This is a genomic window from Rhodoferax sp. GW821-FHT02C08, assembly GCF_059421805.1.
The window spans coordinates 1-56428 of the sequence record NZ_JBWKVR010000030.1; the positions used below are offsets into that span (position 1 = coordinate 1).

The window sequence follows — 56428 nt, forward strand, 5'->3', positions numbered from 1 at the left end:
GTGGTGATGGCGGCCGTCAGCGTGGTCTTGCCGTGGTCAACGTGACCGATCGTGCCCACGTTGACGTGGGGCTTGGTACGCGTGAACTTTTCTTTTCCCATTTTTCAATTCTCCAGAAAGAGCTTTTCCCGTGTGAGGTTTAACGTCTGCACAATGTTGCTGGATCGCCTCGCACGGGAACAAGGCGGCACACTGTCGCAGACAGGGGATTCAAGGCCCAGCCGCTTAACGCGACGGGCCCAACTTCAACTTACTTGGCGCGGGAAGCCATGATGGCTTCGGACACGTTACGAGGAGCTTCGCTGTAGTGCTTGAACTCCATCGTGTACGTAGCGCGGCCTTGCGACATCGAACGCAACGTGGTGGAGTAACCGAACATTTCCGACAACGGAACTTCGGCCTTGATGGCCTTGCCGCCACCAACCATGTCATCCATACCTTGGACCATACCGCGGCGGCTGGACAAGTCGCCCATCACGCTACCGGCGTAGTCTTCAGGCGTCTCCACTTCCACAGCCATCATGGGCTCCAGAATCACGGGGCCGGCCTTGCGGCAACCTTCCTTGAAACCGAAGATAGCAGCCATCTTGAACGCCAGTTCGTTCGAGTCCACATCGTGGTACGAACCGAAGTGCAGCGTGACCTTGACGTCCACCACAGGATAGCCAGCCAACACGCCTTGCGTAACAGCTTCGTGGATACCCTTTTCAACCGCAGGAATGTATTCGCGAGGAACCACACCGCCCTTGATCGCGTCGACGAACTCAATGCCCTTGCCGGCTTCGTTGGGTTCAATCTTCAACACCACGTGACCGTATTGGCCCTTACCACCGGACTGACGCACGAACTTGCCTTCGGCATCTTCGATCGTCTTGCGGATGGTTTCGCGGTAAGCCACCTGGGGCTTGCCGACGTTGGCTTCCACGCCGAATTCACGCTTCATGCGGTCGACAATAATTTCCAGATGCAACTCGCCCATACCAGCGATCAGCGTTTGGCCGGACTCTTCGTCGGTCTTCACGCGGAACGAAGGATCTTCCTGGGCCAGACGTTGCAAGGCAATACCCATTTTTTCCTGGTCGGCCTTGGTCTTGGGCTCCACGGCCTGGGTGATCACAGGCTCAGGGAACACCATGCGCTCCAGGGTTACCACGGCGGTTGGATCGCACAGGGTTTCACCGGTTGTCACGTCCTTCAAGCCCACGCAAGCAGCGATGTCGCCGGCGCGGATTTCGCTGACTTCTTCACGGTTGTTGGCGTGCATTTGCACGATACGACCGATACGCTCTTTCTTGCCACGGATCGGGTTGAAGACGCTGTCGCCCTTTTGCAGCACGCCAGAATAGACGCGCACAAAGGTCAACTGGCCCACAAACGGATCGGTCATCAGCTTGAATGCCAAGGCAGAGAACTTTTCGCTGTCGTCGGCTTGACGCACGACGGGAGCGTCGTCTTCGTCCAGGCCGCTCACAGGTGGAATGTCCACCGGCGAAGGCATGAATTCGATCACGGCGTCCAACATACGCTGCACGCCCTTGTTCTTGAAGGCGGTACCGCAGTACATGGGCTGGATTTCGCTGGCGATGGTACGCGTGCGGATGCCCAGCTTGATTTCATCTTCGGTCAAGTCACCTTCTTCGAGGTACTTGTTCATGAATTCTTCGGATGCTTCAGCAGCCGCTTCGACCATCTTCTCGCGCCATTCCTTGGCTTGAGCCAGCAACTCTGCCGGAATTTCCTGGTATTCGAACTTCATGCCCTGAGAAGCTTCATCCCAGATGATGGCTTTCATCTTGATCAGGTCGACCACACCGGTGAAGTTTTCTTCGGCGCCGATTGGGATCACCATGGGCACAGGGCTGGCCTTCAGGCGCAGCTTCATCTGGTCCACAACCTTGAAGAAGTTGGCACCGGTACGGTCCATCTTGTTCACAAAGGCCAGACGTGGCACTTTGTACTTGTTAGCTTGGCGCCAAACAGTTTCGGACTGGGGCTGCACGCCGCCCACAGCGCAGTACACCATGCAAGCACCGTCCAGCACGCGCATCGAGCGCTCGACTTCAATCGTGAAGTCCACGTGGCCGGGGGTGTCAATGATGTTGATGCGGTGTTCAGGCAGGGACGTGTCCATACCCTTCCAGAAGCAGGTGGTGGCCGCCGAGGTAATCGTGATGCCACGCTCTTGCTCTTGCTCCATCCAATCCATGGTGGCCGCGCCGTCGTGCACTTCACCAATCTTGTGGTTCACGCCGGTGTAAAACAGAATGCGCTCGGTGGTGGTGGTCTTGCCGGCATCGATGTGCGCGGAGATACCAATATTGCGATAGCGCTCAATGGGGGTATGGCGAGCCATAGTTCTCTTTCGTTAAAGCCACAAGCCCGCCATCCGCCGAAGGGTGGTGCGGGCTTGTAAGCTTGAGATGGGAGGGTTGCTTAGAAACGGAAGTGCGAGAAGGCCTTGTTGGCTTCAGCCATACGGTGGACTTCGTCACGCTTCTTCATGGCACCGCCACGACCTTCGGTGGCTTCCATCAGTTCGTTGGCCAAACGCAGGGACATGGACTTTTCACCACGCTTGCGAGCGGCTTCCTTCAACCAGCGCATGGACAGAGCCAAACGACGGACAGGGCGCACTTCGACTGGCACTTGGTAGTTGGCACCACCAACGCGGCGGGACTTCACTTCGACCATGGGCTTGACGTTGTTGATCGCCAAGGTGAAGGCTTCCAATGGGTCTTTGCCTGGGTTCTTCTTTTCAATGAAATCGAGAGCGCCATAAATAATGCGCTCAGCGATTGCCTTCTTGCCGCCTTCCATGATCACGTTCATGAATTTGGACAGCTCAACATTGCCGTACTTGGGATCCGGCAGGATTTCACGTTTAGGGACTTCGCGACGACGTGGCATTTTTCACCTCTTAATTGCTTCAGTTGGCATCTTGGTAGACACCGCAAAAACCATCTTGGTTTTCACTTACTCGACCCAAAACACGGGTCACTACGTTGCATCACCGCGCCACGCGGGAAACAACACCTTTTACTTCTGAAAAACCAGGGCTTACTTAGCCTTTGGCTTCTTCGCGCCGTACTTGGAACGCGATTGCTTGCGGTCTTTCACGCCTTGCAAATCGAGCGAACCGCGCACGATGTGGTAACGCACACCGGGCAAATCCTTCACACGACCGCCGCGCACCAGCACAACGCTGTGTTCTTGCAGGTTGTGGCCTTCGCCGCCAATGTAGGAGATGACCTCAAAACCGTTGGTTAGGCGCACTTTGGCAACCTTACGCAGAGCGGAGTTAGGCTTTTTAGGCGTCGTGGTGTAGACGCGGGTGCAAACGCCACGGCGCTGCGGAGAATTTTGCATCGCAGGGCTCTTGGACTTGATCGTTTCGACCTCGCGTCCCTGACGTACTAGCTGGTTAATGGTTGGCACTAAAGCCTCCTTGACAAAGAAAACGTCCCTAAACGTTTAAAACTAACAGAAAACGTGAATCCCTTCGGAAAGTTCCGAAAAGCCTTCGAGTATAGCTTTTTGAATCAGCGAGCGCAAACCTGCTGTTGTTTTAACAAGTTTGCACGCGCTCACTTACGAGAATTACTTGATCCACAAACGAATGGAATCCCAGGCCCGGCCCAGAATGCCGGCCTGCTCCACACCGTCCAAGGCCAGCAAAGGCACGGTTTGCAGGGTTTGGTCACCCAAAACCACCTTCAAAGAGCCCACGGCCTGGCCCTTGGTGAAAGGCGCCACCAGGGGATCGGGGCGCTGGATTTCAGTCTTGACCTTGGCAGCGCTGCCGGCGGGCACGGCCACCACCACGGCTTCGGGACGGCCCAGCTTGACGGTGGCATCCTTGCCCTTCCAGACATTCGGCGTGACCACGGCCTGGTTGGCGTCAAACAGTTTGACGCCTTCGTAGGCGGTGTAGCCCCAGTTCAGCAGCTTTTGCGATTCGTTCAGGCGGGCGTTTTCGCTGGCCGTGCCCAGCACGATGGTCAGAATACGGCGGCTGCCCAGATTCGGGAAGTCACGTTTGGCAGTGGCAATCAGGCAGTAGCCGGCGGCATCGGTATGGCCGGTCTTCAGGCCATCCACCGTCGGGTCACGGAACAGGAGGCCGTTGCGGTTGTTTTCATTGCTGACGGGCGTACCGGGGTAGTGGTACTTCTTCATTCCGTCGTAGTGCGCGTACTCGGGGAAGTCGCGCATCAGGCGGGTTGCCAGGATGCTCAAGTCGCGCGCGGTGGTGATGTGGCCGGCCTCGGTCAGGCCCTCGGGGTTGCGGTAGCTGGTGGCTTTCATGCCCAGGGCCTTGGCCTGCTGGTTCATCATCTCCACAAAATGCTCTTCCGTGCCGCCCACGCCTTCGGCCAGGGCCATGGTGGCATCGTTACCGGACTGGACGATCATGCCCTTGATCAGGTCTTCCACCGGCACCTGCATCTTGGGGTCGATGAACATGCGCGAGCCGGGCATCTTCCAGGCCTTGAGGCTGACCGGCAGGGTTTGCGTCAGGCTGAGCTTCTTGGTGCGCAGTGCGTCGAACACCAGGTAGGCGGTCATCAGCTTGGTCAAAGAGGCCTGTTCGACCGGCATGTCGATGTCTTTTTCCAGCAAGACCTGGTTAGCGGTGACGTCCAGCACCATATAGGCCTTGGCAGCGATTTCGGGGCCCGCCACCGGTTGGGCTGCAGCAAGCAGGGAAACAGAGGCCAACAAGGGTGCAGCAACAGCCTGCAAGAAGTATTTCATGGATGGGAATGAGAGAGTGAGAGATCAACAGGACGGGCGGCGCCGCAGCCACCCGGGTCAGGGGAAACCCCCGGTGCGACCCCTGGCAGGGCCGCAAAGTTTCATGCCTTTAGATGGCGCAGCACTAGATTTTTCAACAGCGGCAATTGTCCGTGAAAAAAATGCCCGCCCGCGGGCACAACCGTCACAGGAAGTATCTGCGGTCGCGCCCAGTCCATGACGGAAGCCAGGGCGACAGTGTCATCCTGCTCACCATGGACGACCAGGGTGCGTTCGTGTACGGCCGGCGGCAGAGTGGCTGCCGGCGCCCGGGCGGTGGAGGTGCCGACCAGCACCAGCTTTTCGACCGGGCGGCTGTCCCACAGCGCCTGCACCGCGTGGGTGGTGACGAAGGCGCCGAAGGAAAACCCCGCCAGGGCCAGCGGCTGGCCGGCCGGCGCCGTCTGCGCCACCACGGCCAACAGGTCTTCCATCTCGCCACGGCCTTCGTCGTGCGTACCGGCACTGGCACCGACACCGCGGAAGTTGAAACGCACAGCTGTCCAGCCGGACTGCACAAACGCCCGCGCAATGGTTTGCACCACTTTGTTGTCCATGGTGCCGCCAAACAGCGGGTGCGGGTGGGCGATGACGGCAATGCCGCGCGACACGCCTGCGGGCGCGTCCTGCGCGGCGTCTATGGCGCCGGCGGCGCCGCTCAGGCTCAAACGCTGGGTCGATGCATTCACAGAATTACTACCAAATTGATAGCTGCCAGCGCAAGTAATACCTGCGCCAGAGGCCTAAAAAGCTTAAATCAACGGCCCAAGTGGGCTGGCGTCACCAAACGCTCCACCACCTTGCCGTTCTTGAGGTGCGACTCGACGATCTCGTCGATATCGCTCTCGTCCACGAAGCTATACCAGACCGCCTCGGGGTAGACCACGGCGACCGGACCGGCGGCGCAGCGGTCCAGGCAACCGGCCTTGTTCACGCGCACCTGGCCTGGGCCGGACAGGCCCGCCTGCTTGACCAGCGCCTTGCAGCGGTCGAAACCGGCCTGGGCATTGTGGTGGGCGCAGCTGTCTTCGCCATTGGTGCGGTCGTTCAGGCAGAAGAAGATGTGGCGCCCGTAGTACGACCCAACGGGTGTATCGGGATTGGAGGTGTCAGTCATGGCGGTATTTTAGTTTTCCGCCGCAGGTCGGGCGATGCGGCCCACCACCACGGCCAGCGCCGCATAGGGCCACAGCCAGCCCAGCCACTGCACCAGACCATTGAAACGGATGAACTTGCCCTGCTCCCAGGTTTGCAAAGTTTGGGCAAAGTAAGCGCTGGCCGGCGCCTGGTTCAACACACCCAGGTGTACCGCCAGGGCCAGCAGCAACAGCGCCGCACAGGCCCGGCGCGGCACCCAGACCAGGGCCACGGACACCGCCAAGCCGGCCCACAGACCCATGCGCACCGGCTGGGTCAGCCACTGCAGCGCATGGATGGGGCCATAGCTCAGACCGGCTGACACCGCCGCCGCCGCCAGGCCCAGCAGCAGAATCAACGGCGCAAACACCAGGCGCTGACGTACCTGGCGCAGCACGCAATAGCCCAGCAAGCACGGAATCAACGCGCCCAACAGCACGCACAGCAGCTCGGCCCCCGGCACCAGGGGCTGCAGCTCGACATCACGCACCGGCAGCCAGTCCAGAAAAGGCGTGTCCACCAGCATCTCGGCCAAGCCTGCCTCAACCCGCTCCAGCACCTGGCCCAGCCCCAAAGGCACGGCGGCAGGGAATAGCAGGGCCACCGGCCAGAGCGCCAGCAGCACCAGTACATTGCGCGCATCGCTGACAAACCAGCGATCGCGGAAGCGGCTCCAGCGGTCAATTGCCCCCAGCCGCTCCAGCAGGGTCGCCACTACAGCCCCCAGCAACGCGCCGGCGCTGTTCAGGGCCCAGTCCACATTCGACGGCACACGCATAGGCAGATAACTTTGCAGCGTCTCCATCACCAGGGACAACAAACAGGCCGCCAGCGTGGCCGCCAACACCGGTACCCGGGTACGGCCCGAGCGCAGGCCGCTCAACGCCCACAAAAAACCTAGCGGTGCGTAGCCAGTAACGTTGATGGCCACGTCAAACCCGGTCCAGTATTTGGGCAGCTGTGCGGTCACAAAGAACCAGGGCGTGATGCCCTGGTCGCGCCAGCCGTCAAAGGGGTACAGGCTGGCATACACCACCAAGCCAACATACAACCAGGCTAGCGGCCAAGCCGAGGTCTTGTGCATCCCAGGACAGGCCCTCCAGGTTAAAAGGGTTTCACCACCACCAGAATCACGATGGCCAGCAACAACAGTACCGGCAGCTCGTTGAACCAGCGGTACCAGGTATGGCTACGCATAGGGGCACCGGCCCGCATCTTGCGCAACAGCACGCCGCATCCGTGGTGGTAGCCGATGACCAGCAGCACCAGGGTCAGCTTGGCATGCATCCAGCCATTGCCCGGGCCCCAGCCAATGCCATAGCCCAGCCACAGCCAGGCGCCGAACAACACCGCAGGCACCGCCAGCAAGGTGGTGAAGCGCAACAGCTTGCCCGCCATCAGCAGCAGACGCTCGCGCTCGGCCAGCGAGTCCGGCGGCACCATCGCCAGGTTGACGAAGATGCGTGGCAGATAGAACAGGCCGGCGAACCAGCTGGCGATGAAAACGATGTGGAGGGATTTGATCCAGAGCATAGGCAGAGCATAGCGCTCAAAAAAATACCCCGGCCAGGGGCCGGGGTGCTAAGCCCGTGGGTCATGGACCGCTGGGCCCCGCTCAGGGAGGTAAAGCGGGAGGACGGCAAGCCGCCCCAGGAACAATTTAACAAAGCGGCACCAGCGGTTCAATAGGGCTTATCTGGATATGGCGGCGGTAAACAGCGAATGGGGCACAATTTTGGCCATGACCTCCTCCACCCCCTACGCCCCCTACCCCGCCGGCCGGCCGCGCCGCCTGCGCCGCGCAGCCTTTAGCCGCAACCTGGTGCGTGAAAACACCCTGACCGCCCACGACCTGATCTACCCGGTGTTCGTCCACGAGGGCACGAACCGCCGCGAAGCCGTGGCCTCCATGCCTGGCGTCGAGCGCCTGAGCCTGGACCTGCTGCTGCCGGTGGCCGAGGAATGCGTGAAGCTGCAAATCCCGGTGATGGCGCTGTTCCCGGTGGTGGACCAGTCGCTGAAGACCTACGGCGGCGAAGAAGCCTTCAACCCCGACGGCCTGGTGCCACGGGTGGTGCGCGAGCTGAAGAAGCGCTTCCCCGAACTCGGCGTGATGACCGACGTGGCACTGGACCCGTACACCAGCCACGGCCAGGACGGCCTGCCCGACGAGAACGGCTATATCCAGAACGAAGCCACCATCGCCGCCCTGGTGCAGCAGGTGCTGGCCCAGGCCGATGCCGGCGTGGACATCGTCGCCCCCAGCGACATGATGGACGGCCGCATAGGCGCCATCCGCCAGGCGCTGGAGGCGCGGGGCCACATCCACACCCAGATCATGGCCTACAGCGCCAAATACGCCAGCGCGTTTTACGGCCCGTTCCGCGACGCGGTGGGCTCGGCCGCCAACCTGGGCAAGAGCGACAAAAAGACCTACCAGATGGACCCGGCCAACACCGACGAGGCCCTGCGCGAGGTGGCCATGGACATCGCCGAAGGCGCGGACATGGTGATGGTCAAGCCCGGCATGCCCTACCTGGACGTGGTGCGCCGGGTAAAGGACGAATTCCGCGTGCCCACCTTCGCCTACCAGGTGTCGGGCGAATACGCCATGCTGCAGGCCGCCGTGCAAAACGGCTGGCTGGACCACGACCGGGTGGTGCTGGAGAGCCTGATGGCCTTCAAGCGCGCCGGTGCCGACGGGGTGCTGACCTACTCGGCCATTGCCGCCGCCCGCCTGCTCAAGGCACAGAACGCCTAAGCTCCTAAAATAATAGCATCTTGCGCATATAAAACCAGCGCTAGCGGCCTATTTCTTATAAATATTTAACACCATGCGGATCTTCACAATTGTCGGCACCAGTGTGGTGGAGAACACCGCCCTACCTAGCGCACCGGTGCTGGGCGGCTACGTCTGGATCGCCTGTGCGCGGAGTGAATTTGAAGTCCAGCAAGCACTGCTGCAGTCCACGCTGCAACAACTCTGCGGCCAGCAACTGGTGGATCTGCATGTGTCCGATTTGCTGAACAACCAGCTGCCGTCGCACTACGACTACACCTCGCAGTACGACCTGCTGGTATTCCGCCGGCTGGCGGCCGGCCCCAAGGAGGCCGGATCAGACGCGCCCGCCCTACCGCCAGGCCAGCCGATGAAGCGCGGCGGCCCGCCCATACTGCGCCGCATCAACACCAACCCGGTGGGCTTTGCGGTGTTCGACCAAGTGCTGCTGACCGTGCACCCCAGCGATTGCGCGGTACGCGACAGCTATGCCGAGAAGCTGTTGGCCGCCACCTCCACCGAATTGCGGGCCACCGGCGCCCGCGTGCCCACCAGCCCGGCCGATTTGATGCTGCGCATCATCAACACCATGGTCGATGGCTACCTGGACCTGCGCCGCGAACTGACGCGTCAACTGGACCACTGGCAAAGCGAGCTGCTCAAGCCCGGGGCCCGGTTCAGCAACTGGAGCGCGCTGCTGGACGCCCGGCTGACCCTGCACCAATTGGACGATGTGTGCGAAGAACAGCGCTCATCCATCCAGGACTGGATCGAGGCGGTAAAGACCTGGCCGGATGCGCAAGGCACGGCCGAGCTACGCGAACGCGAACTGCTGCAAGTGCGTAGCCGCGACGTGCTGGAACATATTGAACGGGTGGTGCACCATGTACGAAGGCTGGAACAAAGCGTCGAAACCGCCGTGCAGATGCACTTCAGCGTGCAGGGCAACCGGACCAACGACATCATGCTGACCTTGACGGTGCTGACCGCCATCTTCCTGCCGCTGAACCTGATTGCGGGCATCTTCGGCATGAACTTCGAGGTGATTCCCCTGCTGCACCGGCAGGGCGGCTTCTGGTGGGCCATGGGCGCGATGGTGGCCATCGCGCTGGGCATGGTGCTGCTGTTCTGGCGCAACCGCTATCTGGCCCGCACCGGCCGTTGAAGATCCATCCCGGTCACGTAGCTAAACAGCGGCCAGCCGACTAAGGTCCAGCGCCTCCTTGGGCACCGGCCTGGAGAAGTAGTAACCCTGCGCCTGGCCAGCGCCCATGTCGCGCAACAAGGCCAGGGTTTCGGCGTCTTCCACCCCCTCGGCGACGACGCTCAGGCCCAACGATTCGGCCATGCGCACAATGGCCCGCACGATGGCGCGGCTGCGCGGGCTGGCGCTCAGCTCCAGGATGAAGGACTTGTCGATCTTCAGGCCGCTGAAGTGGTACTGGTGCACATAGCTCAGCGACGAAAAACCGGCACCAAAATCGTCCAGCACCACCGACACGCCGTTGTCCGCCAGGTGCTTCATGGCCTGGCGCGCCAGCTCGGGCTCGGCCACCAGGGCCCCTTCGGTCAGCTCCAGGCAAATACGCGACGGCGCCACGCCATATTCGGCCAACAGACTAAGCACTTCGCTAGAGAATTCAGTGCGGGTGATGCTGTAGCTGGAGCAGTTCACATGCACGGTCGGCCAGTGCGCATGCTCAGGCTGAGCCAGGATCGCCACCACGCTTTGCAGCATGTAGAAATCCAGCCGACCAATCAGGCGCAGACCCTCCAGCGCCGGCAGAAACTGGCCAGGTGCCACGATATTGCCACCCGGCTGGTGCCAGCGAATCAAGGCCTCCATGGCCACAATGGTGCCGCTCTGCACATCCAGGATGGGCTGGAAATACGGCAGCAATTCGTCCGTGCGTTTGAGCGCATTGCGCAGTGCGCTCTCCTGCTCCATCTGGTCAGACACTTCGCGGCGCACTTCCTGGCTGAACAGCGCATAGCTGTCGCGCCCCGCGTTCTTGACGCGGTACATGGCGGTATCGGCGTCGCGCAGCAGGTCGGCCGGCTCCTGGTGGAACTGGCTATTGGCGCCGACCACGCCGACGCTGCAGGATGAAAACACGGTGTGCCCATCGACATGGAACGGCAGGTCGAAGGCCTGCACGATGCGCTCGGCTATGGCCGCTGTCACATCCGGCGATGCGCCAAAAGCCAGCACCGCGAATTCGTCGCCGCCCAGGCGGGCCAGCAGATCGCTGTCGCGCATGCAGTGGCGCAGGCGCTCCGCGACCTGGACCAACAACAGGTCACCGCAGTGGTGGCCCAGGCTGTCATTGACCATCTTAAAGCGGTCCAGGTCGATGAACATCACCACCAGCTCCTGGCCATGGGCGCAGTAGGCCTGCCAGGCGCTGTGCAGGCGTTGCTGCAGGTGCGCGCGGTTGGGTAGCCCGGTCAGCGAGTCGTGGGCGTTTTCGTGCTGCAGCTTGGCATTGGCGTGGTCCAGCTCGCGCGTGCGGTCCTGCACCCGCGCTTCCAGCCGCATATTGGCGGTGTGGATGGCTTCGGCCGCGCTGCGGCGGGACAAAGCGGTGTCAATATGCCGGGACACAAAGGTCAGCAACTCCTGGTCGCGCAACGAGTAATGGATGTCGGCCGAATAGCTTTGCACCGCCAGCACACCGCGCACCGTGTCACCATCGAACAGCGGAATGCCGAGCCACGAATAGGATATGTCGGTGCCCCGATGCGCAGCGATCTCCCCCAGGCCCTCTAGGCGAACGATGTCCTGGGGGGTGATCAGACAAGGCCGCCGCTGGCGGATGACGTATTCGGTCACACCCCGCTCGCCCCGCCGGGCCTTGGGCGGCAGATCCATAAATTCGTCCACGTAGTACGGAAAGGTCACCTCGGCGGTCGCATCGTCAAACAGTGCGATGTAGAAATTGCGGGCAAACAGCAGCTCACCCACGATGCCGTGCAGGCCGCGAAACAGCTCGGCCATATCGCCCGGCTGGCTGGCCAACTCGGTGATCTGGAACAAGGCGCGCTGCAGGTGCTCGGCGCGTTCGCGGTCGGCTACCTCGTGCCGCAGCGCGTCGTTCAGGGTGGACAGCTCCAGGGTACGCCGGGCCACGGTTTCTTCGAGGTGCGCGCGGTGCAGTATCCGGTCGAGTGCCATGGCCACGTGGCGCGCCACCACCAGGAACAGCTCGCGGTCCTCCACGCTGTAGATGCGCGACACGTCGTACACCTGCATGGCCAGCATGCCGAACACTTCGTCCGAGGCGTTCTTCAGCGGCACCCCCATCCAGAATTCCGGGCGGTGGCCCACACAGTAAAAGCGCCCTTGCGCCTGCGCCGCGGCAATGTCCGTGGCGTCGATGAACAAGGCCTGGCCAGTGGTCAGCACATAGTGAGTCATGGACAGCCGCTGGCGGTCAATCGACTCGTATTCCTCGGTTTCAAAGGCATCGGCGTTGTCGATGTAGTACGGATAGGTGACCTTGTCGATTTGGCTGTCGTACAGCGCCAAGTAGAAGTTTTCAGCATCGATCAGGGTCGACAGCTGGCGATGCACACCTTGCAGGAAAGCCCGCCGCTCGCGGGTGGAGCTGGCCAGGTAGGTGATCTCAAACAGCACCCGTTGGCTGGCCTGGGCCCGGGCTAGCGCGTCGGTCTGCAAGCGCAGGCCCAGCTTGCGCGCCAGATCCGCCAAGTGCGGGTTGCCGGCCTCGCTGTGCGGGGCGAGCAGCCAACCCAAGGCACTTTCACCCTGGCCAGTGACCCACCGGTGCAGGCCCTGGTCTTGGCAAAACGCATCGAATGCCTCTTGTGCAAGGGTTTCAGGCCAGTTCCCGGCCACGTCGCCCTGCCCGATGCGATGCAGTGTGTTCCCCGCACGGTACGCCGCCCATGGCAGGGCTGGCGCGCTGTTCTTGGCTGCACCCAACAAAGCTTGCAGGCTGTCTTCGGGGGCTGCGGTTTGCGCCAAAGCCGCATTCCCGGACGCGCCCAGATCCCCCGCTGTGTGGCCTGCATGCGGTGACGATGGGTCTTGTGTGGGGAAACGGGAAGTCATCGGCGCTCCATGCCAGCTGTCAGCCCGCTATCTTCGTTGCTTGCAAGCGCGTATTGCAAGTGTCCTTCGTGTTTTTCGCGCCCCAAACGTCGGAAATCGAGAGTTTTCCAAGTTTTACGCGGCAACTGCGGACCTGTGCATCCACCCGTACCTGTTTGCTGCAAGATTTATAGCTGCCAGCGCAGTATTTATCTGCGCCAGCGACCATTTGTATCTACACCCCACGGCGGCGGAACCGCTCCAGTGCAAAGGCCATCTGGGCCGCAGGGGTGCAAAACGCAAAAAGGGCGGTGTCGCCACCGCCCTTGAAGCTCAATCCCGGTACAGGGATTAGCTGTGTTCTACAGGGATCTGACCGGCATTGCGGGCTGCCACGTACTCGGCCATGACCTGTTCACGGGTCTTGGTGCTGGGGGCCTCGGCAATCACGGGGTAGTTGTTGTCGTTACCGATCAGCAGCGTGCCGTCCTTGCGGGCCTGGGCCAGCTCGGCTTGCACGTCGGCACGGGTCTTGGTGCTGACGCTGGCGATCTCGGGATAGTTGCGGTCTGCAGAGCTTTCAGCAAATGCAGCACTGGTAGCAGCCACGGAAGCCAAAGCGATCAGGGCGGAAACGGCGAATTTAGAAGCAGACATGGTAGTTCCTTAGAGTTGTTAGTGGGATGTAATGCGAGGGAACTTTGGCGCCATGCGCCCTCTCTTGCAGAGGACTGCATGGCAGCACGGCACGCCCTCAGGCCTGTTTTTAATTAGCTGCGCTCAACCGGGATCAGACCGGCATTGCGGGCAGCCACGTACTCGGCGATCACGTCAGCACGGGTCTTGTTGCTGACAACTTGCGGCAACACGGGGTAGTTGTTGTCGTTGCCGATCAGCAGCGTGCCGTCCTTGCGGGCCTGGACCAGCTGGGCCTGCACTTCAGCGCGGCTCAAGGTGCTGGGGGTGTTGATTTGGGGGTAGTTGTTGTCGTTTCCGGCAAATGCTGCGCTGGTAGCGGCTACGGAAGCCAGAGCAATCAGGGCGGAAGCGGCGAATTTAGATGCAGACATGGTGATTCCTTTTAAACATAAACATGAAATGGAGGGAACCTTGTCGCCATGCACCCGTCTTCCTGGGTTACATCGCATTCAAAGCACACTCACAGTGTTGCAAGCTAGGGTTTGCAAGCTTGCTCATACTGTGAATAGCAGATAGGCGCGAAGTTTCAGCTTTAAACAGGTCGAAATGGAACAAGTCTGTTTCGACAACGGAAACAATGGATACCCTCGAACTCATACGCACCTTCCGCGAAGTCGCTCAGCGCGGCAGCTTTTCCATGGCCGCGAAAACACTGGACGTATCCAAGGCCAATGTCAGCAAATACGTGGCAGCCCTGGAAGCCCGCCTGGGCACGCGCCTGCTGAACCGCACCACCCGCACCGTCAGCCTCACCGACGCTGGCAGCCTGCTGCTCAAACGCAGCACACCGCTGCTGGAAATCGTCGATCTGACCCGCGACGAGTTGAGGCACCGCTCACGCCAGCCCAGCGGCCGCCTGCGCCTGACCGCGCCTGTGGGTCTGGGCAATACCGAGCTGCCTGATTTGCTGGCCGACTTCATCCGCCGCTACCCCGATGTGCACATCAGCCTGGATCTGAGCAACCGCCAAATCGATATGGTGGACGAAGCCATAGACATTGCACTGCGGGTTGGGCGCATTACCGACTCCAATCTCATCGTGCGCAAACTACGCACCGTCGAGCTGCTGGTCTGCGCCAGCCCCGCGTACTGGCAACAACGCGGCATACCGCTGCACCCGGACGATCTCACGGAGCACGACGCGCTCACCTATTCCCTCATAGGAGCGCCGGAGTGGCGTTTCATAGTGGACGGCAAACTACACCTCGTACCCGTGCAAAGCCGCATGGACGCCACAGACAGCGCGCCGCTGATACATATGGCACTGCAAGACCTAGGGATGGTCATCATGCCGCGCATGCTGATCCAAAAACACCTGGACAGCGGCGAGTTGCAGCCGGTGCTGGAAGACTTCCAGTCCAATGACCTGTGGCTGTACGCGGCCTATACGCAGCGCCGCCACAACAGCGCTGCGCTGAAGGCTTTACTGGCGTTTATGGAAGAGCGCTGGAAGACTTGAACACCCCCAGGCTTGCCCACTGCGTGTGGCCTCCTCCCCCCTTGCAGGAGGCGATACCAGTGGCCCGGCGGAGCCGGTTCCACGGTATCTCTGGAAGGGGGAGATTGGCGCCGCTGGTGTTTACACCAGCGGCTGCGGAATCTTCTCCGTTGCAAAGGCGCGTTGCACTGCGGGGCGGGCCAGCACGCGCTGCAGGTAGGGGCCTAGCTGCGGCAGGCTGCGCGCGGGGCGGGCGAAGTTGCGGGTCCAGCGGCACAGCATCAGGGCGTAGGCGTCTACGGCGCTGTACTGTGCGCCCAGCAGCCAGGGGCCGCCATGGCGGGCTAGCTCGGCTTCCAGTTGGTCCAGCAGACTGCCAACGCGTGCTTCCGCGTGCGCCTTTACGCTGGCCGCACCTGCTGCGTCGTCGGCCCAGCGTTCGGGGTAGAAGTACAGGATCAAGCTGGCCTGCAGCGTGTTCGTCAACCACACCAGCCATTTGTAGAAATGCGCACGCTCGGGCGTGGCCAGGGGCGGTGCCAGGCCGGCTGCGGGGTGGCAATCCGCCAGGTGCAGGCAGATGGCTGCGGCCTCGTACAGCACCAGGTCGCCCTCCACCAGCACCGGGATCAAGCCGTTCGGGTTCAGGCGCAGATACTCGAGCGATTTGTGGCCACCGTGTTCACGGTCTACCGGCACCAGCTGGAACGGCAGGCCCAGCTCTTCCAGCAGGATGTGCGGCGCCATGCTGGCCGTACTGGATGCGTAGTGCAGCTGCAACATACTCACGCCAGGTGCCGCTCGAAAAATGCCAGCGAACGCTCCAGCGCCAGGGCGGCCGACGGGGCATCGAAGGCGCCACGCTGGTCGCAGTTGAAGCCGTGGTCTGCCGGGTACAGGCGCAAATCCACGCCGGGGTGGGCCTGGCCAAAGGCCTTGACCGACTCCAGACTGATGCCATGGTCGCGCTCGCCAAAGTGCGACAGCACCGGCACCAGGGGCTGGCGTGCCACTTCGGCCGGGCCGGTCATGCCACCGCCGTAATAGGTGACCACCGCGCTCAACCCCGGCACCAGGCTGGCCGCACGCCAGCTGAGCAAGCCGCCCCAGCAGTACCCCACGGCACCGACTTTGCCCGCACGGGCTGCATAGGCCAACGCAGCCTGGATGTCATGCATCAGGATGGTGACGCCCTGGGCCTCGGCGGCGGCCTTCAAGGCGATGCCGGCCTGTACATCCTCGGGGGTGTAGCCAATATCCACCCCGGGCTGGACACGCTGGAACATGGCCGGCGCCACGACCAGGTAGCCCGCAGCGGCGTAGCCATCGGCCACGGAACGGATGTGGCTGTTCACACCAAAGATTTCCTGGAGCACCAGCACCGCACCCTTGGGCGCGCCGCTGGGCGTAGCCACATAGGCCGGCAGCACAAAACCGTCGGCGGCGGTGAGATCAACGAAAGAGGAAGACATACAAGCAGCTCCTGAAAGGACTAAGTAGGCAGGGATCTATCCGAGAGCGGCATGGTACTGGTATCGTTCCATCTCCACAGACAAGGCCCGGCATGACCCCATCCCCTGCTCATCCCGTATTGCTGGTCACCGGCGGCGGCCGGGGCATCGGCGCTGCCACCGCGCGCCTGGCCGCGCAGCGCGGCTATGCGGTGGCCATCAACTACGCGCACCAGCCCGCTGCAGCCGAACGGCTGGTGGCCGACATCCAGGCCCTGGGCGGCCTGGCTCTGGCGGTGCAGGCGGATATTTCCGATGAAACCCAGGTACTGCGGCTGTTCGCCACAGTAGATGCGCAGCTGGGGCCGCTGCGCGCCCTGGTCAACAACGCTGGCGTGGTGGATGTCACCGCCCGCGTGGACAGCATGGACGCGGCCAGGCTGCAACGCATGTTCGGCGTGAACGTGATCGGCAGCTTCTTGTGTGCCCGCGAAGCCGTGCGGCGCATGGGCACGCGCCAGGGCGAGCGCAACTTCGGCCCGGGCTACGGCCGGGGTGGTGCCATCGTGAATGTGTCCAGCGCCGCGTCGCGCCTGGGCTCACCCGGCCAGTATGTGGACTACGCCGCGTCCAAGGGCGCCATCGACACCATGACCATCGGCCTGGCCAAGGAAGTGGCCGACGAAGGCATCCGCGTCAACGCCGTGCGCCCGGGCGTAATCGACACCGAGATCCATGCCAGCGGCGGTCTGCCCGACCGGGTGCGTGACCTGGCCGCCGGCATTCCCATGCAGCGCGGCGGCACGGCCGAAGAGGTGGCCCAGGCCATACTGTGGCTGCTCAGCCCCGAAGCCAGCTACACCACCATGGCACTGGTGGATGTGGCGGGTGGACGTTAAGCTCGGCGCCCATGGATACCAAACCCCTCATCACCCTGCTGGCGATCGTCAACCCGCTGGCCATCGTGCCTTTTTTCATCCACTACACGCAGAGCTTCTCGGCCGCGCAGCGCAAGCGCACCATCTGGGTGTCGTCGTTCAGCGTGTTCGTGGTAATCGCCATCAGCGCCCTGCTGGGCCTGCAGATCCTGGACTTTTTCAATATCTCGCTGGCCAGCTTCCAGGTGGGCGGCGGCCTGCTGCTGATGACCTCTTCACTGAACATGCTGAACGCCCAGCCGGCCGAGGCCAAATCGAATGCCGATGAAATACAGGACGCCTCCGAGCGCGCCGCCGTGGGCTCCAGCATCGCCGTGGTGCCGCTGGCCATTCCCCTGCTGACTGGCCCGGCCAGCATGTCCACCGTGGTGATCTACGCCGACCGCGCCAAGTCCTTCTGGCAACTGATGACCCTGGTGGGCTACGGCGTGGTGATCGGCCTGGCCACCGCCCTGTGCTTCGCGCTGGCCCAGCCCATCGCCCGCATCCTGGGCAAGACCGGCATCAATGTGATGACCCGGCTGATGGGCCTGATCCTGGCCGCGCTGGCGGTGGAGGTGATGGCCGAGGGCCTGCACAAGCTGTTTCCGGTACTGGGCTAACCCATATGCACTCCGTCATCTCGGGCGTCTTACTGGCGCTGACCTGGGTGGCACAGACCTGCAGCGACAGCTGATTGCTATCTAATTAGTAGCTACTAGCGCAGATAAAACCTGCGCTAGCGGCATTATTCCTGCCCAATCTGCCGGGCCAGGCGCGTGGCCATCAGCATCGCCATCACGCCGAAAATGGCGCTGCCCACACCGGCCCCGGCCAGCACGCCCACCGGGCCGTAGTGCGCGCCCCACCAGGCAAACGGAATAGTGCCCAGCGTGGCCCGGGCCCAGTTGAAGCCCGTAGACCACAGCGGGCGGCCCAGGTTGTTGAACGCGGCATTCGCTACGAACAACGCGCCGATAAAGAAGAAGCTGGGCGCCAGCCAGCTGCAGTACATGCGGACCAGATGCGCCGCATCGCCGTCCACGCCGAAGGCCTGCACCAGCAGGCCCTGGCCCAGCGCCAGCAGCAGCCAGGCAGCCCCCACGGCCATCACCATGAAGCGCAGGCTGTCGCGCAGGCCCTGGCGCACCCGGTCGAACGCGCGGGCCCCCAGGTTCTGGCCCAGGATGGGGCCAACCGCCCCGCTGAGCGCGTACACCATGCCAAAAGCCACCGGTGTCAGCCGGTCGATGATGGCCTGGCCGGCCACGGCCGAGGCGCCAAACTGCGCGATGGAATGCGTCACAAAGGCCGCCCCCACCGGCGTCGCCAGATTGCTCAGCACACCAGGGCCGGCCACCGCCGCCAGGGCCCGGGCATCGGCCAGCAGGTGGCCGCGCTCCAGCCGGCCCAGCAGATGGTGGCGCAGCACGCCGCGCAGCCCTACCGCCGCCAAGATGCTGCGCGAAACCACCGCCGTGGCCGCAGCGCCGTCCAGCCCCATGTGCAGGCCGAAAATCAGGATCGGGTCCAGCACCGCCGTGACCACCGCCGCGCCCAGGGTCACCTGCATGGCGCCCCGCGCATCGCCCACCGAGCGCAGCAGAGCCGAGCAGGCCATGCCTATGCCCAATAGCGGCAGGGCATGCACGGTCACGCCCAGGTAGCGCGCGGCCAGCCGCTCGGTCTCGCCCGCCGCGCCCAAGGTGCGCAGCAGCGGGTGCAGAAACGGCGCCGTGCCGCTGCCCACCAGCGCCGCCGCCAGCACCATCCAGAACAGGCTGGACATGGCCAGGCGGCGCGCATCCTCGGCCCTGCCTGCACCCACCGTACGCGACACCACGGCCGCAATGCCGATGGTCAGCCCTATGCACAGCGAGGTGTGGAAGAAGCCCACCACCCCGGCAAAACCCACGGCCGCGGCAATCGACTGCTCACCCAGGCGGGCGATGTAGAACAGGTTGATCAAGTCCACCACAAACACCGCCACCAGCCCAATGGCCGAGGTAGTGGACATCACCGCCACATGGCGAAACAATGGACCGCTCACAAAACGGGCAGAAGCGGAACCAGGGGATGCAGGCATGGCGCAGACCGGTAAAACGGGGCACCATGGTAACTGTGCTGCACTATTAAATATATAGCTGCTTGCGCTTGTTATATCTGCGCAAACGGCCGGTTTTACTTGCCACAACATAGGAGTCCATATGCGCATGACCGACGAAGAATACTTCCGCAGCTGTGTTGCCAAGGAACGCCAGCTGGCCCATTTGCTGGGCCACCACCAGATCGAGGAATGCTACGAGAGCGCAGGCACGTTGTGGGAAGGCACGCACAAGCTGCCGCAGTGGACCCGCAGCTGGGCCGCCTGCGGGCCGCTGCTAGCGCAGCACGGCATCCAGCTGCTGTTTGGCAGCGATGCGGCGGGCGCCTGGGTGCGCGCCGGCAGCACCACCCAGCACATGGCCGACCACCCGAATGCTGACCGCGCAGTGATGATGGCCGTGGTCAGGGAAGTGATACACCGGCTGGAACACCCCAAGGCCGTGCGCGCGGCTTGATACAGGTGCCGGCAAACGCAGGAATTGCAGGGATTTTCAACCGCTTAGCTGCAATTCATTGGTAAGGTCAATGGCTACCATGGCTCTCCATGAACAACCCAAGCCTGCGCCACGATTCGCCCTGGAACACCGAGCTGTTGTTGCCCCGTGTGACAGACAACCACCAACTGCTGGAGCTGCAGATTCTGCTCGGCGGCCTGCAACTGGTGCTCAGCCGCGTCCACCCGGCCTTCGTCGCCACCCGCTTCGTTGCCACACGGCAACTGACGCTGCGGCTGATACGCGGCATCGAATACGACGATGCCCAGAAAGCCCATGTCGGCAGCTCCGACCTGCAACGCACGCTGAACGAAACCGAAAAGTCGCTGGACCCCGGCAGCCTGATGGTGCTGCGCAAGCTGCTGACGCAAACCATCAAGGACGAGCAGACCGCCGCCCCAATGGCGCATGCCGAGTTCACCTACAGCGACTTCATCGCCGAAGAGCAGCTGGCCGCCAAGTTCGGCAACCGCCAGGCCGATCAACTGGGCAGCGCCGCACTGGCCCCGCACTGAGAGCGGCCCGACGCCGGCTGCGCACCTGAGCCGCCCCGTGGACACGCATTTCGACACCATCATCATCGGCGCCGGCACCGCTGGCTGCTTGCTGGCCAAGCGCCTGAGCGAAAACCCGCAGCGCCGCGTGCTGCTGCTGGAAGCCGGCCGCCACGACAACTACCCCTGGATCCACATCCCGGTGGGCTACCTGTACTGCATAGGCAACCCGCGCACCGACTGGCTCTACCGTACCCAGCCCGAGCCCGGCCTCAACGGCCGCGCGCTGCGCTACCCGCGCGGCAAGGTGCTGGGCGGCAGCTCCAGCATCAACGGCATGATCTATATGCGCGGCCAGGCCCGCGACTACGACCATTGGGCCAGGTTGACCGACGACCCGGCCTGGAGCTGGGAACAAACCATGCCCTACTTCCGCCGCCACGAGGACCATTACCTGGGCGGCGACGCGCTGCACGGTGCGGGCGGCGAATGGCGCATTGAAAAGCAGCGCCTGCGCTGGGACGTGCTGGACGCCTTCGCCCTGGCGGCCCAGCAGGCCGGCATACCGGCCAGCCCCGACTTCAACCGCGGCGACAACCATGGCGTGGGCTATTTCGAAGTCACGCAAAAGCGCGGCTGGCGCTGGAACACGGCCAAGGCCTTTCTGCGCCCGGCCTGCATGGGCCGGCCCAACTTCACGCTGTGGACCTCGGCCCAGGTGGAGAAGCTGAACACCGCCACCCAGGCCGACGGCAGCCTGCGCTGCACCGGCGCCCAGGTGCGGGTGGACGGGCAGATGCTCACGGTCCACGCGGCGCAGGAAGTCATTCTGTGCGCCGGCAGCATAGGCTCGCCGCAGATACTGCAGCTGTCTGGCATAGGCCCGGGCGCGCTGCTGCAGCGGCACGGCATTGCCGTGGCGCACGAGCTGCCCGGCGTGGGGGCCAACCTGCAAGACCATTTGCAGATACGCGCCGTGTTCAAGGTGCAGGGCGTGCCCACCCTGAACGTGCTGGCCAACAGCCTGTGGGGCAAGGCCCGCATCGGACTGGAATACGCGCTGCACCGCAGCGGCCCGATGAGCATGGCGCCCAGCCAGCTGGGGGCCTTCACCCGCAGCGATCCGGGCCGGCCGTACCCCAACATCCAGTACCACGTGCAGCCGCTGTCGCTGGACGCGTTTGGCGAGCCGCTGCACCGCTTCCCAGCGTTTACCGCCAGCGTCTGCAACCTCAATCCCACCAGCCGTGGCACGGTGCAGATCCAGAGCCCGCGCATGGACGACCCGCCGGCCATCGCACCGCAGTACCTGAGCACGGCCGAAGACCGCCAGGTGGCCGCCGATTCACTGCGCATAACCCGGCGCATCGTCGCCCAACCGGCGCTGGCGCCCTACCGCCCCGAGGAATGGAAGCCGGGCGCGCAGTACCAGAGCGATGCCGAACTGGCCGCATTGGCCGGCGACATCGCCACCACCATCTTCCACCCCGTGGGCACCACCCGCATGGGCCGCGCCGACGACCCGCTGGCCGTGCTGGACAGCCGCCTGCGGGTGCGCGGCGTAGCCGGCCTGCGGGTGGTGGACGCGGGCGCCATGCCCAGCATCACCAGCGGCAATACCAATGCCCCCACGCTGATGCTGGCCGAAAAGGCCGCCGAGTGGATACTTCGGCCGGAACTTTGATGCAGATCAAACGCCTGGCCGGGCCAGGGTAAGTCCTCATACGCGTGCACCGACATGGGGCTACATTTACGCCACTTGCAGAGAGGACCAGCGCCTCTACCAGCGAGGGTCCGGGGAGACATCCAGCAGAATTATCAAAATATGATTTAGACATCCGAACGAGATGTTTTTCAAAAGCGCCGCTTCATCCCGGCGCTTTTTTATTTTCTGGACAAAAAATGCCTCTAGCGCAGGTTCTTCCTGCGCAACCAGCTACCAAATAAATAGCAAACCAGGGATGGGAAAATCCCCGGCATGGAACTCCTATTTGTCTCGTTGGCCTCGCTATTGGCCGGTTTTATCGATGCCATCGTTGGCGGTGGCGGCCTGATCCTGGTGCCCGCCCTGTTCGCCACCTTCCCCAGTACCCACCCCGCCACCTTGTTCGGCGTGAACAAAGGCGCCTCAATTTGGGGCACGGGCTTTGCCACCTGGCAGTACAGCCGCCGCGTCGAGATGCGCTGGGCTGCGCTGCTGCCAGCCGCACTGGCCGGCTTTGTGGGCGCCTTCGGCGGCGCCTGGCTGGTCACGGTAATTTCGCCCGACTTTTTGCGCAAGCTGCTGCCCCTGGTGCTGGTTGCCGTGCTGGGCTATACGCTGGTGAAAAAAGACCTGGGCCGGGTGCATGCGCCGCGCTTCAGCGGCCGCCAGGAGGCGCTGGTGGCCAGCGCCATCGGGCTGACGATTGGTTTCTACGACGGCTTCTTTGGCCCCGGCACGGGCAGCTTTTTTGTGTTTCTGCTGGTGCGCTGGCTGGGCTACGACTTTCTGACCGCCTCGGCCTCGGCCAAGTTGCTGAACACCGCCACCAACCTGGCGGCGCTGATTCTGTTCATCTCCACCGGTCACATCTGGTGGCACTATGTGCTGTTCATGGCCATCGCCAATGTGGTGGGCAGCGTGCTGGGCTCGCGCCTAGCGCTGAAGCACGGCACAGGCTTTGTACGCGGCGTGTTCATCGCGGTGGTGAGCGCGCTGATCTTGAAGACTGGCTACGCCGCCTTTTTGCAATAGCGCGCCAGAGCTGTATTGCTACCAATTAAATAGCATCCTACGCAGGTACCACCTGCGCTAGCCGGCTTTTTTCTGTACAAGTACCGGCCGACTGGCAGGTACGCGCGGTGCAGATGCGCCGGACGCCGCAGAGGCCACTCCAGCAGCGGCAGAAGCCGCCGCCACAGGTGCAGAGGCCGGTGCGCCGGGCAGGTCGGGCACATCGGCCACGGCACGCGGCGTGCCTATGGGGGTCTGGGCCAGGCCCTTTTGTACCGCCGCCATGTCTTCTACCGAAGGGTATTGGTGCAGCAACCAGTAGTCGAAAACACGGCGCGCGATCGGCGCGGCATTGGCTCCGCCAAAGCCGGCGTTTTCCACCACCATGGCCAGGGCGATCGTCGGGTTGTCCGCCGGAGCGAAGGCCATGTACAAGGCATGGTCGCGGAAGCGCTCGGCGGTGCGCGCGGCGTTGTATTTTTCGTTCTGGCCTATGGTCACCACCTGGGCTGTGCCGGTCTTGCCAGCAGCCACATAGCTGGCGCCACGGAAGGCCGTGGCGCCCGTGCCCTCCACGTTCACGCCCACCAGGGCTTTCTTGATGACGTCGATGTTCACGGCCTTGGCAATCGACTCGGCCTTGATCTCGCGCAGGGTCTGCTGCGCGGTGTGCGAGACCACGTCCACCACCTCTTTCACCAGGTGCGGCTTCATCTTCACGCCGTCGTTGGCGATGATGCCGGTGGCCGAGGCCAGCTGCAGCATGGTGAAGTTGTTATAGCCCTGGCCAATGCCCAGCGAGATGGTCTCGCCGGCATACCACTTCTGTTGCTCGGGCCGCTTGTAGGCGCGGCGCTTCCAGTCGGTGGACGGCAGAATGCCGCGCACCTCACCGTAGATGTCGATGCCGGTGAGGCTGCCAAAGCCGAACTTGCCAACTTCGTCGTGGATCAGGTCCACGCCCATGTCGTTGGCCAGCATGTAGTAATAGGTGTCGCAGGACTGGACGATGGATTTATACATATCCACCGTGCCATGGCCACCTTCCTTGTCGTCACGGAAGCGGTGGCCGGCCAGCAGGAAGAAGCCAGGGTCAAAAATCGCCTGCTGTGGCGTGCGTTTGCCGGTTTCCAGCGCGGCCAGGGCCATGAAGGGCTTGTAGGTGGAGCCTGGCGGGTAGGTGCCGCGCAGAGCCCGGTTCAGCAGCGGCTTGTCGGGCGACTCGTTCAGCGCGGCCCAGTTCTCTGCATCGATACCTTCCACAAACAGGTTCGGGTCGAAGGTCGGTTTGCTGACAAAGGCCAGCACCTCGCCGGTCTTCGGGTCCAGCGCCACCATGGCACCGCGCCGGTCGCCGTACAGGTCTTCGATCAGCTTCTGCAGCTTGATGTCGATGGACATGACCACGGTGTTGCCGGGAGTGGCCGGGTTGCTGGCCAGCTTGCGCACGGCACGGCCGCCGGCCGAGGTTTCGATTTCCTCCACCCCGGTCAAGCCGTGCAGCTGGGCTTCATAGCTTTGCTCCACGCCCAGCTTGCCTATGTATTCCGTGCCGCTGTAGTTGTCGGCATCGTCCGAGTCGTCGATGCGCGCCTTTTCGGCCTGGTTGATGCGACCGATGTAGCCGATCACGTGGCTGGCCAACTCACCGTAAGGGTAGCTGCGGAACAAGCGGGCCTTCACGTCCACACCCGGGAAGCGGTAGCGCTGGGCGGAGAAGCGGGCCACCTCGATATCCGTCAGCCGGGTGCGAATCGGCAGCGACTCGAAATTGCGCGACTCCTCCAGCAGCTTCTTGAAGCGACGCCGGTCGCGCGGCTGGATATCCACCACCTGGGACAGGCCCTCAATGGTTTCCTCCAGGTCCTCCACTTTGCTGGGCGTGATCTCCAGGGTGTAGGCCGAATAATTGCTGGCCAGCACCACGCCATTGCGGTCCAGGATCAGACCCCGGTTGGGCACCACCGGGACAATCGCCGTGCGGTTGTTTTCGGCCTGCTCCAGCAAGTCCTCATGCCGCACGATCTGCAAATAGCCCAGCCGCGCCACCAGCCCGCTAAAGGCCAGCGCCACCACCACCCCTGCCGCCACCAGCCGCGTGCGAAAGCGCGACAGCTCGGCGCCAACATCCTTCAGTTCGGTCATAGAGGCCGGGTTTTATCGGGGTCGGGTGCCATGCGCTGTGGCGCCAGCAAGGCCACGCTGACGAAAGGCCACAGCACGGCCTCCAGCAGAGGGGCCAGCAACATCCACCAGCCAGGGAAGATGCCGCCGCCCAGCATGCGCAGCACCAGATCGATCACATGGGCCGCCACGAACAATGGCAGCACCTGCATGGCCTGGGACGGCACCGTAAACCACAGCAGCCGGCGGTGCATGGCAATCGCCAGAAAGCTGAGCACGGTGTAGGACAGCGCATGCTGACCCAACAGGCCGGTCTGGTGCACGTCCATGCACAGCCCGAAAAAGAAGGCCGTACCAATCCCCACGCGCAGGGGCTGATGCACGCTCCAGAACACCAGCAACACGGCCAGCAGGTCCGGCACCCAGGGCACACGGCCCCAGGCCATGTTCACCGCCATATTGAAGAACAGCGCCAGCACCAGGCTGAAAGCAATGAAAACCGGATTTGCAGGCAACAGCAGCTGCTGGCCAGGACGCATGATCATGGGCAGTCCTTGCGCTTATGAATGCTCACTTCTTTGCTCCTTTTTTAGGAGCAGCCGCAGGAGCTGGCACGGGCAGATCGGGCAGACCCACGGGTTGCAGCACCATCACATGGCGAGCGCCCGATACCTGGGCCACCGGGCTGCAGTAAATACGCGCAAAGGCCGAGTCGGCGCGCCGCTCGATACGGGCAATCTTGGCCACCTGCAGACCCAGCGGATAGACGCCGTCCACCCCGCTGGTGGTCAGCACATCACCCACCTGCACGTCCGAATTGCCGGCCATGAAGCGCAGCTCCAGCTGGCTGCCCGAGGCGCTGGTGGGGTCGCCATAGGCCACGCTGCGGGCGCCGGTGCGGGTATTCAGCACGGGGATCGCCTGGTCGCGGTCGATCAGCAAAGTGACCTCGCTGACCATGGGATGGGCCCGTGTCACTTGGCCCAGCACGCCCAGTCCGTCGAGCACGGGCGAGCCGGCCACCACGCCCTGGGTCGTGCCCTTGTCGATGATGACCTTGCGGGTATAGGGATCGGCCGCGTCGTACAACACCTCGGCCGTCTGTTGTGGCGTGGAGATTTGGGCACGCAACTCCAGCAGCTGGCGCAGGCGCTGGTTCTCCAGCGCCAGCATTTCCACCTGACCGGCGCGTTGCGACTGGGCTGCCAGCTGGCGCTGGGCTTGGTCGGCCTGGGCCTGCAGGCTGGACAGGGACTCCATATAGGCGCCCCCACCGCGTACCAGGCGCAACGGCTCCATCACCACCCACTGCACGGGGTACAGCACGGTGGCCAAAGCGGCGCGCAAGGGCCGCATTAGGGTAAAACGCGCATCGGCCACCATCAGAAACAGTGCCAGGGCGCTAAAGAAAATCAGCTTGCTCAGGGCCGAAGGGCCCTGTTTGAAGAACGGCGGGGGGTTTCTGTCCAGCGTACCAAGTGGCATCGCTGTACCTCTGGTTGGAAGTCGCTAAAACCGGCTTATTCGCTGGTGAAGATGGAGCCCAAACGCTCCATCCGCTCCAGGGCGATACCGCAGCCGCGTACCACACAGGTCAGTGGCTCTTCGGCCACCAGCACCGGCAGGCCGGTTTCTTCGGCCAGTAGGCGGTCCAGGTCGCGCAGCAGGGCGCCACCGCCGGTCAGCATCATGCCGCGGTCGGCAATGTCGGCGCCGAGTTCAGGTGGAGTTTGTTCCAGCGCGTTCTTGACGGAGGCCACGATGTTGTTCAGCGGGTCGGTCAGCGCTTCCAGAATTTCGTTGCTGGAGATGGTGAAGCTGCGCGGCACGCCTTCGGACAGGTTGCGGCCCTTGACTTCCATCTCTTTGACTTCGGAGCCGGGGAAGGCCGAACCGATGTTCTTCTTGATGGCTTCGGCGGTAGGTTCGCCGATCAGCATGCCGTAGTTGCGGCGGATGTAGTTGATGATGGCATCGTCGAAACGGTCGCCGCCGACACGCACGCTGCCTTTGTAAACCATGCCGCCGAGCGAGATCACACCGACTTCGGTGGTACCGCCGCCGATGTCCACGACCATGGAGCCGCTGGCTTCCGACACCGGCAGGCCGGCGCCGATGGCCGCTGCCATGGGTTCTTCGATCAGATACACCTCGGAGGCGCCGGCGCCCAAAGCCGATTCACGGATGGCGCGGCGTTCGACCTGGGTGGAGCCGCAAGGCACGCAGATGATGATGCGCGGGCTGGGGCGGAATACGCCACGCGGGTGCACCATCTTGATGAACTGTTTGAGCATCTGCTCGGTGACGGTGAAGTCGGCGATCACGCCATCTTTCATCGGGCGGATGGCCTCGATGTTGCCGGGCACTTTGCCCAGCATGGCCTTGGCTTCCTTGCCTACGGCTTGGATGGTTTTTTTACCCTGGGGTCCGCCTTCATGGCGGATGGCGACTACGGACGGTTCGTCGAGCACAATGCCCTTGCCGCGTACGTAAATCAGGGTGTTGGCGGTGCCAAGGTCAATGGCCAAGTCGGTGGAAAAGTACCGACGAAAAGTCCCAAACATGCAAAATCCTCTCAGGCATGGCCTGCGCATCGGCCTGCCATCGCCCTGTATAACGGGTCAAATAGGGGTTTTCGGTGCAAATACCGGCGATTTCGCAGCGGATACACCAAAGGCGGGATAATACCGCATCCCCTGTGCAGAACGCCCGCGTACGCCGCGTAAACGGCACTTTACTTTCGTTTTCTCACCTGTCTTACACATGGCCCTGACGCTTCCAGAACTCGACCGCATTGCCAATCTGGCACGGCTAGAACTCCAACCCGCCGAGAGCGAGCGCCTGCTCTCGCAACTCAATGGTTTTTTTGGCATTGTGGAAAAAATGCGCGCAGTGGATACCACCGGGATTGAACCGCTGGCGCACCCGGTGGCCGCCATCCAGGACATCACGCTGCGCCTGCGCGACGACGTGGTCAGCGAGCCCAACCAGCGCGAAGCCAACCAGCAAACCGCCCCTGCCGTGGAACGCGGCCTGTTTCTCGTCCCTAAAGTCATTGAATAAAGCGCCATGAGCCTCCCCTCCCAACTCCACGACCTGTCGCTGGTCGAACTGGCCCAACAGCTGCGCGCACGCAAGGTCTCCGCCGTCGAAACGACCCAGCATTTCCTGGCCCGCGCGCAAACCCGCGCGCCGCTGGGCGCCTACCTGGCCATGGACGAAGCCGTCAGCCTACGCCAGGCCCAGGCCGCCGATGCGCGTCTGGCCAATGGCACGGCCGGTACGCTAGAAGGCGTACCGATGGCGCACAAGGACATCTTCGCCACCAAAGACTTCCCGACCACCGCCGGCTCCAAGATGCTTGCCGGCTATCGCTCACCTTTTGATAGCACCGTTGTCAATCAGTTGGCGCAGCAGGGCGTGGTTACCCTGGGAAAACTGAACTGCGACGAGTTCGCCATGGGCTCGGCCAATGAGAACTCTGCCTTCCAGCCCGTGCAGAACCCCTGGGACACCAGCCGCATCCCCGGCGGCTCGTCGGGCGGCAGCGCGGTCGCCGTGGCCGCGCGCCTGGTGCCGGCAGCCACCGGCACCGATACCGGCGGCTCGATCCGCCAGCCGGCCTCGTTCTGCGGCATCACCGGCATCAAACCCACCTATGGCCGCGCCTCACGCTACGGCATGGTGGCGTTTGCCTCCAGCCTGGACCAGGCCGGCCCGATGGCGCGCAGCGCCGAAGACTGCGCGCTGCTGCTGAGCACACTCTGCGGCCCGGACCTGGACCGCGACTCCACCTCGCTGGACCTGCCCGCCGAGAACTACAGCCGCCAGCTGAACGACTCCATCGAAGGCTTGCGTATCGGCGTACCGGCGGAATTCTTCGGCGAGGGTCTGGCGCCTGACGTACGTGCCGCCGTGGATGCCGCGCTGCAGGAATACACCAAACTAGGCGCCAAGCTGGTGCCCATCACACTGCCGCGCACGGAAATGGCCATCCCGGTCTACTACATCATTGCGCCGGCCGAGGCCTCCAGTAACCTGAGCCGCTTCGACGGCGTGAAATTCGGCCACCGGGCCGACAAATACGTCGACCTGGTCGATATGTACAAAAAGACCCGCGCCCAAGGTTTTGGCGACGAGGTGAAGCGCCGCATCATGATCGGCACCTATGTGCTGAGCCACGGCTACTACGACGCCTACTACCTGCAGGCGCAAAAAATCCGCCGCATGATTGCCGACGACTTCCAGCAAGCCTTCCAGCAATGTGACGTGATTGCCGGCCCGGTGGCGCCCACCGTAGCCTGGAAACTGGGCGACAAGTCCGCCGACCCAGTCGCCAGCTACCTGGCCGACATCTTCACCCTGCCCTCGTCGCTGGCCGGCCTGCCCGGCATGAGTGTTCCCGCCGGTTTTGGCGAAGCCGGTATGCCCGTCGGCCTGCAGCTGATCGGCAACTACCTGCAGGAAGCCAAGCTGCTGAACGTGGCGCACCGCTTCCAACAAGCCACCGATTTCCACCTCCAGCAACCCGCCGGTATCTGACATGAGCAAAGCTACAACCTCCCTGCTGGTGCAGGGCTATGAAGTCGTCATCGGCTTTGAAACCCATGCCCAGCTCTCCACCCAGAGCAAAATCTTCAGCCGTGCCTCCACGGCCTTCGGTGCCGAGCCCAATACCCAGGCCTGCGCGGTCGATCTGGCCTTGCCCGGTACGCTGCCGGTGATGAACAAGGGTGCGGTCGAGCGCGCCATCCAGCTCGGCCTGGCGCTGGGCTCGCACATCGCGCCGCGCAGCGTGTTTGCGCGCAAGAACTACTTCTACCCCGATCTGCCCAAGGGCTACCAGATCAGCCAGTTTGAGATTCCGGTGGTGCAAGGCGGCAGCGTAGAGTTCTTCCTGGGCGACGAGAAGAAGTCCGTGCGGCTGGTGCGCGCACATTTAGAAGAAGATGCGGGCAAATCGCTGCACGAAGACTTCATTGGCCAAACCGGTATCGACTTGAACCGCGCCGGCACGCCGCTGCTGGAGATCGTTACCGAGCCGGACATGCGCTCCAGCGCCGAGGCTGTAGCCTATGCCAAGGAGCTGCACAAAATCGTCACCTGGATCGGCATCTGCGACGGCAACATGCAAGAGGGCTCGTTCCGCTGCGACGCCAACGTGTCGGTGCGCAAGCCCGGCGGCCCGCTGGGTACACGCCGCGAGATCAAGAACCTGAACAGCTTCAAGTTCATGCAACAGGCCATCGACTTTGAGGTGCGCTGGCAAATCGAGCAGATCGAAGACGGGCTGGAGATCCAGCAGGCCACGGTGCTGTTCAACCCTGACACCGGCGAAACCCGTGCCATGCGGACCAAGGAAGACGCCGCCGACTACCGCTACTTCCCCGACCCCGACCTGCCGCCGCTGGTGGTGGCGCCCGAATGGGTGGAGCGCGTGCGCTCCGAAATGGCCGAGCTGCCCCGTGTCATGGCGGCCCGCTTTGTGGCCGATTTCAGCCTGTCGGAATACGACGCCAATGCCTTGACGCAAAGCAAGGACATTGCCGGCTATTTCGAGGCCGCCATTGCCGCCGGCGCCCAGCCCAAGCTGGCCGCCAACTGGATCATGGGTGAGCTGGCACGGCGCCTGAACGGGCAAGACCTGGACATTGCCCAAGCCCCCGTTTCCGCGGCAAAACTGGCGCAATTACTGGTGCGCATTGCCGACAGCACCATCTCCAACAATGCCGCCAAGCAGGTGTTCGATGCGCTGTGGACCGATGCCGACGCCCAGGTGGACGCCATCATCGAAGCCAAGGGGCTGCGCCAGATGAACGACACCGGCGCGCTGGAAGCCATCGTGGATACGGTAATTGCGGCCAATGCCAAGAACGTGGCCGAGTTCAAAGCCGGCAACAGCAAAGCTTTGAACGCGCTGGTGGGTCAGATCATGAAGGCCAGCCAGGGCAAGGCCAACCCTGGGCAGATCAACGACATGTTGAAGGCCAAGCTGGCCTGATCGCCTTGCTCAGCGGGCCCCGTTCCACAGGGGCTTGAGCCGGGCCAGCTCTTCGTCGAAGCGGTCGTTCACGCGCTGCTTCTCTTGCTGCTGGTTGGCGATGAAGCGCTGTTGGGCCAGCACGCTCTCGTCGTTGTCTGTCATGCGGCGGCGTAGGGCAAACGGTACTTTACTGGGGTCCTTGGCGTAAAACTCCATCTCGGCGTCCAGGGACTTGCGCTGCTGCGCCAGATCGGCCAAACGGGTGTTGGCCGCGCGGATCACCTCGTCCACCTGGGTCAGTGCTTCGCTGCGGCTGGCGTCGTGCGCGGCCTGGTTCTTGTAGCGGGCCAGCAGCGCGCGGTTGCGCCGGCGCTCTTCGTTGGCACGGGCCTTATCTTCCGTGTCCTTTTTCTCCAGGGCGGCCTGGGCGGCTTCTTCTTGCGGGGTGAGCACGGGGGCAACACTGCGTTTCACCGTGCCGCTGGAGTTGAGCTCTTTTTGCTCGCGATCCATACATTCGGGAATCGGCCGGTCAGAGGTGAGACGCTTGCCCCGTCCGTCTATACAGGTGAAGATGCCTTGCGCGCCCGCACCAAGGTGCAGGCCAGCACACAGAGCAAACATCCCCAAACACCTCACCCAAGCTATCACACGGTTCCTTTGTCTACGCCGTAGCGCTGCCTATATGCCAGCACCTTCGGGTAGTGAGCCCGTAATTCGTCTGTGCCATTTGTTTCCAAATATTGCAGCAAGTCGGCCAGCTTCGCAATAGCGCACACCTGCATGCCCAATTGGTCACGCACATACTGCACCGCGCTGTGCGGTACATCACGCCCAGCCTCGGTCGCCATTTCCTGGCGGTCCAGCGCAATCACCACCGCATGGGGCGTGGCGCCGGCAGCCTGGATCAGGGCTATCGACTCGCGGGCCGCCGTACCGGCCGACATCACGTCGTCCACGATCAGCACCCGGCCCTTGAGCGGCGCGCCTACCAGGGTGCCGCCTTCGCCATGGTCCTTAGCTTCCTTGCGGTTGTAGGCAAACGGCAGGTTACGGCCATGCCGGGCCAGCTCCACCGCCACAGTGGCAGCCAGCGGAATGCCTTTGTAGGCCGGGCCGAAAATCATGTCAAACTCGATACCGCTGTGCAGCAAGGCCTGTGCATAGAATTCGGCCAGACGCTGCATGCGGGCGCCGTCGTCGAACAAGCCAGCGTTGAAGAAGTAGGGACTTAAGCGGCCGGCTTTGGTTTTGAATTCACCAAAGCGCAGCACCCCCGCATCGACCGCGAACTGCACAAAATCCTGCGCCAAACTGCCCGGCGCTTTACTTTCCACCATGGGGGAATTCCTTGTTCAAATTAACCAGCCTGAATTTAAACGGTATCCGCTCGGCTGCCACCAAAGGCGTAGAAGCCTGGATTGCCGCCACTGCGCCGGATTGTATTTGTGTCCAAGAAGTAAAGGCCCAGGCGGCCGATGTGCAGGGCAAATTCGAACAAATGGCCGGCCTGCAAGGCTACTTTCACTTCGCCGAAAAGAAAGGCTACTCCGGCGTGGGTGTGTACAGCAAACATACCCCCAGCGAAGTCGTGACGGGCTATGGTTCACCGGAATTTGACGCCGAAGGCCGCTACGTGGAACTGCGCTTTGACACGCCCAAGCGCAAGTTCTCCATCATCAGCTGCTACTTTCCCAGCGGCTCTTCGGGTGACGAGCGGCAGCAGGCCAAGTTCCGCTTTCTGGCCGAAATGCGCCCCTACCTGACCGCCTTGAAGCAAAGCCGCGATTTCATCCTTTGTGGGGACGTCAACATCGCCCACCAGGCCATGGACCTGAAAAACTGGCGCGGCAACCAGAAAAACAGCGGCTTCCTGCCCGAAGAGCGCGCCTGGATGACCCACCTGCTGGCCCGTGCCGACCTGGACCCGTTGGCTGCCGAAGGCCTGGGCCTGGTAGACGTGTACCGACAACTACAACCCACAGCCACCGACACCGCCTACACCTGGTGGAGCAACCGCGGCCAGGCCTATGCCAACAACGTGGGGTGGCGGCTGGACTACCACCTGGCCACGCCAGCCATCGCCGCCCTGGCACGCAGCGAGCACATCTACAAAGATGTGAAGTTCTCCGACCACGCGCCTATCACCATCGACTACGACTTCGCGCTGTAAACCGGCATCGCCCCATGGCCACCGACAACCATTCGTCCTGGATCACCGCCGCCGACGTAGCGCGCAAGGCCGGGGTGTCGCGCTCGGCGGTATCGCGCACCTTCACGAAAGGCGCCAGCGTCTCGCCCGAAACCCGGGAAAAGGTGCAACGCGCCGCCGAGGCTCTGGGCTACCAGGTGAACATGCTGGCGCGCAGCATGATCCAACGCCAGAGCAATCTCGTCGGCGTGGTGGTCAAGGGCTTTAGCGACCCTTTTTTGCAGAGCCTGCTCGGGCCCATCACCCACCACCTGGCACTGCGCTCCCTGGCCCCGCTGCTGATGGACGCCAGCGAGCCAGAGCAACTGGCCAAATCGCTGCGGCACCTGCTGCAGTACCGGATTGCCGGGGTCATCCTGACCTCGGGCACACCGCCCATAGAGCTGGCCCAGGAATACCTGCGGCTGCGCGTGCCCGTGGCCATGATCAACCGCTCGCCCGATCTGGAAGGTGTGGACGTAGTCAACAGCGACCACTCTGCCGGCGGTGCCATGGCAGCCCGCGCCCTGGTCGCGCACGGTGCACGCAAGCTGGTCTTCCTCAGCTCCGTTACCGCCACCTACAGCGCCCGCATCCGTGGCGAGGGATTCGTGCAGACCCTGGCGCCTGCAGTACAGCGCGGCGAGCTCAGCCTGCGTTGCGTGGACGCTCCCGCGGCCAGCTATGCCGGCGGCTTCGATGCCGTGCAGACGCTGCTATCCGACACGTCGACCCGGCCAGACGGCATCTTCTGCGCCAACGACGTGCTGGCCTGCGGCCTGGTGGACGGCGCACGCCAGCATATGGGGCTGCGGGTACCTGAGGATTTCCAGGTCATAGGCTTTGACGACATCCCCATGGCCAGCCTTTCGGCCTATTCACTGACCACTCTGCGCCAGGACGTGGATGCACTGGCCCAAAGCGCAGTTGCCTGCCTGGCCGAACGCATGGCCGAGCCCGACATGCCCGGTCGCACGCTGCAAGTGCCGGTCACGCTCATGGGCCGCAGCAGCACCCGCATCTAGCACTGACAACAGACGTCCCAGGGAAGACCCTAGTGCATGGTTTTCGTGCGTGATCTACATTGCACACGTGTGCAACGCGTTTGCACCCCTCTGCCATCGACCTTGGAGACACGAGCATGAAACGCAATACATCCCCCAAACTGGCGCTCGCCGCACTGCTGTTATTGCCCCTGGCCAGCCAGGCCGCAGACCGCCTCAACGTGCTGTGCGCGGCCGACAACGACTGGTGCGAGCTGATGCGCAATGCGTTTGAAAAGGAAACCCAGGTCGAGGTATCCATGGTGCGCAAAAGCGCGGGCGAAATCTTTGCCCAGATCCGCGCCGAAGCCAACAACCCCAAGACCGACATCTGGTGGGCCGGCACCGGCGATCCGCACCTCCAGGCCGCAGCCGCCGGCTTCACCGAGGTCTATAAATCACCCCTGCTCGACAAGCTGCAGCCCTGGGCACAGAAGCAGGCCGAAATCTCCGGCTACCGCACCGTCGGCATCTACGCCGGTCTGCTAGGCATTGGCTACAACCCCGAGGTGCTGAAGCAGAAGAACATCGCTCCGCCCAAGTGCTGGAAGGACTTACTGAACCCAGCCCTGAAGGGCGAGATACAGATCGCCAACCCCAACTCCTCCGGCACCGCCTACGCCACCATCGCCACGCTGGCCCAGCTGCAGGGCGAGAACGAAGCCTTCGCGTTCATGAAGAAAATGAACGACAACGTGGGCCAGTACACCAAGAGCGGCTCGGCCCCGGCCAAGGCACTGGCGCGTGGTGAAACCGGCATCGGCATCACCTTCCAGCACGACCTGTTGAAGGAAACCATTGCCGGCTTCCCGGTGGAGGTGGTGTCGCCCTGCGAAGGCACGGGCTACGAGATTGGCTCCATGAGCCTGGTCAAGGGCGCAAAAAACATGGCCACTGCCAAGCGCTTCTATGAGTTCGCGCTGCGCGCCGATGTGCAGTCCCTGGCCGTCAAAGCCGGCTCCTACCAGGTGCCGTCCAACAAGGCCGCCACCATCCCCGCCAAGGCGCCGCGCCTGGAAACCGTCAAGACCATCAACTACGACTTCGCCAAATACGGGAGCGACGAAGTTCGCAAGCGCCTGCTGAAACGCTGGGACGACGAGATCTTCTCGCTGTCGCGCTGATCCGCCCCCTGAAAGAAAGTTTGTGATGAAGTCTTTACGCGGCTGGCTCTGGCTGGCTTGGATGGCAAGCGTGCTGGCGCCCTGGCACGTACAGGAAGCCGGCCTGTTCGGCGGCGAATGGTTGCACGCCGGCTGGCCCGGCGACGCGCAGACCGCCGGCGCCTTGTGGCAGGTGCTAGGCTTGCAGCGCTACGGCCTGCTACCCCTGGTGCTATGGCCGGCACTGGTGGCCCTGGTCTGCCTGCTGCCCTTACAGCGCCGTGCCAAGGGCGCGGGACTGTGCGGGCTGGCCACCGCAGCCCTGCTGTGGCTGGCCTATCTAGGCTGGGGGCCAAGCGCCGCCGGTCTGCCCGGCCTGGGCTGGGGAGCATTGCTGTTCACCACCAGCGCCCTGTTTGTGCTCAGCACCGGCGCCGCCTGGATGGGCGCTTGTCGCGGCGATGTATTCGTCTGCGGTGTCATCGCCATGCTGGCGGCCCTGGTGGGCTTGTTCGTGATGTTCCCTGTGCTGCGCGTGCTGGCCGGCGCGTTTGAACAAGAGACCGGCTACAGCCTGCACGCCGCCTGGGCCCGTGTAGCCGATGGACGCATCTGGTCGCTGGCCTGTGTGGCCAGTGCCCGTGGTTGCGGCGTGGCCTGGAACACAGTCTTCCTGGCGCTCTGCACCGCCGCCGGCTCGACCCTGCTGGGCCTGACATTTGCGCTGGTGGTCACGCGCACCGGCTTTCGCTTCAAGCGCATCCTGCGTGCGCTGACGGTGCTGCCGATCATCACGCCGCCCTTCGTCATCGGCCTGGCGCTGATCCTCTTGTTCGGCCGCAGCGGCGTGGTGTCGGCCTGGGTGGCTTCCGTATTCCAGGTTCCCGCAGGGCGCGGCCTCTATGGCTTTTACGGCGTGTGGCTGGCGCAGCTACTGTCGTTCACGCCCATCGCCTTCATGGTGCTGATCGGTGTGGTCGAAGGCGTGAGTCCCTCGGTGGAAGAAGCCTCGCAAACCCTGGGCGGCGACCGCTGGACCACGTTCTGGCGCATCTCGCTGCCGCTGATGCGGCCCGGCCTGGCAAATGCCTTCCTGGTGGCCTTCATCGAAAGCATGGCCGACTTCGGCAACCCTATGGTGCTGGGCGGCAATTTTGGCGTGCTGTCCACCGAAATCTACTTCGCCATCGTCGGCGCGCAGAACGACGGCGGCCGCGCCGCAGGGCTCGGCCTGATCCTGCTGATGTTCGCCGTCAGCGCCTTCATGGCCCAGCGCCACTGGCTGGGCAACAAGTCCTACACCACGGTCACCGGCAAGGCCGACAACGGCCAACACGCCGGTCTGGACCGGCGCCTGTCGGCCGTGCTGGCGGTCATCGCTACGCTGTGGACCAGCTTCACCCTGGTGCTGTACGGCATGATTCTGGCCGGTGGCTTCGTCAACCAATGGGGCCGCGACAACAGCTTCACACTGCGCCACTACGCCAGCGCTTTCGGCATCGAGTCCGACGGCCACGGCCTGCGCTGGATAGGCACGGCCTGGGACTCGTTGTTCACCAGCCTGATGATTGCCGGCATCTCGGCGCCGCTGACCGCCGCCCTCGGCCTGGTCGCCGCCTGGCTGCTGGTGCGGCAAAAGTTTGCCGGCAAGGGTGCATTCGAATTTGCCACCATGCTGAGCTTTGCCATCCCCGGCACCGTCATCGGCATCAGCTACATCCTGGCCTTCAACGTGCCGCCGATTGAGCTGACAGGCACCGCCGCCATCCTGGTGCTGTGCTTTGTGTTCCGCAACATGCCGGTAGGCCTGCGTGGCGGCATGGCGGCCATGAGCCAGCTGGACCGCAGCCTGGATGAGGCCTCCACCATGCTGGGCGCCAACAGTTTCACTACCGCACGCCGCGTCATCCTGCCACTGATGCGCCCCGCGCTGAGCGCGGCCCTGGTGTACAGCTTTGTGCGCTCCATCACCTCGATCAGTGCTGTGGTGTTCCTGGTCAGCGCCAAGTACAACATGGCCACGGCCTACATCGTCGGCCTGGTGGAGAACGGGCAGTACGGCATTGCCATCGCCTATTCCAGCGCGCTGATCGTGGTGATGCTGGTGATCGTGCTGGCCGCGCAGACCCTGGTCGGCAAACGCCGGCTGCGCAGAGTGGAACGGGTAGAGGGTGCCGCCCCTGCCCCGGTATTTTCTTTAAAGGTGGAATCATGAGCACTGCCGCAACGCAGGGCGCGCTGGTCTTCGAGCGCGTCACCAAACAATACGGCCGCGTCGTCGCCGTCAACGATGTGTCCTTCAGCATTCCGCAGGGCACGCTGGTCACCCTGCTCGGCCCCAGCGGCTGCGGTAAAACCTCGACGCTGCGGCTGATTGCCGGGCTCGAACATGTGAGCCAGGGCCGCATCTTCATCGCCGGGCAGGACGTGACCCAGCAGTCGGCCATAGAACGCGATGTCAGCATGGTGTTCCAGTCCTACGCGCTGTTCCCACACATGACGGTGCTGGAAAACGTGGCCTACGGCCTGGAGGTGGGCGGTGCCCGCAAGGCCGATGCGCGCGAGCAGGCCATGGAAGGCCTGCGCCTGGTCGGCCTGACCGACTTCGGCCCGCGCCTGCCCAGCGAACTCTCCGGCGGCCAGCAGCAGCGCGTGGCCGTGGCCCGGGCCCTGGTGCTCAAACCCCAGGTACTGCTGCTCGACGAGCCGCTGTCCAACCTGGACACCAAGCTGCGCCGCCGCGTGCGCGAGGAAATCCGCGAGATCCAGCAGCGCCTGCAGCTCACCGCGGTCTATGTGACCCACGACCAGGAAGAAGCCCTGGCCGTGTCCGACCAGATCATCGTGATGAACAACCAGCGCATCGCCCAGCAGGGCACACCGCGCGAACTGTTCGACACCCCGGCCGACGAGTTCGTGGCCGACTTCATCTGCGACGCCAACCGTGTAAGCGGCAGCGTGCGCGGCGCCCTGGCGGACGGCAAGGCCGACTGCCTGCTGGGTGGCCTGGCCGTGCCACTGGCCAACCCGCGCGCCTACCGCGGCGACATACGCATCGCCGTGCGGCCGGACGCTGTGCAGCTCACGGCCGCCACCGGCAGCGACGCCCTGGTCGGCCAGGTCCGCCACGCGGCCTTCCTGGGGACGGAGATGCAGTACGCCGTGGAGTCGCCGCTGGGCGAATTGTTTGTGCGCCAGACCGATATGCACCAGCCGCTGGCCGTGGGCGCGTCGGTCGGTATCCGCTTCGCCCAGCACGGCGTTTGCATCGTAGGAGGCCAGGCATGAGCGCCGCTGCCATCGCCGCGCGCTACGCGCTGGCCCAGAGCATTGCCCGCCAGGCCGGCATGCAGGCCCTGGAATGGTTCCGCAAGCGCGACCAGTTGGTGATCGAGTCCAAGGGCTTGCAGGACATGGTCAGCGCCGCCGACAAGGACACCGAGCTGTACATCCGCGCCCAGGTGCTGACGCAGTTTGCCGACGACGGCTTTCTGGGCGAAGAAGGCGGGCTGGACCGCGAGGACGCGGCCTATCTGTGGGTCATAGACCCGATCGACGGCACGGCCTGCTTCGTCAACGGCATGCATTCTTGGTGCCTGTCTATCGCCGTCACGCACCAAGGCAAGCCGGTGATTGGCGTGGTGTTCGACCCGAACAGCAATGAGATGTTCCACGCCTGCGACGGCCAGGGTGCTTTCGTCAACCAGCAGCCCATCCATGCGCACCAGGCCCACAGCATCACCGAAGGCGTGCTGGGCGTGGGCTTCTCACACCGCGTGCCGGTCAGCGCCTTTGTGCCGTTTCTGGGCCGGGTGCTGGATGCGGGCGGCATGTTCATCCGCAACGGCTCGGGTGCGCTGATGCTGTCTTATGTAGCGGCCGGCCGGCTCATCGGCTACTACGAGCCACACATCAACTCCTGGGACTGCCTGGCCGCCATCGTGCTGGTGCGCGAGGCCGGCGGCCAGGTGAACGACTTCCTGGCGCACAACGGGCTGCACAAGGGCAACCCCATCATCGCCGCTGGTACGCACATTTATGCGCCGCTGCTGGCGCTGATAGACCCGACCAGCACAGCTAGCTAAACTACCTAAAGTTGCCACGCTGCCTATGATCTCGCTGGGCGAGGGATCCAAGATCGCGTCTCAGATCCATTCGGGCGCACCGCCCAGATAGCGTTCTCCGGACGCGCCGTTCGGCAGGATGTTCCTGATCTTCGAAAGGTCGTCCTGCGTGAGCTCGATGCCAGTCGCGCCCAGGTTCTCCTCTAGACGCTCTCGATTCCGCGTCCCGGGGATCGGTACGATGTCGTCGCCCTGAGCAAGGAGCCAAGCGAGAGCAAGTTGTGCGACCGTCGCCCCTTTTGTGCGTGCAAATTCGGTCAATTGCTGGACGGCGGCGAAGTTCTTCTCGAAGTTGCCGGGCTGCCAGCGCTGATCGTAGCTATTGCGCATATCGGTGTACTCATATTCGGCTGCGGGCTTGACGGCGCTTGTCAGGAAGCCACGACCGAGCGGCGAATAGGCCACGAATCCGATGCCGAGTTCACGCGTGGTCGGAAGAACGGCTTCAACGTCGCACTCGAAGATCGAGTACTCAGTCTGAAGCACGGTAACCGGCTGTACCTCATGGGCTCTGCGAATGGTCTGCGGGCCGGCCTCGCTCAGACCAAAGTACTTGACCTTGCCTTCCCGAATCAGGTCACCGACCGTGCCCGCGACATCCTCGATCGGCACCTTTGGGTCGAAGCGATGTTGGTAGAGGATGTCGATGTGATCGACATCCAAATAGCGCAAGCTGTTCTCGGTTACTTCGCGAATGTGCTCCGGGCGGCTGTCTGTGCCAACATAGTCGCGCTCATAGCCGAACTTTGTCGCGATGATAATGTCGTCGCGAAAGCCCTTGACGGCGCGGCCGAGGAACTTTTCGTTCCGACCCCATCCGTAGAGTTCCGCGGTGTCAAACAGAGTGACGCCAAGTTCATAGGCTCGGCGAATGGTTTGCAGCCCGTATTGTTCGTCGCTCGATCCATAGGCAAGATGAAAGCCCATGGCCCCATAACCCAATGCCGATACTTCCGGCCCGTTCACACCAATCTTGCGTTTTTTCATGGAACATTTCCGTTAAATCTGTAGGCATGAATATAGGTGCGGCAACTTCATGGCGACAATGCCTGATCTTCACGAAAGATTGCCTGATTCTGCCGATTCTTTGGCGACGCGTGAAAGATCAGCTGAAGCAAAAACATGAACATAGTCGATGAAATAAGGGCCATCGCTCTTCGGCACGCCGAGAATGGACTGACCGGTGCCACTGCAATTTCGAGGCTAAAGATCTATGCGATTGAACGCCCGACCGATCCAATCCCGCTGATCTACGATCCAGTGGTGTGCTTGGTTCTCCAAGGTACAAAGCGCACGGTCATAGGGAATAGATCGATTGAATACGGTATGGGCGACTGCATGGTCGTCGTGGCTGAGCTCACGGCTCTTGGACAGATCAGCCGGGCAAGTCCGGAAGAGCCTTATGTCGGCATCAATCTATGCCTGGATACGGCGAAAGTCCTGGAGGCGCTTGTCGACTTGCCGACTCTGCCCAAGGTACCCGAACGGGAGAGTTTCGCCGTCGGTAGGGCATCCCTTCCATTTTTGGATGCGTGGCGGCGATTTGTGGAACTTTTGGAGCGTCCGGAAGAAATTCCCATAATGGCTCCTCGCCTCGAAGAAGAGGTTCTACTGCGACTCCTCATGGGACCCCAAGGAAACCTCCTTCGGCAACTGGCGGTCGCCGATTCGCGTTTGGGGAAAATCCGACGCGCCATGGAGTGGATCAGATCCCACTATGATGAGCGGCTTGCCGTGGAGGACATGGCTTCGATCGTCGGAATGAGCGTCTCTGTGTTCCATCGAAAATTCAAAGCGGTGACAGGGCAAAGCCCGCTCCAGTATCAGAAGCAAGTGCGGCTCACCGAGGCTCGCAGACAATTGATAGCGAATGGCGCAAATGCTGCGGCCATCGCGTTCGCTGTCGGTTATGAAAGCCCTTCGCAGTTCAGTCGAGAATACAAGCGATTCTTTGGCGAACCTCCCGGCCGGGATGCGAGCGCTATACAGTCCTCACTTGAGATCGGCATCGGGCTAAAGACAAAGTCATCAATGCAGGGCTAGCAAATGGCATTTGTGCGGCTTGAGCCAAAGTGCTTACCCTCGTGTCCGGTCTCGTAACCAATGCTGCCCATGGGGTACAGCTATATCGACGGTCACGCACGCCATTTAAATCGTCGAAACTCAGGAAAACATGGGCCGGAAGAAGCTGCGCTCGTAGCTGAGGATGCAGCGCGTCTCTCCGGCATAGCGGAAGGCGGCCTGGCATTCCGGGTCCTGCAGGGACGCGGCGCGGTACACCTCGTACTCGGCCAGCGACGGGAACGTGAACATCGCCAGCGCGATATTGTTCGCCCCCTCGGAGGGCAGAAAGTAGCCGTGGTGCTGGCCGCCAAATTTTTCCACCAGCGGAATCCATAGCTTGCCGTAGTGCTCGAATTCGGCGAGCTTGTAGGGGTCGATCACGTAACGCAGGTAGCAGGTCACCATCGCATAGAACTTTCAAAAACCTTAACTTTTCCTGGCCTGCTCGTACAGCGGCAGCACCTTGGGCAGATTCTTCTCGATCTGGGCGATGCGCGTACTGCTGGCCGGATGGGTGCTCAGCCATTGCGGCGGGGCCCCCGTATTCTGGGCGCTCATTTTCTTCCATAGGCTGATGCCGGCGCGCGGGTCGAAGCCGGCGCGGGCTGCCAGCTCCAGGCCCACGAGATCGGCCTCGGTTTCATCGGACCGGCTGAACTGCAGGTTCAGCAACTGGGCGCCACCGCCAATCACCTGCTGGCCCAGAGTGCCGGCACCCAACAGCTGACTGAGCAGATTCGCGCCCAGATTGGTGGCGGCGGACTTGCCCATGCGTTCACGCGCATGCTCGCGCAGGGCGTGGGCGATTTCATGGCCCATCACGGCGGCGACTTCGTCGTCGTTGAGCTGCAGCTTGTCCAGAATGCCGGTGTAGAAGGCGATCTTGCCGCCGGGCATGCACCAGGCGTTGATCTGGCTGCTGCCGATCAAGTTGACCTGCCACTTCCAGTCCTTGGCGCGCGGGTTCCAGTCGGCGGTATACGGAATGATGCGCTGCGCAATGCGGCGCAAACGCACCAATTGCGGGTGATCGGCAGGTGCCAGCGCCTGCTTTTGCTGCGCCTGCTGCAAAGTCTGCTGGTATTGCAGCTTGGCGGTTTCCTCCACCTGGTCGGCCGACACCAGCTTGGAGAAGGCCGAGTTGCCCCCCACGTCCACGCCGTCGCGCGCCCATGCCGAGGGTGTCTGCACCAAGGCCAGACCCAAGCAAAACGACATCCAACCTACTTTCAACTGCATTTGTAGTTACTTTCCATATTGCAAGCCATCTATAACGCAGCAAGTATTATTCCCGGATGACGTCCCCCTCTTCTGCCAGTACCCCGATCTCCCCTCAGCCAGAGCCTGCCTCCGCCCCGCGCCGCAAACGTTCAGCGATGGAGGTGCTGAGAGAACTCAGGCAGCCCAAGGTGGCGGTCATGCTGGCGCTGGGCTTTGCCTCGGGCCTGCCCTTTTTGCTGACCGCGAATACTTTTGGCTATTGGCTGCGGGACGACGGCACCAGCCTGGTGGCCATAGGCTTCATTTCCTGGGTCGGATTCGCCTATGCGTTCAAGGTGTATTGGTCGCCGCTGGTAGACCGCATCGATGTGCCGCTACTGGGCCGCTTGGGCCGGCGTCGCGGCTGGATGCTGCTGTGTCAGATTCTGGTCACCATCGGGTTGCTGGGCATGGCCATGGTGGGCACGGCGGGCGGGCTGGCCGCCATCGGCGCATTTGCCTTGTTGACGGCCTTTGCCTCGGCCACGCAAGACATCGCCATCGACGCCTGGCGTATCGAGTCGGCCGCTGACGCGGACGAAGTGGGCCTGATGACCTCGGCGGCGCAGGTAGGCTACCGCGTGGCCCTGCTCATCACCGATGCCTTGATCATCGCAGCCGCGGCCCGTGTCGGATGGAGCATGTCGTATGTAGGCATGGCGGTGCTGATGGCGCTGTGCATGGTGGCAACGCTATACGCCTCCGAGCCGGCGCGTGCCGATGTGGTGCTGCAGCAGAGGCCCTCGCTGTGGACCTTGCGCGGCCTGGCTGATGCCATCGTCGGACCGTTCGTCGATTTCTTCGCCAAGCACAAGGTCGCCGGACTGGTCATGCTGTTGATGGTGGCGCTGTACCGCCTGCCCGACTTCGTGATGGGGCCGATGTACAACCCGTTCTACCATGACCTCGGCCTCGCCAAAGACACGGTAGCCTGGGTGCGCGGCTCCTTTGGCCTGGTCACCACCTTCCTGGGCATCGCGGCGGCCGGCATCAGCGCCATCCGGCTGGGCTTGCTGCCCACGCTGGTCGCCGGGCTGGTGCTCGAAGGCTTCGGCACGGCGGCATTCGCCTTACTCAGCTTCCATGCCAGCACCGAGGTTTTTGCCGCGGTGATGGCGCTTGATGCATTTGCACAGGCCTTTGCCGGCGTCGCCCTGGTGACCTATATGTCCAGCCTGACCAGCCTGGGCTACACCGCCACGCAGTACGCCATGCTGTCCTCGACCTACGCGTTGCTGGGCAAGTTCCTGAAAGGATTCTCTGGAATTGCCGTCGAAACGCTCACGCCCACCTATGGCCTGCTGGGCGCCTACGCCACGGCCTTCGTGGCCACTGGCCTGACCGCCATCCCGCCCATGCTGCTATTGCTGCTGCTGTGGCGTATGCAGCGGAACAAAGGCTGATACGGCAAAAACCGTCTCTAGCGCAGAAGGTGTAAGCGCCAGAAGCTATTTATTTGATAGCAATTTGGATGTAAAGTATTTACCTATCTTTACGGTGGCTACAACCCATATTGGCGGCAAAGGCGCACCATCGTGCTTTACAAATGCTTTCCCAACGGCCAGACCACTTAACGGATACCCCATGAGCGCAAACCTGCTAATGATCGAAGACGACACCCGCCTGGCCAGCATGGTCGGCGAGTTCCTGGGCCAGTCCGGCTTCAACGTGTCGCACCAGCCTACGGCCATGGGCGGTCTGGCGCAGTTGCAGGGCCAAAGCGGCCCGACCCGTCCCGATCTGGTGATCCTGGACCTGATGCTGCCCGACCTGGACGGCCTGGAAGTGTGCAAACGCATCCGCAACAGCACCGGCGACATTGCCCAGGTGCCAGTGCTGATGCTGACCGCCAAGGGCGACCCGCTGGACCGCATCATCGGCCTGGAACTGGGCGCCGACGACTACCTGCCCAAGCCCTTCGAGCCACGCGAACTGCTGGCGCGCATCCGCGCCATCCTGCGCCGCCAGGGCGACACCGCCAACACCGCCAACAAGGTGCTGCGCTTCGGCTCGCTGGAGATCGACCGCGACGCGCGCTCCGTTACCGTCAACGGCCAGCCGGCCGACCTGACCTCTTACCAGTTCGACCTGCTGGTGGCGCTGGCCGAACGTGCCGGCCGCGTGCTGACGCGCGACCAGATCATGGAAGCCGTGCGCGGTCGCGAACTGGAGGCCTTTGACCGCTCCATCGACGTGCACATGGGCCGCATCCGCGCCGCCATCGAGACCGACTCCAAGAACCCGCGCCGCATCGTCACCGTACGCGGCGCCGGCTACGTCTTCGCCAAACAGCAAGACTAGCCCGCCGTCCGGTTCTCTCTGCGGTGCCGCACAGAAGCGCGGTACATTTTGCGGCTCCACAGCCGACCGGATAGAACTGAGATGGACTACGTCCCGATGCAACCCTCCCTGCCCTCGCTGCTGCAGCGCCTGTATGTGCGCATCTGGCTGGCTGTGCTGCTGGCCCTGGCCGTACTGATGCTGCTGGTCGGCCTGGCCTGGCGCATGGCCGCCGACCCGCCGCTGCACGACCTGGTGATACGCAACCGGGCCGGCGAAATCATCGGCAAGGGCACGACCCGCCAACTGCGCGTCTCGCCCGACGGCCTGCAGATCGTCCCCCCCGCCAGCGCCCCGGCAGCCCCGGCCTTACCGGACGACGGTGAAGACCTGACAGAGTTGCCCCCACCTTCGCCCGAAACCATGGACAACCGCGGCCCCGAATTCGTGGTCCGCATGCACGACGGCCAGCGGGTGCTGATCCACCTGCCGCGCCCGGCGCGCACCTGGTGGCTGCGGCCGCCGTTCGGCTTCTTCTGGACGCTGGGCATGGTCGGCATTGCCATGGCACTGGCCATGTACCCCATCATCCGGCGCCTGACACGGCGGCTGGAATCGCTGCAACGCAGCGTGGAGCAATGGGGCACCGGCGACCTGTCGGTACGCGTGCCCATCCATGGCCGCGACGAGGCCGGCCTGCTGGCACAGCGCTTCAACACAGCCGCCGAACGCATCGAAACCCTGGTGGCCTCGCACAAAACCCTGCTGCAGTCGCAAAAGTCGCTGCTGGCCAATGCCTCGCACGAACTGCGCTCGCCGTTGACGCGCATCCGCATGGGCATCGAGCTGATGGGCTCCTCGCCCTCCCCGGCTTTCAAAAATGAGATCAGCCGCAACATCGCCGAGCTGGACCAGCTGGTGGACGAAATCCTGCTGGCCAGCCGGCTAGACGCCAAGGAAGCCGACCTCGGCACGGTGGAAGAGGTGGACCTGACCGGCCTGGTGGCCGAAGAATGCGCCCGCACCGATGCCTCGTTCGAGGTCGGCGTGGAAGGCGAGCCCGACCAAAGCTACGAGGTACAGGGCGTGGCCAAGCTGCTGCGCCGCGCCGTACGCAATCTGCTGGAAAACGCCCGCCGCTACACCAGTGGCGATGTGGACGTCACCCTGCAGCGGCACGGCGGCAACGCGGTGCTGCGCGTATTCGATCGCGGCCCCGGCGTACCGGCCGAGCTGCGCGAACGCATCTTTGAGCCCTTCTACCGCCTGCCCGGCGCCAGCGAACGCGATGGCGGTGTAGGCCTGGGCCTGGCCCTGGTCAAGTCCATCGCCGAACGCCACGGTGGCAGCGTCCGCTGCGAAGGCCGCGAAGGCGGTGGCGCCTGCTTTGTCATAGAGCTACCCCGCCCCACGGCCTGAAGTACACCATTTGCCACCACTAACTTAGCACCTCCTAAATGTTGGGCGCGCTAAGCTGTGTTTTCATTCAAAAGAATGAGCACCCGCTCCATTCCCTTCGTTCCTGCAGATCCGCCGATCAATAATCCGCTGCGTCATTTACAAATAGACACAAGTGCTCCGAGTGGACAAATGCAATGCAGCCACTCGAGGCCCATACAGCATGATTGGGGAAATATGTTGAGATTCAGGCACGCCGCTCTAGCGATAGCTATTCTGACCTTGGGTACCTTGACGCAAGCTGCCACCTCTGAAGACCCGAACGCCGCCCTCAAGGCCCTGGCCTGGCAAAACGGCCCGGTTACCGCCGCGTTGGAAGACAAGGCCGAACTGAAGATACCCAAGGACTCGCAATTCCTGGATACCACCAATGGCTCCAAGTTTCTGGAGCTGACGGGCAATCTGCCCTCGGCCGAAAACATCCTGATGGGCAATTCTTGGTGGGCCGCATTCTCATTCGACCCGGCCGGCTACGTGAAAGACGACGAGAAGATCGATGCTGACGAACTGCTCAAGCAGCTCAAGAGCCACGACGGCCCCAGCAACGAAGAGCGCCGCAAACGTGGCATGCCTGATCTGTATACCGACGGTTGGTACATCCCCCCACACTACGACCCCACCACCAAGCACCTGGAGTGGGCGCTGCGGCTACGCTCTGCCAGCCACGACCGGCCCATCATCAACTACACCGTACGCTTGCTGGGCCGCACAGGCTACGAAAGCGCGGTGCTGGTATCCAGCCCCGAAACACTGGACGCAGATGTCAAGGAATTCAAGTCCGTGCTGACAGGCTTCGAGTTCAAAGCCGGCGAAAAGTACTCTGAATTCAAGTCCGGTGACCGCATTGCCCAATTCGGCCTGGCGGCCCTGGTCGCCGGCGGCGCAGCCGCAGTGGCCACCAAGACCGGCTTCTGGAAGGTGCTGATAGGCGTTCTGGCGGCCTCCTGGAAGCTGGTGGCTGCTGCGGCCGCAGTGTTCCTGGGCAGCATAGGCAAGCTGTTCAAGCGCAAATAGGCGTGGATGCCGCTTCGGCGCTGATGCTGCTGGCATTGGCTCTCTACCTCTACGACTCGGCACGACTGTTGTCGGGCAACCAGGCCGTGCTGGTACACAGGCGTGCCGGCTGGCTGGCCGCCTTTGGCTCGCAACGCTGGAAGATACGCGGCCGCGAACCTTATCTGCCCAACCCACTCACGCCGCACCGGCAGTTGTTCGTGCTGCGCTGGCGCTTTGCCGGTACGACACAAGTCCGCGCCACACCACGGGTGCTGGACACTTTACCGGCGCTGCGGGTATTCACTCCATGGATCTGGCTGTCGGCCGCCTGTCTTTTCGTAGGCCTACCGCTGGGGCTGTTCACCCGCGCCGGGCTGTGGGCCGTGGTGCCGGCGCTAGCCCTGATGTACCTGAGCAATGTCACTGCGCTGCTGCTGCTGTGGCGTCGACGGCACACGCTGGGCCTGCAAAACGGACCATTTGGCACGCTGGCATTCGAATGCCTGAGCTGCCCGCCGTTCGCATTGAATCTGGTGCGCAAGCTATGCGCCACCCAGCCGGTGGTGGAAGACTTCGAAGCCGCCTGCCTGCGCCTGCTAGACCCGACGACCCTGGCGCAAGTGAAGGCGCAATGCCTGCTGCGACTAGACGAGCAGATCGCCTGCGAAGACGAAGCCAGCTCCGAAATGCCCGCGCTGCTGAATGCGCGCCTGCGATTTGCTCCTGCAGAGAACGCTCCTTGAGTACCACAGAAATCATCATCGTCCTCGGTGGCCTGGTACTGGGCTACTGGGTGGTCTCGCTGTTTACCGCCAAAGCGCCCAGCCACGTGGCGCCCGCCTCCCTGGACCCGCCCTGGCACCAGGTACTGGAACTGTCACCCGACGCCAGCCTGGAAGACATCCGCAACGCCTACCGCCGGCTGATGGGTGAATACCACCCCGACAAGGTGGCCTCCCTGGGCAGCGAATTACAGGCCCTGGCGGAACGTAAAAGCAAACAAATCGGCGCGGCCTACCAGGCGGCACTGCAGCAGCTCGGGGCTAGCGCATGAAGTTCCTGCTGGCCTTGCTATTCGCGGGTAAGCTGGGCAAATTGCTGGTGTCCAGCGGCAGCATGCTGGTGTCGGTTTTCGTCTACAGCATGCACTATGGCTGGCCCTATGCCCTGGGCTTCATCGGCCTGCTGTTCCTGCACGAGATGGGCCATTACATCGCCGCGAAAAAGCGTGGCCTGGAAGTGGGCATGCCGGTCTTCATTCCATTTGTCGGCGCCTGGATCTCGCTCAAAACCACCCAGCTCGACCCGGAAACTGAGGCCTATGTCGGCCTGGCTGGACCTATGCTGGGCACCGCCGGCGCCTTTCTATGCTATCTCTATGCCCGCGAGAACGGCCAGGCATTGTGGATGGCGATTGCCTACGCGGGCTTCGTGCTGAACTTGTTCAACCTGATTCCCCTGACCCCGCTGGATGGAGGACGCATCGTCTCTGTCATCTCGAACAAACTGTGGCTGCTGGGCATGCCCCTGCTGTGCGCGGTGTTCTGGTGGAGGCCCAGCCCTCTCCTTGTCGTCATAGCCATCCTGGCGCTACCCAAAGTATGGTCAGCCTTGAAGGGCAATGCCCCGACAACCCAGGAAATTGCCTCACCGCAGGTCAAGCTGCAATACGGCCTGCACTACCTGCTGCTGGTCGCCGTGCTGGCCCTGCTGGCCATGGACGCCCACGAAAGACTCGGCCAGTTGCGAACTTGAGCCCCCCGGAGCCGAGTCCCCCGCCAGGGCATAGTGCGGCTGCCGCACAAATGGTGGCGATCCTTCCTAGAATGCCTGCTCCGCTTACAACAGCCTTGGAGACAGAACATGACCTACCACGCCGCAACCGACCGCTACGACGACAAAATGCCGTACCGCCGTTCTGGGCGCAGCGGCCTGCAGCTGCCTGCCATCACCCTGGGCCTATGGCACAACTTTGGCGACACCACGCCACTGGTAACCCAGCGCGCCATGCTACGTACAGCGTTTGACCTGGGCATCACCCACTTCGACCTGGCCAACAACTACGGCCCACCCTACGGCAGCGCCGAGACCAATTTCGGCGAGCACATGCGCCGCGACTTCAGGCCTTACCGCGACGAGCTGGTGATCTCCAGCAAGGCCGGCTACGACATGTGGCCCGGCCCCTACGGCCAGGGCGGCGGTGGCCGCAAGTACGTGCTAGCCAGCCTGGACCAAAGCCTGCAGCGCATGGGCCTGGACTATGTGGACATCTTTTATTCGCACCGCTTCGACCCCGACACCCCGCTGGAAGAAACCATGGGTGCGCTGGCCACGGCCGTACAACAGGGCAAGGCACTGTATGTGGGCCTGTCCAGCTACTCGGCCGGCAAGACCCGCGAGGCCTCTGCCATCCTCAAGCAGATGGGCGTGCCCTGCCTGATCCACCAGCCGTCCTACAGCATGCTGAACCGCTGGATCGAAGAAGAGCTGTTGGACACCCTGGGTGACCAGGGCATAGGCTGCATCGCCTTCAGCGCGCTGGCCCAGGGCCTGCTGACCAACAAGTACCTGAACGGCGTGCCCGCCGACGCGCGCATCAACCGCCCCGGCGGCGGCTCGTTCAAGCAAGACCACCTGAGCCCGCAGAACCTGGCCCATGTGCGCGCACTGAACGAGATGGCCCTGGCCCGTGGCCAAAGCCTGGCGCAGATGGCCACCGCCTGGGTGCTGCGCGACCCGCGCGTCACCTCGGCCCTGATCGGCGCCAGCCGCCCAGAGCAGATCGTGGAACTGGCCGGTGCGCTGAAGAACGCGCACTTCAGCACCGAAGAACTCGCCGCGATCGACCAGCACGCGGTGGACGGCGGCATCAATCTGTGGAAAAAGCCCTCTACGGACCAACGCCTTTCTTGAGAAACTGTTCACGGTCTATTTAAGGCTCCAAATAGACCGTGTTTCGCAAATGCAGCTTCATGCTGCATTGCAGCCGCCAAGCCGTGGCACGGCGGGCTTTGTCGCGAAACTGTCATCCAGCAGTGCAGGGCCTATTGGGCAGGCCCCATGCACAGCCCAAATGCCGTGTTGCAGCACATCCAGCCATCACAATTGGCTCTTAAAATCATAGCCAGGAGACGCTGTCCCGGATGTGTAGCGCGTACGTCCTGCCGCCCGCAATATCGCCCCATCCGCATTTGGCGAACACAAGGACATGGCGTTCGAGATCGAGTTACGTACGGTTTTATTGCTCAACACCACCTCCCTGTTCATAGGTGGACTGGTGTTCATGCATGTACGCAAGCAATCGCACGAGAGCAAGCGCGTGAGCTTGGGCCTGCTGGCCGCCAGCTTTTTGTTGCTGGCTGCGGGTGCAACCATTGCGGGCATAACGGACCATCTTCCAGTGGCCATGGCCGTATGGCCGCACCTGAGCTTGTTATTTGGCACACTGGGATACACGCTGATGTGGGGTGGCTTCAACACACTGGCAGGTACTGGAAACTGGCAGCAAGACCGGTGGATGCTGCTTCTGCCCGTGGCTATCGCGCTGCTGGGCGGACTCACCGGATTTCCACAGAACAATCTGTTGCGTGCCAGCACGTACCATGGCTACGCAATAGTTGCGCTGCTGTCTTCCGCCTACAGCATGCTGCGGCAAAACCGCATCGATCCCTTGCCGAACAGGCCGCTACTTGCCAGCAGCTTGGTGGCAAGCGCCTTGGTCTACATGCTGAACATCGTCAACATGCACCAGGAAACCGAAATTCTGCTCAACGTGGCGGATGCCTTCTTTGTTGAAATTGTCTGCGGCTTTGCCATGTGCCTGCTGACCATCTCGTTGGTCAACGACCGCACCCAGGTGCGATTGAAGAAGATGGCCCAGACCGACCCACTGACCGGCGCAGGCAACCGGCGCAGCTTCCTGGGCCGGCTCCCAGCACACCCTGTGTCAGGGGCCGCCATGCTGCTGATCGACCTGGACCACTTCAAGCGCATCAATGACCAGTTCGGCCACGCGACTGGCGACGCTGTGCTGGTGGCATGCGCCCATCGCATCCAGGGCATGTTGCCCCCAGAGGCGGTGTTCGCGCGCTACGGAGGAGAGGAGTTTGTGCTCTACCTGCCCCGGACAAACACCGCTGAAGCGCAGGCCATCGCCGAAGGCCTGCGCCTGGGCCTGGCGGCACTGGCATGCGAAAACCAAGGGCAGCCCGTGCCTGTCTCGGCCAGCTTCGGTATCACCATTACCAACGTGCAAGATACCCATTGGCACGCGGTCCTGCACCGGGCCGACCAGGCCCTATATGCCGCCAAAGCCGCAGGCCGCAATTGCGTGCGCCTGCATGGACAGTTCGCGCCCATGGCTACATAAAAAATGGCTGCCAGTTTAGAGATCCACCTGCCCACGGTGCTGTTCCTGCACCAGACTTCCTTCATGCTGGGGGCGCTGGTGTTCGTGCAACTGCGCAGGCAATCCTCGGGCACACAGGGCATCGGCCTGCTGGCCCTGGCCTTTATTTTCTTGGCGGGGGGGTATACCTTCACATCCGCCATCACGCATCCAGGCCGAATAGATTTGCCAACCATGGTGCGGCCGCATATCAGCCTGCTGTGCACCATGTTGGGCTACAGCCTGCTATGGGCCAGCTACGCCGAACTGGCAGGACGCTGGCGCTGGAAACAGACCCGCCTGGTCCTGTTGCTGCCCCTGGGCGTGGCTCTGCTGGGGCTTGCCACCGGCTTCCCTTACGAAGCCAAGTTACGCGGCCTTACCTACTATGCTGGCGCCATTCTGGGCCTGACACTGACCGGGTACGGCATCTTGCGTAACGGGCGGCTGGAGCCCTTGCCGTCGCGCAAGCCCCTGGCCATATGCATGCTGCTGGGAGCGCTTTTTTACCTGATACGGGTGCTCAGCATCTTCCGCGGATCTGACCTTCTGGGCAATGTTGCGGACACTTTCTTCATGGAGATCCTGTGCAACTTCGGCATCGCCTTGTTGACGGTCACCCTGGTGAACGAGCGCTCGCAGCTGCACCTGCAACGCATGGCCCAGACAGACCCACTCACCGGGGTGGGCAACCGGCGCTGGTTCTTGGCCCAGTTGCCCAAACAGCCGGCAGCAGGCGCCGCCTTGGTGCTGATGGACCTGGACCATTTCAAGCAAATCAACGACCGCTACGGCCATGCGACGGGTGATGAAGTGCTGGTCAGCTGCGCGCAGTACATCCAGAGCATGCTGCGCGAACACGACGCTTTTGCACGCTACGGCGGAGAAGAATTCGTGCTCTACCTGCCCGAGGTGTCGGTGGATGCAGCCCTGCAGGTGTGTGACCGCTTGCGCCGCGGTATATCCACCCTGGTCTGTGAAAGCCAGGGCCAGCGCGTGCCCATCTCGGCCAGCATGGGCGTGGCCCTGGCCTCGGCCCAGGACCCGCACTGGCAAGCCGTGCTGCACCAGGCCGACCAGGCACTGTACGCGGCCAAAGCCGCTGGGCGCAACCGCGTGCACCTCCATGGCCAAACGGTGCCCGCATTGGCGCATGGAGTCAGCCCCTAGAAGCCTGTGGCTCTGCCTGGCAGGTACTGCACCACACCGTTACCGGCTATACAAACGGTAGCAATAAAACAGCCACTTGCGGTCCGCCAGGGCGCTACAGTCCTGAGGTTGAGGGAGTATTTCGCACCCTGCATACCCGCGACTGGAGGTAATTTCCATGCAGAAAATCGGGCCTTGCCTGTGGTTTGACGGAGCCGCCGAAGAGGCGGCGGAGTTTTATGTATCCGTCTTTCCCAACGCACGCATCGTCAGCACCACGCACTACGTGGAAAGTACGCACCGGCCCATAGGCTCGGTCATGACGGTGGAGTTTGTGCTGGATGGCCAGGAGTTTGTGGCCCTGAACGGCGGCCCGTATTTCAACTTCTCTCCGGCGATCTCCATGGTCGTGCCCTGCGACACCCAGGCCCAACTGGACCATCTGTGGAGCCAGCTGATGGTCGGCGGCCACGCCCAGCAATGCGGCTGGTTGACCGACAAGTTCGGCGTGTCCTGGCAGATCGTGCCCAAAACCCTGACTGCCATGATGCAGGGCGACGACACTGCCGCCGCCCAACGCGCAGTTGCCGCCATGCTGCAAATGGTCAAACTGGACATCGCCGCGCTGGAGCAGGCCTACCATAGCGTCTGAGACCACCGCACCCATTCATACTCATTTTTTGATAGCTGCCTACGCAGAATCCACCTGCGCCATCGGCATTTTCACTCCTAAAATCCGGCTGCATATTCCACCCAGGCGCGCACCGCCTGGAAACGGAATAAATGTGTTGATAATGCATCAGCTCTGCGCCGGGGCGGCACCCGGCCAGTGCGACCAATAGCCGTAAGGGGAGCCCACCATGCCGGGACGATGGAATACGCAGCCATGCCTGTCTTGAGGCGCACGCTTGGGCGCCGCCCCCGGTTGGTTGGCAGCCTGAGCGGCTGCGTCCTGGCGTTGGCCATGGGCCTGGCGATCGTGTTGGCAGGCATCGGGCTGCGCGTACGTGAGATCGACCGCGGCCATGCCACGCTGTTTCGCACCATGGAGAACCGGCGCGTGGAAGTCACTGCACTGCTGCAGGAGCTCAACAGCATCTACCCCGCAGACTGCACCGCTGACAACCGCACCAAACTACGCAGCCTGCTGTTCAAACACCGGGTGGTGGGCGACATCGGCATCCTCGACAGCCAGCGCCAATTGGTCTGCAGCACCAGCCTGGGAGACATCTACCCGCCGCTGGCACCCAATACCGGTGGTCTGCAGGGCGAGGCCGGCCACTACTACCTGAACGCCCCCTTGCCGCTGGCCGACGAAACCGTATTCGTCACCCTGGTGGAGCGTGGCCCCTTCCAGGTCGCACTGGACGACAACGCCACCCGCGATGCCAAACTGCAGCACAGCGACACGCTGTGGGCCGGCCGCGGCGTCGAACGCACCCAGGTATTCCGTGGCGAACACGCCAACCTGACCAGCCCCCAAGTCGGCCCCAACACGCCGCACCTGCAGCTCGACACCCACAGGGCTGTGCTGCTGGTCAGCAACACCCTGCCCAACTTTGTCCAGCTCTCGGCACAGTCGGTGCTGCAGCTGCGCGAGCTATTGGCCGACTACTGGGCCCTGCTGCTGGGCGCTCTGGGCCTGTGTGGGCTGCTGGGCTTTCTGGTCGCCGACATGGTGACCCGGCGCTGCCGGCACTACCAGTCCATGGACTACCGCATCCGCCACCTGTGCCGGCCCGACAACGTGGTCTGCCACTATCAACCCATCCGCGACCTGGCCAGTGGACGCACCATAGGCTGCGAGGTACTGGCCCGGCTGCAGGACCGCAAAAAGCTGGTCTACCCCGACCAGTTCATACCCGCGCTGGTACGGCAAAACCTGGGCTGGGCGTTTGACACCGCCATCAGCGCCTGTGCCCTGCGCGAACTGGGTGCAGCCCTGCCCGCGCAAACCGACTTCAAGATCGCGCTGAACTTCTTCCCCAACAATCTGCAACGCGACCGGGTCCATGCACATCTGCAGGCCGTCATGCATACCACCGGCCGCAAGGACCTGCGGGTCGAGCTGGAGGTGACCGAATACAACTTCTCGCCCGAGATCGTGCCCGAGCTGCAGCGCCTCAAGGCCGACGGCTACCTGATCGCCATCGACGACTTCGGCACCGGCTATTCCAACCTGGGCATGGTCAAGCGCGTGGCACCCGACTTCCTGAAGATCGACAAGTCCTTTGTGTTCGAGATGGAAGACGCCAGCCTGCGCTCTAGCCTGATCCCCGAGATCGTCGCCATCGCCAAGGCGGTGGACAGCAAGGTCGTCGCCGAGGGCATTGAAAACGCCGCCCAGGCGGCCCAGCTCAGCGCGCTGGGCGTGCAGTACGGCCAGGGCTACTACTTCGCCAAACCCATGCCGCTGCAAGCCTTTCTGGACTACCTGGCCGCGGAAAACCGCACGACCAGCTGATGGTGCAAGTTCAGGCCAGGGCTTCCACGTGGCGTGCGAAGTTGCCCAGAATGGCCTGCCAGCCCTGCTCCTGCTGCTCGACGGAGTAGGTAGATTCGGCGTCGAAAGTCACGCGCACCTGCACGCCGCCCGCGCCCTCGGTAAACGTGACCTGGGCCGTGCGGTCGCCAAATGCATATTCGATCAGCGCATGCTTGACGATTTTTGTGTACGTGCCCGCAAAATCAAAACCCATGCTGCCGTCCTTGGCCTCCATGCGCGACGAGAAGGCGCCGCCCTCGCGCAAATCCACCTGGGCCGTGGTGGTGTGCCAGTCCGGTGACGCGGCATTCCACTGCACGATGTCGGCCGGCGTCGTGTAGGCACGCCACACTTTCTCGATAGGGGCTGCAACCGAGGTTTCAACACTAATTTTCATAATGCAATTCCGGTGGGTTGGCGAAAAACAATAGTGCCGCAGACCCGCCCGGCGGCAGTGTCTGCGGCGGCCATTCTGCTGGCGCACCCACCTGAGGTCAACGCCGGGTTACAAACCCAGTGCGCTCAGGCCCGGGTGGTCGTCGGGCCGGCGCCCGCTGGGCCAGTGGAACTTACGCTCGGCCTCTGTGATCGCCAGGTCGTTGATGCTGGCGTGGCGCTCGGCCATGAAGCCGTGCGCATCAAACAACCAGTTCTCGTTGCCATAGGAGCGGAACCACTGGCCCGCCGCGTCATGCCTCTCAT

General features: G+C 62.9%; 57 protein-coding genes (1 of these 57 cut by a window edge). 31 read left to right on the top strand and 26 right to left on the bottom strand.

Annotation, left to right across the window (positions count from 1 at the left end):
• The 9 genes from AC07VY_RS23860 to AC07VY_RS23900 all read right to left on the bottom strand — a co-directional run.
• The coding region (locus tag AC07VY_RS23860; RefSeq protein WP_495099726.1) for a GTP-binding protein at window positions 1-101 on the bottom strand (101 nt) is incomplete at its 3' end.
• 149 nt (window positions 102-250) lie between these two features.
• Window positions 251-2353, bottom strand: a complete 2103-nt coding sequence (gene fusA, locus AC07VY_RS23865) for an elongation factor G (protein ID WP_495099670.1) — start codon at window positions 2351-2353, stop codon at window positions 251-253.
• Between the two features lie 80 nt (window positions 2354-2433).
• A complete protein-coding gene (gene rpsG / locus AC07VY_RS23870) occupies window positions 2434-2907 on the bottom strand; it encodes a 30S ribosomal protein S7 (RefSeq protein WP_092761972.1) in 474 nt (157 codons plus the stop codon).
• Window positions 2908-3057: 150 nt separating this feature from the next.
• A complete protein-coding gene (gene rpsL / locus AC07VY_RS23875) occupies window positions 3058-3435 on the bottom strand; it encodes a 30S ribosomal protein S12 (protein ID WP_011466063.1) in 378 nt (125 codons plus the stop codon).
• A gap of 162 nt (window positions 3436-3597) precedes the next feature.
• Window positions 3598-4755: a D-alanyl-D-alanine carboxypeptidase family protein gene (locus AC07VY_RS23880; RefSeq protein ID WP_495099671.1), complete on the bottom strand. Its 1158-nt coding sequence runs from the start codon at window positions 4753-4755 to the stop codon at window positions 3598-3600.
• 101 nt (window positions 4756-4856) lie between these two features.
• A complete protein-coding gene (locus tag AC07VY_RS23885) occupies window positions 4857-5483 on the bottom strand; it encodes an alpha/beta hydrolase (protein ID WP_495099672.1) in 627 nt (208 codons plus the stop codon).
• 68 nt (window positions 5484-5551) lie between these two features.
• Window positions 5552-5911: a (2Fe-2S) ferredoxin domain-containing protein gene (locus tag AC07VY_RS23890; protein ID WP_495099673.1), complete on the bottom strand. Its 360-nt coding sequence runs from the start codon at window positions 5909-5911 to the stop codon at window positions 5552-5554.
• 9 nt (window positions 5912-5920) lie between these two features.
• On the bottom strand, window positions 5921-7015 hold the full coding sequence (locus AC07VY_RS23895) for a VanZ family protein (protein WP_495099674.1): 1095 nt from the start codon (window positions 7013-7015) through the stop codon (window positions 5921-5923).
• 20 nt (window positions 7016-7035) lie between these two features.
• Window positions 7036-7464 (bottom strand): CopD family protein, encoded by a 429-nt coding sequence (locus tag AC07VY_RS23900; protein ID WP_495099675.1) that lies wholly within the window; start codon window positions 7462-7464, stop codon window positions 7036-7038.
• Between the two features lie 208 nt (window positions 7465-7672).
• On the opposite strand from AC07VY_RS23900, the gene hemB reads away from it, so the two are divergent.
• Window positions 7673-8692, top strand: coding sequence for a porphobilinogen synthase (gene hemB / locus AC07VY_RS23905; protein ID WP_495099676.1), 1020 nt, complete (start codon window positions 7673-7675; stop codon window positions 8690-8692).
• A gap of 73 nt (window positions 8693-8765) precedes the next feature.
• Entirely contained in the window at window positions 8766-9875 is a 1110-nt protein-coding gene (locus AC07VY_RS23910) for a magnesium transporter CorA family protein (RefSeq protein WP_495099677.1), read from the top strand.
• A gap of 21 nt (window positions 9876-9896) precedes the next feature.
• Here the strand turns inward: AC07VY_RS23910 and AC07VY_RS23915 are convergent, their stop codons facing one another.
• The 3 genes from AC07VY_RS23915 to AC07VY_RS23925 form a co-directional block, all read right to left on the bottom strand.
• Window positions 9897-12785 (bottom strand): sensor domain-containing phosphodiesterase, encoded by a 2889-nt coding sequence (locus AC07VY_RS23915; protein WP_495099678.1) that lies wholly within the window; start codon window positions 12783-12785, stop codon window positions 9897-9899.
• 330 nt (window positions 12786-13115) lie between these two features.
• Complete coding sequence (locus tag AC07VY_RS23920) at window positions 13116-13421, bottom strand: DUF4148 domain-containing protein (RefSeq protein ID WP_495099679.1); 306 nt, start codon at window positions 13419-13421, stop codon at window positions 13116-13118.
• A 113-nt stretch (window positions 13422-13534) separates the two neighbouring features.
• Window positions 13535-13834, bottom strand: coding sequence for a DUF4148 domain-containing protein (locus tag AC07VY_RS23925; RefSeq protein ID WP_495099680.1), 300 nt, complete (start codon window positions 13832-13834; stop codon window positions 13535-13537).
• A gap of 206 nt (window positions 13835-14040) precedes the next feature.
• Between AC07VY_RS23925 and AC07VY_RS23930 the strand changes: the two genes are divergently transcribed.
• Window positions 14041-14922, top strand: coding sequence for a LysR family transcriptional regulator (locus tag AC07VY_RS23930; RefSeq protein ID WP_495099681.1), 882 nt, complete (start codon window positions 14041-14043; stop codon window positions 14920-14922).
• A 120-nt stretch (window positions 14923-15042) separates the two neighbouring features.
• On the opposite strand, the gene AC07VY_RS23935 is transcribed toward AC07VY_RS23930, so the two are convergent.
• A complete protein-coding gene (locus AC07VY_RS23935) occupies window positions 15043-15684 on the bottom strand; it encodes a glutathione S-transferase family protein (RefSeq protein ID WP_495099727.1) in 642 nt (213 codons plus the stop codon).
• Window positions 15685-15686: 2 nt separating this feature from the next.
• Window positions 15687-16373 (bottom strand): dienelactone hydrolase family protein, encoded by a 687-nt coding sequence (locus tag AC07VY_RS23940; RefSeq protein WP_495099682.1) that lies wholly within the window; start codon window positions 16371-16373, stop codon window positions 15687-15689.
• Window positions 16374-16465: 92 nt separating this feature from the next.
• Between AC07VY_RS23940 and AC07VY_RS23945 the strand changes: the two genes are divergently transcribed.
• Together AC07VY_RS23945 and AC07VY_RS23950 are read left to right on the top strand one after the other, a co-directional pair.
• A complete protein-coding gene (locus AC07VY_RS23945; RefSeq protein ID WP_495099683.1) occupies window positions 16466-17251 on the top strand; it encodes an SDR family oxidoreductase in 786 nt (261 codons plus the stop codon).
• 11 nt (window positions 17252-17262) lie between these two features.
• Complete coding sequence (locus tag AC07VY_RS23950; RefSeq protein ID WP_495099684.1) at window positions 17263-17892, top strand: MarC family protein; 630 nt, start codon at window positions 17263-17265, stop codon at window positions 17890-17892.
• 125 nt (window positions 17893-18017) lie between these two features.
• On the opposite strand, the gene AC07VY_RS23955 is transcribed toward AC07VY_RS23950, so the two are convergent.
• Window positions 18018-19355: an MATE family efflux transporter gene (locus AC07VY_RS23955; protein ID WP_495099685.1), complete on the bottom strand. Its 1338-nt coding sequence runs from the start codon at window positions 19353-19355 to the stop codon at window positions 18018-18020.
• A 127-nt stretch (window positions 19356-19482) separates the two neighbouring features.
• On the opposite strand from AC07VY_RS23955, the gene AC07VY_RS23960 reads away from it, so the two are divergent.
• From AC07VY_RS23960 to AC07VY_RS23975, 4 genes are all read left to right on the top strand, one after another.
• Window positions 19483-19830: an aminoacyl-tRNA synthetase gene (locus AC07VY_RS23960; protein WP_495099686.1), complete on the top strand. Its 348-nt coding sequence runs from the start codon at window positions 19483-19485 to the stop codon at window positions 19828-19830.
• An 89-nt stretch (window positions 19831-19919) separates the two neighbouring features.
• A complete protein-coding gene (locus tag AC07VY_RS23965) occupies window positions 19920-20384 on the top strand; it encodes a hypothetical protein (protein ID WP_495099687.1) in 465 nt (154 codons plus the stop codon).
• 37 nt (window positions 20385-20421) lie between these two features.
• The gene (locus AC07VY_RS23970) at window positions 20422-22047 is read left to right on the top strand and encodes a GMC family oxidoreductase (RefSeq protein WP_495099688.1); all 1626 of its coding nucleotides are present in this window, start codon (window positions 20422-20424) and stop codon (window positions 22045-22047) included.
• Window positions 22048-22341: 294 nt separating this feature from the next.
• On the top strand, window positions 22342-23100 hold the full coding sequence (locus AC07VY_RS23975; protein WP_495099689.1) for a sulfite exporter TauE/SafE family protein: 759 nt from the start codon (window positions 22342-22344) through the stop codon (window positions 23098-23100).
• A 57-nt stretch (window positions 23101-23157) separates the two neighbouring features.
• Here the strand turns inward: AC07VY_RS23975 and mrdA are convergent, their stop codons facing one another.
• Genes mrdA through AC07VY_RS23995 form a run of 4 tightly spaced genes read right to left on the bottom strand, consistent with a single transcriptional unit; the run spans window position 23158 to window position 27767 of the window.
• Window positions 23158-25224, bottom strand: a complete 2067-nt coding sequence (gene mrdA, locus AC07VY_RS23980; RefSeq protein WP_495099690.1) for a penicillin-binding protein 2 — start codon at window positions 25222-25224, stop codon at window positions 23158-23160.
• Entirely contained in the window at window positions 25221-25748 is a 528-nt protein-coding gene (mreD, locus tag AC07VY_RS23985) for a rod shape-determining protein MreD (protein ID WP_495099691.1), read from the bottom strand. The genes mrdA and mreD overlap by 4 nt, the downstream gene beginning before the upstream one ends.
• 25 nt (window positions 25749-25773) lie before the next feature.
• Window positions 25774-26688 carry a rod shape-determining protein MreC gene (gene mreC, locus AC07VY_RS23990; protein ID WP_495099692.1) on the bottom strand — a complete coding sequence of 305 codons (915 nt, stop codon included), beginning with the start codon at window positions 26686-26688 and terminating at the stop codon, window positions 25774-25776.
• Between the two features lie 35 nt (window positions 26689-26723).
• On the bottom strand, window positions 26724-27767 hold the full coding sequence (locus AC07VY_RS23995) for a rod shape-determining protein (protein ID WP_295952839.1): 1044 nt from the start codon (window positions 27765-27767) through the stop codon (window positions 26724-26726).
• A 199-nt stretch (window positions 27768-27966) separates the two neighbouring features.
• Between AC07VY_RS23995 and gatC the strand changes: the two genes are divergently transcribed.
• Genes gatC through gatB form a run of 3 tightly spaced genes read left to right on the top strand, consistent with a single transcriptional unit; the run spans window position 27967 to window position 31204 of the window.
• The gene (gene gatC / locus AC07VY_RS24000; RefSeq protein ID WP_495099693.1) at window positions 27967-28266 is read left to right on the top strand and encodes an Asp-tRNA(Asn)/Glu-tRNA(Gln) amidotransferase subunit GatC; all 300 of its coding nucleotides are present in this window, start codon (window positions 27967-27969) and stop codon (window positions 28264-28266) included.
• 6 nt (window positions 28267-28272) lie between these two features.
• A complete protein-coding gene (gene gatA, locus AC07VY_RS24005; RefSeq protein WP_495099694.1) occupies window positions 28273-29745 on the top strand; it encodes an Asp-tRNA(Asn)/Glu-tRNA(Gln) amidotransferase subunit GatA in 1473 nt (490 codons plus the stop codon).
• A 1-nt stretch (window position 29746) separates the two neighbouring features.
• The gene (gene gatB / locus AC07VY_RS24010; RefSeq protein WP_495099695.1) at window positions 29747-31204 is read left to right on the top strand and encodes an Asp-tRNA(Asn)/Glu-tRNA(Gln) amidotransferase subunit GatB; all 1458 of its coding nucleotides are present in this window, start codon (window positions 29747-29749) and stop codon (window positions 31202-31204) included.
• A gap of 9 nt (window positions 31205-31213) precedes the next feature.
• Here the strand turns inward: gatB and AC07VY_RS24015 are convergent, their stop codons facing one another.
• Both AC07VY_RS24015 and pyrE read right to left on the bottom strand, forming a co-directional pair.
• Window positions 31214-31810 carry a DUF4124 domain-containing protein gene (locus AC07VY_RS24015; RefSeq protein ID WP_495099696.1) on the bottom strand — a complete coding sequence of 199 codons (597 nt, stop codon included), beginning with the start codon at window positions 31808-31810 and terminating at the stop codon, window positions 31214-31216.
• 23 nt (window positions 31811-31833) lie between these two features.
• Window positions 31834-32526, bottom strand: a complete 693-nt coding sequence (pyrE, locus tag AC07VY_RS24020; protein ID WP_495099697.1) for an orotate phosphoribosyltransferase — start codon at window positions 32524-32526, stop codon at window positions 31834-31836.
• A gap of 11 nt (window positions 32527-32537) precedes the next feature.
• Between pyrE and AC07VY_RS24025 the strand changes: the two genes are divergently transcribed.
• From AC07VY_RS24025 to AC07VY_RS24050, 6 genes are all read left to right on the top strand, one after another.
• Window positions 32538-33359, top strand: a complete 822-nt coding sequence (locus tag AC07VY_RS24025) for an exodeoxyribonuclease III (protein WP_495099698.1) — start codon at window positions 32538-32540, stop codon at window positions 33357-33359.
• Window positions 33360-33373: 14 nt separating this feature from the next.
• A complete protein-coding gene (locus AC07VY_RS24030; protein WP_495099699.1) occupies window positions 33374-34402 on the top strand; it encodes a LacI family DNA-binding transcriptional regulator in 1029 nt (342 codons plus the stop codon).
• Between the two features lie 116 nt (window positions 34403-34518).
• Window positions 34519-35544 carry an ABC transporter substrate-binding protein gene (locus AC07VY_RS24035; protein WP_495099700.1) on the top strand — a complete coding sequence of 342 codons (1026 nt, stop codon included), beginning with the start codon at window positions 34519-34521 and terminating at the stop codon, window positions 35542-35544.
• A gap of 25 nt (window positions 35545-35569) precedes the next feature.
• A complete protein-coding gene (locus tag AC07VY_RS24040) occupies window positions 35570-37738 on the top strand; it encodes an ABC transporter permease (RefSeq protein WP_495099701.1) in 2169 nt (722 codons plus the stop codon).
• Window positions 37735-38811: an ABC transporter ATP-binding protein gene (locus AC07VY_RS24045; RefSeq protein WP_495099702.1), complete on the top strand. Its 1077-nt coding sequence runs from the start codon at window positions 37735-37737 to the stop codon at window positions 38809-38811. Before AC07VY_RS24040 ends, AC07VY_RS24045 begins: the two co-directional genes overlap by 4 nt.
• Window positions 38808-39608 carry an inositol monophosphatase family protein gene (locus AC07VY_RS24050; RefSeq protein ID WP_495099703.1) on the top strand — a complete coding sequence of 267 codons (801 nt, stop codon included), beginning with the start codon at window positions 38808-38810 and terminating at the stop codon, window positions 39606-39608. Before AC07VY_RS24045 ends, AC07VY_RS24050 begins: the two co-directional genes overlap by 4 nt.
• Window positions 39609-39668: 60 nt before the next feature.
• On the opposite strand, the gene AC07VY_RS24055 is transcribed toward AC07VY_RS24050, so the two are convergent.
• Window positions 39669-40634, bottom strand: coding sequence for an aldo/keto reductase (locus AC07VY_RS24055; RefSeq protein WP_495099704.1), 966 nt, complete (start codon window positions 40632-40634; stop codon window positions 39669-39671).
• A 135-nt stretch (window positions 40635-40769) separates the two neighbouring features.
• On the opposite strand from AC07VY_RS24055, the gene AC07VY_RS24060 reads away from it, so the two are divergent.
• On the top strand, window positions 40770-41690 hold the full coding sequence (locus AC07VY_RS24060) for an AraC family transcriptional regulator (RefSeq protein ID WP_495099705.1): 921 nt from the start codon (window positions 40770-40772) through the stop codon (window positions 41688-41690).
• A 120-nt stretch (window positions 41691-41810) separates the two neighbouring features.
• On the opposite strand, the gene AC07VY_RS24065 is transcribed toward AC07VY_RS24060, so the two are convergent.
• Both AC07VY_RS24065 and AC07VY_RS24070 read right to left on the bottom strand, forming a co-directional pair.
• Window positions 41811-42116, bottom strand: a complete 306-nt coding sequence (locus AC07VY_RS24065) for an NIPSNAP family protein (protein ID WP_495099706.1) — start codon at window positions 42114-42116, stop codon at window positions 41811-41813.
• A 21-nt stretch (window positions 42117-42137) separates the two neighbouring features.
• Window positions 42138-42950, bottom strand: coding sequence for a M48 family metallopeptidase (locus AC07VY_RS24070; protein WP_495099707.1), 813 nt, complete (start codon window positions 42948-42950; stop codon window positions 42138-42140).
• A gap of 137 nt (window positions 42951-43087) precedes the next feature.
• Between AC07VY_RS24070 and AC07VY_RS24075 the strand changes: the two genes are divergently transcribed.
• The 12 genes from AC07VY_RS24075 (at window position 43088) to AC07VY_RS24130 (ending at window position 55705) form a co-directional block, all read left to right on the top strand.
• The gene (locus AC07VY_RS24075; RefSeq protein WP_495105572.1) at window positions 43088-44374 is read left to right on the top strand and encodes an AmpG family muropeptide MFS transporter; all 1287 of its coding nucleotides are present in this window, start codon (window positions 43088-43090) and stop codon (window positions 44372-44374) included.
• Window positions 44375-44555: 181 nt separating this feature from the next.
• Window positions 44556-45272, top strand: coding sequence for a response regulator (locus AC07VY_RS24080; RefSeq protein ID WP_495099709.1), 717 nt, complete (start codon window positions 44556-44558; stop codon window positions 45270-45272).
• Window positions 45273-45353: 81 nt separating this feature from the next.
• Window positions 45354-46670 (top strand): sensor histidine kinase, encoded by a 1317-nt coding sequence (locus tag AC07VY_RS24085; protein WP_495099710.1) that lies wholly within the window; start codon window positions 45354-45356, stop codon window positions 46668-46670.
• 216 nt (window positions 46671-46886) lie between these two features.
• The gene (locus tag AC07VY_RS24090) at window positions 46887-47723 is read left to right on the top strand and encodes a DUF2167 domain-containing protein (protein WP_495099711.1); all 837 of its coding nucleotides are present in this window, start codon (window positions 46887-46889) and stop codon (window positions 47721-47723) included.
• Window positions 47724-47725: 2 nt separating this feature from the next.
• Window positions 47726-48448: a hypothetical protein gene (locus AC07VY_RS24095; protein WP_495099712.1), complete on the top strand. Its 723-nt coding sequence runs from the start codon at window positions 47726-47728 to the stop codon at window positions 48446-48448.
• Window positions 48445-48759, top strand: coding sequence for a J domain-containing protein (locus AC07VY_RS24100; RefSeq protein ID WP_495099713.1), 315 nt, complete (start codon window positions 48445-48447; stop codon window positions 48757-48759). The genes AC07VY_RS24095 and AC07VY_RS24100 overlap by 4 nt, the downstream gene beginning before the upstream one ends.
• Window positions 48756-49460, top strand: a complete 705-nt coding sequence (locus AC07VY_RS24105; RefSeq protein WP_495099714.1) for a site-2 protease family protein — start codon at window positions 48756-48758, stop codon at window positions 49458-49460. The genes AC07VY_RS24100 and AC07VY_RS24105 overlap by 4 nt, the downstream gene beginning before the upstream one ends.
• Before the next feature lie 108 nt (window positions 49461-49568).
• Window positions 49569-50618, top strand: a complete 1050-nt coding sequence (gene mgrA / locus AC07VY_RS24110; protein ID WP_495099715.1) for an L-glyceraldehyde 3-phosphate reductase — start codon at window positions 49569-49571, stop codon at window positions 50616-50618.
• Window positions 50619-50913: 295 nt separating this feature from the next.
• On the top strand, window positions 50914-52074 hold the full coding sequence (locus AC07VY_RS24115) for a GGDEF domain-containing protein (protein WP_495099716.1): 1161 nt from the start codon (window positions 50914-50916) through the stop codon (window positions 52072-52074).
• A gap of 3 nt (window positions 52075-52077) precedes the next feature.
• Window positions 52078-53262 (top strand): GGDEF domain-containing protein, encoded by a 1185-nt coding sequence (locus tag AC07VY_RS24120; RefSeq protein ID WP_495099717.1) that lies wholly within the window; start codon window positions 52078-52080, stop codon window positions 53260-53262.
• Between the two features lie 157 nt (window positions 53263-53419).
• Window positions 53420-53893, top strand: coding sequence for a VOC family protein (locus tag AC07VY_RS24125; protein ID WP_495099718.1), 474 nt, complete (start codon window positions 53420-53422; stop codon window positions 53891-53893).
• A 234-nt stretch (window positions 53894-54127) separates the two neighbouring features.
• Entirely contained in the window at window positions 54128-55705 is a 1578-nt protein-coding gene (locus tag AC07VY_RS24130; RefSeq protein WP_495099719.1) for an EAL domain-containing protein, read from the top strand.
• Window positions 55706-55715: 10 nt separating this feature from the next.
• Here AC07VY_RS24130 and AC07VY_RS24135 read toward each other — a convergent pair whose 3' ends face one another.
• Window positions 55716-56123, bottom strand: coding sequence for an SRPBCC family protein (locus AC07VY_RS24135; protein ID WP_495099720.1), 408 nt, complete (start codon window positions 56121-56123; stop codon window positions 55716-55718).
• Between the two features lie 108 nt (window positions 56124-56231).
• Window positions 56232-56428, bottom strand: the 3' end of a protein-coding gene (locus tag AC07VY_RS24140; protein ID WP_495099721.1) for a nuclear transport factor 2 family protein. It continues 286 nt past the right edge of the window; the window shows 197 of its 483 coding nt (coding positions 287-483); its start codon lies beyond the right edge, outside the window; it ends in the stop codon at window positions 56232-56234.

Coding starts and splice junctions, on each gene's coding strand:
- AC07VY_RS23920 (WP_495099679.1), bottom strand. CDS start 13,421: ATGTCTGCTTCTAAATTCGCCGTTTCCGCCCTGATCGCTTTGGCTTCC.
- AC07VY_RS23895 (WP_495099674.1), bottom strand. CDS start 7,015: ATGCACAAGACCTCGGCTTGGCCGCTAGCCTGGTTGTATGTTGGCTTG.
- AC07VY_RS24030 (WP_495099699.1), top strand. CDS start 33,374: ATGGCCACCGACAACCATTCGTCCTGGATCACCGCCGCCGACGTAGCG.
- AC07VY_RS24035 (WP_495099700.1), top strand. CDS start 34,519: ATGAAACGCAATACATCCCCCAAACTGGCGCTCGCCGCACTGCTGTTA.
- AC07VY_RS24115 (WP_495099716.1), top strand. CDS start 50,914: ATGGCGTTCGAGATCGAGTTACGTACGGTTTTATTGCTCAACACCACC.
- AC07VY_RS24060 (WP_495099705.1), top strand. CDS start 40,770: ATGAACATAGTCGATGAAATAAGGGCCATCGCTCTTCGGCACGCCGAG.
- AC07VY_RS23950 (WP_495099684.1), top strand. CDS start 17,263: ATGGATACCAAACCCCTCATCACCCTGCTGGCGATCGTCAACCCGCTG.
- AC07VY_RS23925 (WP_495099680.1), bottom strand. CDS start 13,834: ATGTCTGCATCTAAATTCGCCGCTTCCGCCCTGATTGCTCTGGCTTCC.
- AC07VY_RS23995 (WP_295952839.1), bottom strand. CDS start 27,767: ATGTTTGGGACTTTTCGTCGGTACTTTTCCACCGACTTGGCCATTGAC.
- AC07VY_RS24045 (WP_495099702.1), top strand. CDS start 37,735: ATGAGCACTGCCGCAACGCAGGGCGCGCTGGTCTTCGAGCGCGTCACC.
- AC07VY_RS24075 (WP_495105572.1), top strand. CDS start 43,088: ATGGAGGTGCTGAGAGAACTCAGGCAGCCCAAGGTGGCGGTCATGCTG.
- AC07VY_RS24055 (WP_495099704.1), bottom strand. CDS start 40,634: ATGAAAAAACGCAAGATTGGTGTGAACGGGCCGGAAGTATCGGCATTG.
- fusA (WP_495099670.1), bottom strand. CDS start 2,353: ATGGCTCGCCATACCCCCATTGAGCGCTATCGCAATATTGGTATCTCC.
- AC07VY_RS23935 (WP_495099727.1), bottom strand. CDS start 15,684: ATGTTGCAGCTGCACTACGCATCCAGTACGGCCAGCATGGCGCCGCAC.
- AC07VY_RS24065 (WP_495099706.1), bottom strand. CDS start 42,116: ATGGTGACCTGCTACCTGCGTTACGTGATCGACCCCTACAAGCTCGCC.
- mreD (WP_495099691.1), bottom strand. CDS start 25,748: ATGATCATGCGTCCTGGCCAGCAGCTGCTGTTGCCTGCAAATCCGGTT.
- AC07VY_RS23880 (WP_495099671.1), bottom strand. CDS start 4,755: ATGAAATACTTCTTGCAGGCTGTTGCTGCACCCTTGTTGGCCTCTGTT.
- AC07VY_RS23960 (WP_495099686.1), top strand. CDS start 19,483: ATGACCGACGAAGAATACTTCCGCAGCTGTGTTGCCAAGGAACGCCAG.
- mreC (WP_495099692.1), bottom strand. CDS start 26,688: ATGCCACTTGGTACGCTGGACAGAAACCCCCCGCCGTTCTTCAAACAG.
- pyrE (WP_495099697.1), bottom strand. CDS start 32,526: ATGGTGGAAAGTAAAGCGCCGGGCAGTTTGGCGCAGGATTTTGTGCAG.
- mrdA (WP_495099690.1), bottom strand. CDS start 25,224: ATGACCGAACTGAAGGATGTTGGCGCCGAGCTGTCGCGCTTTCGCACG.
- AC07VY_RS23890 (WP_495099673.1), bottom strand. CDS start 5,911: ATGACTGACACCTCCAATCCCGATACACCCGTTGGGTCGTACTACGGG.
- AC07VY_RS24120 (WP_495099717.1), top strand. CDS start 52,078: ATGGCTGCCAGTTTAGAGATCCACCTGCCCACGGTGCTGTTCCTGCAC.
- rpsG (WP_092761972.1), bottom strand. CDS start 2,907: ATGCCACGTCGTCGCGAAGTCCCTAAACGTGAAATCCTGCCGGATCCC.
- AC07VY_RS23955 (WP_495099685.1), bottom strand. CDS start 19,355: ATGCCTGCATCCCCTGGTTCCGCTTCTGCCCGTTTTGTGAGCGGTCCA.
- AC07VY_RS23940 (WP_495099682.1), bottom strand. CDS start 16,373: ATGTCTTCCTCTTTCGTTGATCTCACCGCCGCCGACGGTTTTGTGCTG.
- AC07VY_RS24130 (WP_495099719.1), top strand. CDS start 54,128: ATGCCTGTCTTGAGGCGCACGCTTGGGCGCCGCCCCCGGTTGGTTGGC.
- gatB (WP_495099695.1), top strand. CDS start 29,747: ATGAGCAAAGCTACAACCTCCCTGCTGGTGCAGGGCTATGAAGTCGTC.
- AC07VY_RS24040 (WP_495099701.1), top strand. CDS start 35,570: ATGAAGTCTTTACGCGGCTGGCTCTGGCTGGCTTGGATGGCAAGCGTG.
- AC07VY_RS24135 (WP_495099720.1), bottom strand. CDS start 56,123: ATGAAAATTAGTGTTGAAACCTCGGTTGCAGCCCCTATCGAGAAAGTG.
- AC07VY_RS24015 (WP_495099696.1), bottom strand. CDS start 31,810: ATGTTTGCTCTGTGTGCTGGCCTGCACCTTGGTGCGGGCGCGCAAGGC.
- AC07VY_RS23965 (WP_495099687.1), top strand. CDS start 19,920: ATGAACAACCCAAGCCTGCGCCACGATTCGCCCTGGAACACCGAGCTG.
- AC07VY_RS24080 (WP_495099709.1), top strand. CDS start 44,556: ATGAGCGCAAACCTGCTAATGATCGAAGACGACACCCGCCTGGCCAGC.
- AC07VY_RS23945 (WP_495099683.1), top strand. CDS start 16,466: ATGACCCCATCCCCTGCTCATCCCGTATTGCTGGTCACCGGCGGCGGC.
- mgrA (WP_495099715.1), top strand. CDS start 49,569: ATGACCTACCACGCCGCAACCGACCGCTACGACGACAAAATGCCGTAC.
- AC07VY_RS24105 (WP_495099714.1), top strand. CDS start 48,756: ATGAAGTTCCTGCTGGCCTTGCTATTCGCGGGTAAGCTGGGCAAATTG.
- AC07VY_RS24070 (WP_495099707.1), bottom strand. CDS start 42,950: ATGCAGTTGAAAGTAGGTTGGATGTCGTTTTGCTTGGGTCTGGCCTTG.
- AC07VY_RS23975 (WP_495099689.1), top strand. CDS start 22,342: ATGGAACTCCTATTTGTCTCGTTGGCCTCGCTATTGGCCGGTTTTATC.
- AC07VY_RS23900 (WP_495099675.1), bottom strand. CDS start 7,464: ATGCTCTGGATCAAATCCCTCCACATCGTTTTCATCGCCAGCTGGTTC.
- AC07VY_RS23915 (WP_495099678.1), bottom strand. CDS start 12,785: ATGACTTCCCGTTTCCCCACACAAGACCCATCGTCACCGCATGCAGGC.
- AC07VY_RS23910 (WP_495099677.1), top strand. CDS start 8,766: ATGCGGATCTTCACAATTGTCGGCACCAGTGTGGTGGAGAACACCGCC.
- gatA (WP_495099694.1), top strand. CDS start 28,273: ATGAGCCTCCCCTCCCAACTCCACGACCTGTCGCTGGTCGAACTGGCC.
- AC07VY_RS24085 (WP_495099710.1), top strand. CDS start 45,354: ATGGACTACGTCCCGATGCAACCCTCCCTGCCCTCGCTGCTGCAGCGC.
- AC07VY_RS23930 (WP_495099681.1), top strand. CDS start 14,041: ATGGATACCCTCGAACTCATACGCACCTTCCGCGAAGTCGCTCAGCGC.
- AC07VY_RS24125 (WP_495099718.1), top strand. CDS start 53,420: ATGCAGAAAATCGGGCCTTGCCTGTGGTTTGACGGAGCCGCCGAAGAG.
- gatC (WP_495099693.1), top strand. CDS start 27,967: ATGGCCCTGACGCTTCCAGAACTCGACCGCATTGCCAATCTGGCACGG.
- hemB (WP_495099676.1), top strand. CDS start 7,673: ATGACCTCCTCCACCCCCTACGCCCCCTACCCCGCCGGCCGGCCGCGC.
- AC07VY_RS24090 (WP_495099711.1), top strand. CDS start 46,887: ATGTTGAGATTCAGGCACGCCGCTCTAGCGATAGCTATTCTGACCTTG.
- AC07VY_RS24050 (WP_495099703.1), top strand. CDS start 38,808: ATGAGCGCCGCTGCCATCGCCGCGCGCTACGCGCTGGCCCAGAGCATT.